At 62.4% G+C, this 55,954-nt stretch carries 49 protein-coding genes and 2 pseudogenes (2 of these 51 cut by a window edge); 14 read left to right on the top strand and 37 right to left on the bottom strand.

Annotated elements, in window-relative coordinates:
- Nucleotides 1–848, bottom strand: the 5' portion of a protein-coding gene (locus ACNQP3_RS23180) for an FMN-binding glutamate synthase family protein (protein WP_060493338.1). Its footprint begins 772 nt before the window's first position; only the first 848 of its 1,620 coding nucleotides appear in the window; the start codon lies at nucleotides 846–848; its stop codon lies off the left edge, out of view.
- A gap of 131 nt (nucleotides 849–979) precedes the next feature.
- Nucleotides 980–5,269 (bottom strand): DEAD/DEAH box helicase, encoded by a 4,290-nt coding sequence (locus ACNQP3_RS23175; protein ID WP_264316498.1) that lies wholly within the window; start codon nucleotides 5,267–5,269, stop codon nucleotides 980–982.
- Between the two features lie 163 nt (nucleotides 5,270–5,432).
- Here ACNQP3_RS23175 and ACNQP3_RS23170 point away from each other — a divergent pair, with 163 nt between their 5' ends.
- On the top strand, nucleotides 5,433–5,846 hold the full coding sequence (locus ACNQP3_RS23170) for an NUDIX hydrolase (RefSeq protein WP_012273905.1): 414 nt from the start codon (nucleotides 5,433–5,435) through the stop codon (nucleotides 5,844–5,846).
- On the opposite strand, the gene metR is transcribed toward ACNQP3_RS23170, so the two are convergent.
- Nucleotides 5,830–6,747 (bottom strand): transcriptional regulator MetR, encoded by a 918-nt coding sequence (gene metR, locus ACNQP3_RS23165; RefSeq protein ID WP_012273904.1) that lies wholly within the window; start codon nucleotides 6,745–6,747, stop codon nucleotides 5,830–5,832. The two genes, ACNQP3_RS23170 and metR, sit on opposite strands and share 17 nt — an antisense overlap.
- Nucleotides 6,748–6,943: 196 nt before the next feature.
- Between metR and ACNQP3_RS23160 the strand changes: the two genes are divergently transcribed.
- On the top strand, nucleotides 6,944–7,939 hold the full coding sequence (locus ACNQP3_RS23160) for an alpha/beta fold hydrolase (RefSeq protein WP_012273903.1): 996 nt from the start codon (nucleotides 6,944–6,946) through the stop codon (nucleotides 7,937–7,939).
- 20 nt (nucleotides 7,940–7,959) lie between these two features.
- On the opposite strand, the gene ACNQP3_RS23155 is transcribed toward ACNQP3_RS23160, so the two are convergent.
- From ACNQP3_RS23155 to ACNQP3_RS23125, 7 genes are all read right to left on the bottom strand, one after another.
- Nucleotides 7,960–8,295, bottom strand: a complete 336-nt coding sequence (locus ACNQP3_RS23155; protein WP_012273902.1) for a GlpM family protein — start codon at nucleotides 8,293–8,295, stop codon at nucleotides 7,960–7,962.
- 25 nt (nucleotides 8,296–8,320) lie between these two features.
- Nucleotides 8,321–9,649 (bottom strand): sigma-54-dependent transcriptional regulator, encoded by a 1,329-nt coding sequence (locus tag ACNQP3_RS23150; RefSeq protein ID WP_012273901.1) that lies wholly within the window; start codon nucleotides 9,647–9,649, stop codon nucleotides 8,321–8,323.
- A complete protein-coding gene (locus ACNQP3_RS23145) occupies nucleotides 9,646–11,550 on the bottom strand; it encodes a sensor histidine kinase (protein ID WP_012273900.1) in 1,905 nt (634 codons plus the stop codon). The genes ACNQP3_RS23150 and ACNQP3_RS23145 overlap by 4 nt, the downstream gene beginning before the upstream one ends.
- A gap of 69 nt (nucleotides 11,551–11,619) precedes the next feature.
- Complete coding sequence (locus ACNQP3_RS23140) at nucleotides 11,620–12,354, bottom strand: amino acid ABC transporter ATP-binding protein (protein ID WP_012273899.1); 735 nt, start codon at nucleotides 12,352–12,354, stop codon at nucleotides 11,620–11,622.
- Nucleotides 12,351–13,022 (bottom strand): amino acid ABC transporter permease, encoded by a 672-nt coding sequence (locus ACNQP3_RS23135; RefSeq protein WP_012273898.1) that lies wholly within the window; start codon nucleotides 13,020–13,022, stop codon nucleotides 12,351–12,353. The genes ACNQP3_RS23140 and ACNQP3_RS23135 overlap by 4 nt, the downstream gene beginning before the upstream one ends.
- On the bottom strand, nucleotides 13,023–13,769 hold the full coding sequence (locus tag ACNQP3_RS23130) for an amino acid ABC transporter permease (RefSeq protein WP_012051388.1): 747 nt from the start codon (nucleotides 13,767–13,769) through the stop codon (nucleotides 13,023–13,025).
- A gap of 145 nt (nucleotides 13,770–13,914) precedes the next feature.
- Nucleotides 13,915–14,832 (bottom strand): glutamate/aspartate ABC transporter substrate-binding protein, encoded by a 918-nt coding sequence (locus ACNQP3_RS23125; protein ID WP_012273897.1) that lies wholly within the window; start codon nucleotides 14,830–14,832, stop codon nucleotides 13,915–13,917.
- Nucleotides 14,833–15,170: 338 nt separating this feature from the next.
- Here ACNQP3_RS23125 and ACNQP3_RS23120 point away from each other — a divergent pair, with 338 nt between their 5' ends.
- Together ACNQP3_RS23120 and ACNQP3_RS23115 are read left to right on the top strand one after the other, a co-directional pair.
- Nucleotides 15,171–16,754: a dermonecrotic toxin domain-containing protein gene (locus tag ACNQP3_RS23120; protein ID WP_264316497.1), complete on the top strand. Its 1,584-nt coding sequence runs from the start codon at nucleotides 15,171–15,173 to the stop codon at nucleotides 16,752–16,754.
- A complete protein-coding gene (locus tag ACNQP3_RS23115) occupies nucleotides 16,721–19,549 on the top strand; it encodes an NEL-type E3 ubiquitin ligase domain-containing protein (protein WP_264316496.1) in 2,829 nt (942 codons plus the stop codon). Before ACNQP3_RS23120 ends, ACNQP3_RS23115 begins: the two co-directional genes overlap by 34 nt.
- Before the next feature lie 57 nt (nucleotides 19,550–19,606).
- Here ACNQP3_RS23115 and glpD read toward each other — a convergent pair whose 3' ends face one another.
- From glpD to ACNQP3_RS23095, 4 genes are all read right to left on the bottom strand, one after another.
- A complete protein-coding gene (glpD, locus tag ACNQP3_RS23110) occupies nucleotides 19,607–21,133 on the bottom strand; it encodes a glycerol-3-phosphate dehydrogenase (protein ID WP_012273895.1) in 1,527 nt (508 codons plus the stop codon).
- Nucleotides 21,134–21,306: 173 nt separating this feature from the next.
- Nucleotides 21,307–22,062, bottom strand: coding sequence for a DNA-binding transcriptional repressor GlpR (glpR, locus tag ACNQP3_RS23105; RefSeq protein ID WP_012273894.1), 756 nt, complete (start codon nucleotides 22,060–22,062; stop codon nucleotides 21,307–21,309).
- Between the two features lie 101 nt (nucleotides 22,063–22,163).
- Nucleotides 22,164–23,663, bottom strand: coding sequence for a glycerol kinase GlpK (gene glpK / locus ACNQP3_RS23100; RefSeq protein WP_012273893.1), 1,500 nt, complete (start codon nucleotides 23,661–23,663; stop codon nucleotides 22,164–22,166).
- A 49-nt stretch (nucleotides 23,664–23,712) separates the two neighbouring features.
- A complete protein-coding gene (locus tag ACNQP3_RS23095) occupies nucleotides 23,713–24,564 on the bottom strand; it encodes an MIP/aquaporin family protein (protein WP_012273892.1) in 852 nt (283 codons plus the stop codon).
- 302 nt (nucleotides 24,565–24,866) lie between these two features.
- Here ACNQP3_RS23095 and ybaK point away from each other — a divergent pair, with 302 nt between their 5' ends.
- Nucleotides 24,867–25,337 (top strand): Cys-tRNA(Pro) deacylase, encoded by a 471-nt coding sequence (gene ybaK, locus ACNQP3_RS23090; RefSeq protein WP_012273891.1) that lies wholly within the window; start codon nucleotides 24,867–24,869, stop codon nucleotides 25,335–25,337.
- A 36-nt stretch (nucleotides 25,338–25,373) separates the two neighbouring features.
- Here ybaK and ACNQP3_RS23085 read toward each other — a convergent pair whose 3' ends face one another.
- Nucleotides 25,374–26,483, bottom strand: a complete 1,110-nt coding sequence (locus ACNQP3_RS23085; protein ID WP_012273890.1) for an ABC transporter ATP-binding protein — start codon at nucleotides 26,481–26,483, stop codon at nucleotides 25,374–25,376.
- Entirely contained in the window at nucleotides 26,480–27,400 is a 921-nt protein-coding gene (gene argF / locus ACNQP3_RS23080) for an ornithine carbamoyltransferase (protein ID WP_264316495.1), read from the bottom strand. Before argF ends, ACNQP3_RS23085 begins: the two co-directional genes overlap by 4 nt.
- A 376-nt stretch (nucleotides 27,401–27,776) precedes the next feature.
- On the opposite strand from argF, the gene ACNQP3_RS23075 reads away from it, so the two are divergent.
- Together ACNQP3_RS23075 and grxD are read left to right on the top strand one after the other, a co-directional pair.
- Entirely contained in the window at nucleotides 27,777–29,885 is a 2,109-nt protein-coding gene (locus ACNQP3_RS23075; RefSeq protein ID WP_264316494.1) for a molybdopterin-dependent oxidoreductase, read from the top strand.
- A 91-nt stretch (nucleotides 29,886–29,976) separates the two neighbouring features.
- On the top strand, nucleotides 29,977–30,312 hold the full coding sequence (gene grxD / locus ACNQP3_RS23070; RefSeq protein ID WP_012273887.1) for a Grx4 family monothiol glutaredoxin: 336 nt from the start codon (nucleotides 29,977–29,979) through the stop codon (nucleotides 30,310–30,312).
- 57 nt (nucleotides 30,313–30,369) lie between these two features.
- Here grxD and bfr read toward each other — a convergent pair whose 3' ends face one another.
- Both bfr and ACNQP3_RS23060 read right to left on the bottom strand, forming a co-directional pair.
- Nucleotides 30,370–30,843, bottom strand: coding sequence for a bacterioferritin (bfr, locus tag ACNQP3_RS23065; RefSeq protein ID WP_012273886.1), 474 nt, complete (start codon nucleotides 30,841–30,843; stop codon nucleotides 30,370–30,372).
- 201 nt (nucleotides 30,844–31,044) lie between these two features.
- Entirely contained in the window at nucleotides 31,045–31,263 is a 219-nt protein-coding gene (locus tag ACNQP3_RS23060; protein WP_012273885.1) for a bacterioferritin-associated ferredoxin, read from the bottom strand.
- Nucleotides 31,264–31,486: 223 nt separating this feature from the next.
- On the opposite strand from ACNQP3_RS23060, the gene ACNQP3_RS23055 reads away from it, so the two are divergent.
- Entirely contained in the window at nucleotides 31,487–32,089 is a 603-nt protein-coding gene (locus ACNQP3_RS23055; RefSeq protein WP_012273884.1) for a peroxiredoxin, read from the top strand.
- 169 nt (nucleotides 32,090–32,258) lie between these two features.
- Here the strand turns inward: ACNQP3_RS23055 and rnt are convergent, their stop codons facing one another.
- Both rnt and pyrC read right to left on the bottom strand, forming a co-directional pair.
- Nucleotides 32,259–32,870, bottom strand: coding sequence for a ribonuclease T (gene rnt / locus ACNQP3_RS23050; RefSeq protein ID WP_225917480.1), 612 nt, complete (start codon nucleotides 32,868–32,870; stop codon nucleotides 32,259–32,261).
- Between the two features lie 59 nt (nucleotides 32,871–32,929).
- A complete protein-coding gene (gene pyrC / locus ACNQP3_RS23045; protein ID WP_012273882.1) occupies nucleotides 32,930–33,976 on the bottom strand; it encodes a dihydroorotase in 1,047 nt (348 codons plus the stop codon).
- A gap of 130 nt (nucleotides 33,977–34,106) precedes the next feature.
- Here pyrC and ACNQP3_RS23040 point away from each other — a divergent pair, with 130 nt between their 5' ends.
- Together ACNQP3_RS23040 and ACNQP3_RS23035 are read left to right on the top strand one after the other, a co-directional pair.
- On the top strand, nucleotides 34,107–35,033 hold the full coding sequence (locus tag ACNQP3_RS23040; RefSeq protein ID WP_060493332.1) for a flagellar protein MotY: 927 nt from the start codon (nucleotides 34,107–34,109) through the stop codon (nucleotides 35,031–35,033).
- 156 nt (nucleotides 35,034–35,189) lie between these two features.
- A complete protein-coding gene (locus ACNQP3_RS23035) occupies nucleotides 35,190–36,407 on the top strand; it encodes an argininosuccinate synthase (protein WP_060493331.1) in 1,218 nt (405 codons plus the stop codon).
- A gap of 62 nt (nucleotides 36,408–36,469) precedes the next feature.
- Here the strand turns inward: ACNQP3_RS23035 and ACNQP3_RS23030 are convergent, their stop codons facing one another.
- On the bottom strand, nucleotides 36,470–36,961 hold the full coding sequence (locus ACNQP3_RS23030; RefSeq protein ID WP_060493330.1) for a hypothetical protein: 492 nt from the start codon (nucleotides 36,959–36,961) through the stop codon (nucleotides 36,470–36,472).
- A gap of 366 nt (nucleotides 36,962–37,327) precedes the next feature.
- Here ACNQP3_RS23030 and ACNQP3_RS23025 point away from each other — a divergent pair, with 366 nt between their 5' ends.
- The gene (locus ACNQP3_RS23025) at nucleotides 37,328–37,951 is read left to right on the top strand and encodes a response regulator transcription factor (protein WP_012273878.1); all 624 of its coding nucleotides are present in this window, start codon (nucleotides 37,328–37,330) and stop codon (nucleotides 37,949–37,951) included.
- A 51-nt stretch (nucleotides 37,952–38,002) separates the two neighbouring features.
- On the opposite strand, the gene ACNQP3_RS23020 is transcribed toward ACNQP3_RS23025, so the two are convergent.
- The 9 genes and pseudogenes from ACNQP3_RS23020 to metG (ACNQP3_RS22980) form a co-directional block, all read right to left on the bottom strand.
- The gene (locus ACNQP3_RS23020; RefSeq protein ID WP_012273877.1) at nucleotides 38,003–38,179 is read right to left on the bottom strand and encodes a PA3496 family putative envelope integrity protein; all 177 of its coding nucleotides are present in this window, start codon (nucleotides 38,177–38,179) and stop codon (nucleotides 38,003–38,005) included.
- 104 nt (nucleotides 38,180–38,283) lie between these two features.
- Nucleotides 38,284–38,922 (bottom strand): endonuclease III, encoded by a 639-nt coding sequence (gene nth, locus ACNQP3_RS23015; RefSeq protein ID WP_012273876.1) that lies wholly within the window; start codon nucleotides 38,920–38,922, stop codon nucleotides 38,284–38,286.
- A 4-nt stretch (nucleotides 38,923–38,926) separates the two neighbouring features.
- Nucleotides 38,927–39,451, bottom strand: coding sequence for a hypothetical protein (locus tag ACNQP3_RS23010; protein WP_060493329.1), 525 nt, complete (start codon nucleotides 39,449–39,451; stop codon nucleotides 38,927–38,929).
- Nucleotides 39,444–40,046, bottom strand: coding sequence for an RnfABCDGE type electron transport complex subunit G (locus ACNQP3_RS23005; RefSeq protein WP_060493328.1), 603 nt, complete (start codon nucleotides 40,044–40,046; stop codon nucleotides 39,444–39,446). Before ACNQP3_RS23005 ends, ACNQP3_RS23010 begins: the two co-directional genes overlap by 8 nt.
- On the bottom strand, nucleotides 40,043–41,017 hold the full coding sequence (locus tag ACNQP3_RS23000) for an RnfABCDGE type electron transport complex subunit D (RefSeq protein WP_060493327.1): 975 nt from the start codon (nucleotides 41,015–41,017) through the stop codon (nucleotides 40,043–40,045). Before ACNQP3_RS23000 ends, ACNQP3_RS23005 begins: the two co-directional genes overlap by 4 nt.
- The gene (locus tag ACNQP3_RS22995) at nucleotides 41,014–41,562 is read right to left on the bottom strand and encodes an Rnf-Nqr domain containing protein (RefSeq protein WP_012273872.1); all 549 of its coding nucleotides are present in this window, start codon (nucleotides 41,560–41,562) and stop codon (nucleotides 41,014–41,016) included. Before ACNQP3_RS22995 ends, ACNQP3_RS23000 begins: the two co-directional genes overlap by 4 nt.
- Before the next feature lie 88 nt (nucleotides 41,563–41,650).
- Nucleotides 41,651–42,283 (bottom strand): annotated as a pseudogene (metG, locus tag ACNQP3_RS22990) (methionine--tRNA ligase subunit beta); the annotation flags it as partial.
- On the bottom strand, nucleotides 42,283–42,891 hold the full coding sequence (locus ACNQP3_RS22985; RefSeq protein ID WP_131949441.1) for an acyl-homoserine-lactone synthase: 609 nt from the start codon (nucleotides 42,889–42,891) through the stop codon (nucleotides 42,283–42,285). The gene ACNQP3_RS22985 and the pseudogene metG (ACNQP3_RS22990), both read right to left, overlap by 1 nt.
- Nucleotides 42,890–44,299: pseudogene (gene metG / locus ACNQP3_RS22980) on the bottom strand (methionine--tRNA ligase); the annotation flags it as partial. The pseudogene metG (ACNQP3_RS22980) and the gene ACNQP3_RS22985, both read right to left, overlap by 2 nt.
- Before the next feature lie 158 nt (nucleotides 44,300–44,457).
- Here metG (ACNQP3_RS22980) and apbC point away from each other — a divergent pair.
- Nucleotides 44,458–45,552 carry an iron-sulfur cluster carrier protein ApbC gene (gene apbC / locus ACNQP3_RS22975; protein ID WP_012273870.1) on the top strand — a complete coding sequence of 365 codons (1,095 nt, stop codon included), beginning with the start codon at nucleotides 44,458–44,460 and terminating at the stop codon, nucleotides 45,550–45,552.
- Nucleotides 45,553–45,682: 130 nt separating this feature from the next.
- Here apbC and ACNQP3_RS22970 read toward each other — a convergent pair whose 3' ends face one another.
- Entirely contained in the window at nucleotides 45,683–45,892 is a 210-nt protein-coding gene (locus ACNQP3_RS22970; RefSeq protein ID WP_012273869.1) for a cold-shock protein, read from the bottom strand.
- A 327-nt stretch (nucleotides 45,893–46,219) separates the two neighbouring features.
- Between ACNQP3_RS22970 and dcd the strand changes: the two genes are divergently transcribed.
- Together dcd and ACNQP3_RS22960 are read left to right on the top strand one after the other, a co-directional pair.
- Nucleotides 46,220–46,786 carry a dCTP deaminase gene (dcd, locus tag ACNQP3_RS22965; protein WP_003258001.1) on the top strand — a complete coding sequence of 189 codons (567 nt, stop codon included), beginning with the start codon at nucleotides 46,220–46,222 and terminating at the stop codon, nucleotides 46,784–46,786.
- Between the two features lie 94 nt (nucleotides 46,787–46,880).
- Complete coding sequence (locus ACNQP3_RS22960; RefSeq protein WP_003254918.1) at nucleotides 46,881–47,108, top strand: hypothetical protein; 228 nt, start codon at nucleotides 46,881–46,883, stop codon at nucleotides 47,106–47,108.
- Between the two features lie 6 nt (nucleotides 47,109–47,114).
- Here the strand turns inward: ACNQP3_RS22960 and pdeM are convergent, their stop codons facing one another.
- The 6 genes from pdeM to ACNQP3_RS22930 form a co-directional block, all read right to left on the bottom strand.
- Nucleotides 47,115–47,765, bottom strand: a complete 651-nt coding sequence (gene pdeM, locus ACNQP3_RS22955; protein ID WP_060514053.1) for a ligase-associated DNA damage response endonuclease PdeM — start codon at nucleotides 47,763–47,765, stop codon at nucleotides 47,115–47,117.
- The gene (locus ACNQP3_RS22950) at nucleotides 47,762–50,212 is read right to left on the bottom strand and encodes a ligase-associated DNA damage response DEXH box helicase (protein WP_264316493.1); all 2,451 of its coding nucleotides are present in this window, start codon (nucleotides 50,210–50,212) and stop codon (nucleotides 47,762–47,764) included. The genes pdeM and ACNQP3_RS22950 overlap by 4 nt, the downstream gene beginning before the upstream one ends.
- A gap of 66 nt (nucleotides 50,213–50,278) precedes the next feature.
- Nucleotides 50,279–51,394 (bottom strand): succinylglutamate desuccinylase/aspartoacylase family protein, encoded by a 1,116-nt coding sequence (locus ACNQP3_RS22945; protein WP_264316492.1) that lies wholly within the window; start codon nucleotides 51,392–51,394, stop codon nucleotides 50,279–50,281.
- A 116-nt stretch (nucleotides 51,395–51,510) separates the two neighbouring features.
- A complete protein-coding gene (locus ACNQP3_RS22940; protein ID WP_264316491.1) occupies nucleotides 51,511–53,169 on the bottom strand; it encodes an ATP-dependent DNA ligase in 1,659 nt (552 codons plus the stop codon).
- A complete protein-coding gene (locus tag ACNQP3_RS22935; protein ID WP_012273864.1) occupies nucleotides 53,166–54,182 on the bottom strand; it encodes a ligase-associated DNA damage response exonuclease in 1,017 nt (338 codons plus the stop codon). Before ACNQP3_RS22935 ends, ACNQP3_RS22940 begins: the two co-directional genes overlap by 4 nt.
- Before the next feature lie 134 nt (nucleotides 54,183–54,316).
- Nucleotides 54,317–55,954, bottom strand: the 3' portion of a protein-coding gene (locus ACNQP3_RS22930; protein ID WP_264316490.1) for a penicillin acylase family protein. Its footprint extends 804 nt past the window's final position; 1,638 of the gene's 2,442 nt are visible here — the last part of the coding sequence; its start codon lies off the right edge, out of view; it ends in the stop codon at nucleotides 54,317–54,319.

Below are 55,954 nucleotides of genomic sequence, written 5' to 3'. Positions count from 1 at the left end.
CGTGACGGCGAAATGCAGTCCTCACCCATCAGCACGCCACGGGTTTCGGCAATTTCCTGGGTGACCTTGTGTTTGGGCAGGATGCCGCCGTGGCCGGGTTTGGCGCCCTGGCTCATCTTGATTTCGATCATGCGCACCTGTGGGGTGCGTGCCTGGGCTGCGAAGCGCTCGGGGTCGAAGCGCCCGTCCGGGGTGCGGCAGCCGAAGTAGCCGCTGCCCAGCTCCCACACCAGGTCGCCACCGTGCTCGCGGTGGTAGGGGCTGATGCTGCCCTCGCCGGTGTCATGGTGGAAATTGCCCAGCTTGGCGCCTTGGTTGAGCGCGCGGATGGCATTGGCGCTGAGCGAGCCGAAGCTCATGGCCGAAATATTGAAGATCGACGCTGAATACGGCTGGCTGCACTGTGGCCCGCCGACGATGACGCGGAAGCTGGCCGGGTCGGCCAACGGCGCCGGGCGCATGGAGTGGCCGATGAACTCGAAGCCGGACTCATAGACGTCGATCAGCGTGCCGAACGGTTTGTCCGAGGCTTCGTTTTTAGCCCGGGCATACACCAGCGAACGCTGGGCGCGCGAGAACGGCAGGGCGTCGCTGTCGGACTCCAACAGGTACTGACGGATTTCCGGGCGAATGGCCTCGACCAGATAGCGGATGTTGCCCAGGATCGGATAGTTGCGACGTACCGCATGGCGCTGCTGCAGCAGGTCGAACACGCCGATCAAGCTGAGGATGCCGGTGGTCAGGGTGAACGGCCACAACCATTCATGGTGGGTGAAAGGCAGGCTCGCCAGGGTGAACAACACACAGGCGGCGAAGAAGGCATAGCGACTGAGAAGTGACAGGCTCATACAGGGTCCTTGCGATGGCGCGGTCAGGCTCAGGGCCTGGGGGCAAACCCCGACCATAGCCAAGTTGTCAGGCGCTGCAAATTAAAATCGGGGTAGCGAAAATCATTCGCGCAAGGTCCCTGGTCTGGCACTTACCTCTTTGGGCGTGTTTCGCGCAGCAGTATCTGCCGCCAGTTGTCCTGCTCTTGTGCGGGTGCGTCGACCAGAAATGAACAACGCCCGGCTACCTGAACCGCCACCGGTACCCCGTCGCGATACAGCAGGCGGTTACCACTCACCGCTGGCACTTTCGCTCCGGGCAGCAGCGAGCCGACAAGGTTCAGCGGGTCGCCGGCACTGATTACCTGCAGCGCTGCGTCTGGTTCACGTCGCCTGACCTGCCGCAGCAACCCCACCGCCTCCGGCAGGGCGAACTGTTCACCAGCCAGCCCGGCAATGAAGCGCCCGCCACGGACCTCGCCCCGCGCCTCCAGCCGGTGATAGCAGCGCAGCAGCTCACGCCACGGCGGCAGTACATCACTCTCGCGCTCCAGCAGCCGCCAGCAGATAACGCCATAGCGGTGCAGCAGGGTGCGGGCAATGTGCTCCAGGCGCTGTTCGTGATCCGGTGGTGTATCGCTGCGGCGCAGCAGTGCCCAACGCCCGGCATGCGCCATGCTGCTGGAAAGCGGCGGATGTCCACGGCGGCCGTTGCGTGACCTGCGCTTGGCCGCAGGCGTGATCAGGCTGCGCAGGCCGGTGAAACTGTCCGCGCCGACCAGGCCTGACCCCACCAACTCTTGCAGCGCAGTTTCCAGCTCGCTGGGCAGCAGGCGTGCCTCCTGCGCCAGTTCATCGAAGAACAGCGCACCCTGGCTTTTCAGTGTTTCGTGTACACGTTGCGCGCGCAGGCCGAGGGTATCGACTGCAGGCACGGGCGCCAGACTGCGCCAGGTATTCAGTTGGTCGCGCGGCAGCAGTACCAATGGCGTACTGGCCAGCGTGCTGCTTGCTACCGTTGCCGCCAACCTGCTCCAGGCAAACTGCCCGCTGCGGCAGGCATCGTCGAGCCAATGCGGGCTGTAGCCGTCGATGCGCGCTGGCAGCAGCTCCGCCTCCCAGGCGCCGGCGGCGCAGGGGAACCCCTGCAACTGGCCCAGCACTTGGGCCACCGCCTGCGGGCCACGCAGGCGCTCGTCAGGCGCCAGGTGCTGCCAGTCGAACAGAAAACGCATGAAGTCCTGCAGGCTGACCGGTTCGATCTCGCGACGCAGGCGTTTGACCGTGTAGCGGTGGATGCGCGCCAGCAAATGGCGCTCGCACCATTGCAGGTCAGTTGCGCCGGGGGTGAAATACCCGCGCAGCACGTAGCCTTCAGCTTCCAGGCGGGCCAACGCGTGCTCGATATCGATTGCCGATTTGCCCAATGGCGCAGCGATCTGTGCCTGGGTCTGCGGGCCATGGCCGCTCAGGCGGGCGCGCAGCAGCTCGCTCAGTGCACTGTCCGGGTCGATGGGCTGATCAAAGCCAGCGAGCAGTTCGAGCGCTGGCTCCAGGTGTGCTGCCGGGTACAGTGCCAGCAGCAGGTTCAGCCGCTCGCGGGCCAGCCAGAGGTTGTCATCGGCTAGGCGCAAGGCGCGCCCGGCCTTGGCCAGTTGCCTTAGCAGTAGGTCCCAGCTGGGGTTGGCCGCGACCTCGGCTTGGCTGATGGCGCCCAGGCTCATCAACGCTTCGTGCATTTCATCGCTATTGCCCGGCTGTGGCCAGGCCTCGGCCGCTACGGCAGCAATGGCATCCGCGTCCAGCGCGCCCAGGTCATCGCCACTGTGTACATCGTTCCAGCGCCGGTTGAGCACCGCCTGGGTGCGGCGTTCTTCCAGGGGGGCATCGTCCAGAAAAGCATACGGCCGCGCGTTGAGAATGGCTGAAGCGAGGGGCGAAGGGGCGGGCAGGTCGCAGCACAGCAAGCGCACTTCGCCGCTTTCCATGCGCCGTAACAAGGCTAGCCAGCCTTCGCTGTCCATCGCCTCGTGCAGGCAGTCGTCGAGGGTTTGCTCGACCAGCGGGTGGTCGGGAATCTGCCGCTCGCCGGGGATGTTTTCCAGGCAGGCGATCTGGTCGGGGAACACCGCGGCAACCAGGTCTTCACTCTTCATTCGCTGGATCTGTGGTGCCACTTTGCGCCCGCCCACGAAGCGTGGCAGGGCCATGGCGACACCCGCGTTCCAGCGCCAGCGCACGCCAAACAGCGGCGCGTCCAGCAGGGCCTGGATGAGGATAGGCTCGGCGCTGCGGCTATTGAGGTAGCGCCACACTTCGTCCAGTTCGAAGCTGTGGCTGGTGGACAGCGACAGCACGATGGCGTCTTCGCTGGCGGCTGCCTGCAGCTCGAAGTTGAAGGTGCGGCAAAAGCGCTTGCGCAGGGCCAGGCCCCAGGCGCGGTTGATGCGGCTGCCGTATGGTGAATGGATGATCAGTTGGGTCCCGCCGGACTCATCGAAAAAACGCTCCATTACCAGGGTGTCCTGCGAGGGCAGGGCGCCAAGCACTTCGCGGGTGCGGGCCAGGTAGTCGAGCAACTGCCCGGCGCTGTCCTCGCCCAGTTCGAAGGTAGCCTGCAACCATGTCAGTACCTCGGCCATGTCGCTGCCAGCCTGTGCCAGTCGCTGGTCGATCCGCGCCTGCAGGCGGGCCACGGCGGCAGACAGCTCGTCACTGCGCCCCGGCGCTTCGCCCAGCCAGAACGGAATGGTAGGTGGCAGGCCATGGGCATCCTCCACTCTTACCCGACCCGGTTCGACGCGCAGAATGCGGTAGGAGGCATTGCCCAGCTGAAAGATATCGCCGGCAATGCTCTCCACGGCAAAGTCTTCATTGACGCTGCCGATGTTCAGTGCCTGCGGTTCCAGCAACACGGTGTAGTCGGCGTTGTCGGGGATAGTGCCGCCGCTGGTCAGCGCCGTCAGCTGGCTGCCACGCCGGCCACGCAAGGTACCGCTGACCGCATCGCGGTGCAGGTAGGCGCTGCGTACTCCCAGGCGGCCGTTGTAGCCTTCGGCGAGCATGCGTAGCAGGGCTTGATAGTGGTCCTGGTCAAGCTCGGCATAAGGCGTGGCCTGACGCAGGCAATCCAGCAGTGCCTGTTCGTGCCAGGCCTGGTTGCTGGCTTCGGCGACGATCTGCTGGGCCAGCACATCCAGCGGTGCACGGGGGATGTGCAGTTCGTCCAGCTCGCCCTGGCGCACGCTGTCGAGCAGGGCGACGCATTCGATCAAGTCATCGCGAGAGGTGGGGAACAAGCGCCCCTTGGGCACACCATCGACTTGGTGGCCGGCGCGGCCAACCCGTTGCAGGAGGGCGGCAATCGAGCCCGGCGAGGCGATCTGGCAGACCAGGTCGACATCGCCGATATCAATGCCCAGCTCCAGCGATGCGGTCGCGACCAGCACCTGAAGCTGGCCGCGCTTGAGCCGCTGCTCCGCATCCAGGCGCAGTTCTTTGGACAAGCTGCCATGGTGCGCGGCAACCGCTTCTTTGCCCAACCGGTCGCTGAGGTGGCGGGTGATGCGCTCTGCCAGGCGCCGGGTATTGACGAATACCAGTGTGGTGCGATGTTCACGGGCAAGGGTGGCCAGGCGGTCGTAGACCAGGCCCCAGACATCGGTGGCCATCACCGCACCCAGCGGTACCGGCGGCACTTCGATGGCCAGGTCGCGCTTGCGCGCATGGCCGACATCGACAATGGCGCAGGGGCGCCCGCTACCGACCAGAAACTGCGCCACCCGTTCTACCGGGCGTTGCGTGGCGGACAGGCCGATACGCCGCAGTGGCTGGCGGCACAAGGCCTGCAGGCGCTCCAGGGTAAGTGCCAGGTGGGCGCCGCGTTTGTTGCCAGCCAGGGCGTGGATTTCGTCGACGATTACCGTGTGCACGTTGGCCAGGCCTTCGCGGCCAGACGCCGAGCCCATCAACACGTAAAGCGATTCGGGAGTGGTCACCAGGATGTGCGGGGCCAGCTTGCGCATGGCGGCGCGTTCCTTCTGCGGCGTGTCGCCGGTGCGCACCGCCGTAGTGATGCGTGGCGCGTTCAGGCCTTGCTCCGCGAGGGCCTGGCTGATGCCTTCGAGCGGGGCCTGCAGGTTCAGGCGAATGTCATTGGACAGGGCTTTGAGCGGTGATACGTAGACGACTTGGGTCTGTGCTGGCAGTTCGCCCTGGTGCTCCAGGCCTTGGCGGAACAGTTCGTCCAGCACGGCCAGGAAGGCACTTAGCGTCTTGCCCGAGCCGGTCGGTGCAGCCAGCAGCGTCGATTGGCCCGCATGAATCAGCGGCCAAGCCTGTGCCTGGGCATCGGTGACCGTGGCGAAATGGCGACGAAACCAGGTGCATACGGCAGGGTGGAACAGCTCGAGCACCGGGTGGTATTTGGCGGGCAGGTTCATCTGTTGGTTATGGCGGGTGTGTGGCGGGTTGGCAAGGGGCCGTTCGTCTGCCAGGCCAGCAAGAACCTGTGTTGCGAAGCGGCCGGTACAGGAATGACTGGCCTTGTCAGGCCAAGGGCCCCATGGGATCCTCCCCGGCCATAGTTTCCAGCGAGCCCACCCCATGCCCAACACCATCCGCATCGCCGCCGCCCTGCTGATCGACCCTCTGGGCCGTACCCTGCTGGTACGCAAGCGTGGCACCGAGGCCTTCATGCAGCCCGGTGGCAAGATCGATGCCGGTGAAACGCCGGTGCAGGCTCTGGTGCGCGAGTTGCACGAGGAACTGGGCCTGCACATCGACCCGGCCCAGGTCGTGCACCTGGGCCAGTTCAGCGCGCCAGCCGCCAACGAGCCAGGTTTTGAAGTGCAGGCCGAACTGTTCCGTGTCGACAGCGCCGCAGCCGTGGTTCCGGCTGCAGAAATCGAGGAGGTGGTGTGGCTGGCCGCCGATCAGGCGCCCGTCATGCCACTGGCGCCCCTGACCCGCGACCTGATCCTGCCGCTGTACCGTCAGGTACTCAACGCACCGCGCTGACGCCATCGAGGGTGGCGAACGAGGTGTCCTTGGCCGTCAGCAAGAAGTCGCGCATGTACGGCGCATCGAGCATGTCGGTGCGCACGGCGGCATAAAGCGTGGCAAACAGGCCTTTTTCGCCCAGGCGCTTGCCCTTCACATAGCCGCGCGAACTGTACTCGTGCAGCGCCCAATGCGGCATGCCGCACACCCCACGGCCGCTGGCCACCAGCTGCATCATCATTACCGTCAGCTCCGAGGTACGCACGGCGGCTGGCTCGATATCGGCCGGTTCCAGGAAGCGGGTGAAGATGTCCAGGCGGTCGCGTTCCACCGGGTAGGTGATCAACGTCTGGTCGAGCAGATCTTGCGGCACCATGTATGGCTTGCTCGCCAGCGGGTGCTGGTTGGCCACCGCCAGCATCGCCTCGTAGGTGAACAGCGGCACATAAGTGATGCCTGCCAGGTCCACCGGGTCGGAGGTCACCACCAGGTCAAGATCGCCGCGCGCCAGGGCCGGCAACGGGGCAAAGGCGAAACCGGAGGCCAGGTCCAGCTCCACTTCCGGCCAAGCATCGCGGAACTGGTCGATGGTCGGCATCAGCCACTGGAAGCAGCTGTGGCATTCGATGGCCATGTGCAGGCGCCCGGCAGTGCCACCGGCCAGCCGCGCGATGTCACGCTCGGCGCCGCGCAGCAGCGGCAGGGTGGCATCGGCCAGTTGCAGCAGGCGCAGCCCGGCGCTGGTGAAGCGAATCGGCTTGGTCTTGCGTACGAAAATGGGCAGGCCCAGGCGCTCTTCCAGCTCCTTGAACTGGTGCGACAGTGCCGACTGGGTCAGGTGCAGGCGCTCGGCGGCCTCCACCAGGCTGTCGGCTTCGCGCAGGGCATGAAGGGTTTTCAGGTGACGGATCTCCAGCACAGCTGACTCCGGGGTGTGGATTTGAGGAAACAGGGAATGAGTTGAGTTTCTCTCATGTTGCTGCGCCTGTCGACTGGGCGATCGGCCGCACCGTCTGGCGGGCGTCATGAAACTGTCACCGAACTGTGGCAGCGCGCCCGAACAGAATTCATCAGACTCGCGCTTTACTGGGGATCTGCATTCTGGTGTTTCTTTCATGCGGGCTTTTTGGCTTTTTCTTTTCTTCCTGTTCAGCGTACCTGCGAGTTTCGCCGAACAGCGTTGTGATGCACATGTAGCGGTGCAGCGTGCCGAACTGGGCGCGGTCAGCCTGGTGTACCAGAGCGTCGGTTCACCGCGTGATCCGGCCTTGCTGCTGGTCATGGGCCTGGGCGGGCAGTTGATTCATTGGCCGGACGATGTGGTCGAGGCATTGTGCCGCCAGGGCTTTCGGGTGATTCGCTATGACAATCGCGATGTCGGCCTGTCACGCTGGAACCAGATGCCACCTTCGGCCAACCTGACGGTCGAGTTGTTGCGCTACAAGCTGGGCTTGCCGGTGGCGGCGCCCTACACGCTGACGGATATGGCAGATGACGGCCTGCGCCTGATGGACGCCTTGGGTGTGCACCAGTTTCATGTACTGGGCGTGAGCATGGGCGGCATGATTGCCCAGCACCTGGCGGCGATGGCGCCCGAGCGTGTGCGCAGCCTGACGTTGGTCATGTCCAGTTCAGGGGCGGCGGGGCTGCCGGCACCGGATCCGGCGCTGGTGCAACTGCTGGCCCGGCGCAGCGCGCCGAACCGCGAGGTGGCCATCGAGCAGCAGGCCGACCTGCTGGCGGCCCTGGGCAGCCCCGAGGTACGGGATGACCGCGCGGTGTTGCTGCACCAGGCTGCCGTGGCTTACGACCGGGCGTTCAATCCTGACGGGGCCAAGCGCCAGATCATGGCGATTCTGGCCGAGCCGAGTCGCGTCGAGTTGCTCAACCAGCTGCGGGTGCCGACCCTGGTGGTACACGGCACAGCCGACCCGTTATTGCCGGTGATGCACGGCGTACACCTGGCGGCGCATATCCAGGGCAGCCAGTTGCGCCTGATACCGGGCTTGGCGCACCGCTTCCAGGAACCCTTCAAGGCGCCGCTGCTGGGGGCGGTGTTGCCCTACCTGCAGGCGCACCGGCAGGATGTCACGCACATCGCCGGGTTGTGAACCAAAGGCAGGTTGCAGGCTCAGTGCAGCCGCACCCACACGGTCACCAGCACGGTAGCGGCCATCAGCCAGGCCACCGTGGCCAACGCCAGCGATGCTTCCAGGCGTAGGCGATCGACCAGCACATACAGGGTCGCCAGGTACACGAAGTACGGAATGATCGACCACATGCCAAAGGCAATGGTGGTCTTCAGGTCGGCAATGCTGCGCCCCTTGCCGACGATGTAATGGGCGATCAGGGCGAAGGTGGGGAACAGCGGCACCAGCCCGGCGATGTAGTAGTTGCGCGTTTTCGACAGCACCGCCAGCAGTAGCACCACACCAGCGCCCAGGGCAGCTTTGAATACCAGGTCCACGTTGTCTTTCCAGTTTGGGTTGAACTCAGCCGAGGCCGTATTTTTTCACTTTGTCGAATAGCGTGGTCTTGGCCATGCCCAGCTCTTGGCTGGCCTGGCTCAGGTTGCCGCCGGTGCGTTGCAGCGCATCGCTGAGCAGGTTGCGTTCGAATGCTTCCACCGCCTCGGCAAAGCCCAGGCCTTGGCTGGCACCACCACTGGGGCCTTTCTTGAACGCTGGCAGGCCGAGGGCGTAGCGTTCGGCCACGTTGCGCAACTCGCGCACGTTGCCCGGCCAGTCATGGGCCATCAGACGCGATAGTGTCTGGCTGTCCAGTGTCGGTGTTTCCCGGTCGAAGCGCAGGGCCGACTGCTGCAGGAAGTGTTCGAACAATTGCAGGATGTCCTCACGGCGTTCACGCAGCGGAGGCAGTTCGAGGGTTACCACGTTCAGCCGGTAGTACAGGTCGCTGCGGAACTGGCCACTCTGGCCCAGGGTATCGAGGTCGGCTTTGGTCGCCGCGATCACCCGGCAGTCCACCGGGATGCTCTGGTTCGAGCCCAGTCGCTCCAGGGTGCGCTCCTGCAGCACGCGCAGCAGCTTGATCTGCAGGTTGATCGGCATGCTTTCCACTTCATCGAGGAACAGCGTACCGCCATTGGCATGTTCGATCTTGCCGATGCGGCGTTTGCCGGCACCGGTGAAGGCGTTGGCCTCGTGGCCGAAAATCTCGCTTTCGAACAGGTTTTCCGGCAGGCCGCCACAGTTCAGCGCCACGAACGGCTGACCCTGGCGGCGGCTGAAGTCGTGCAGGCAACGCGCGACCAGCTCTTTGCCGGTGCCGGTTTCACCTTCGATCAGTACGTTGGCTGAAGTATCGGCAACGTTGGCGATCAATTCGCGCAAGTGCTCCATGGCCGGCGAGCGGCCAATGATGCGCCCCTCCAGGCTGCTCTGTTCGGCCAGTTGGCGGCGCAGGGCCACTACTTCGCGCGACAGCCCACGTTGCTCCAATGCGCGGCGCACCACGTCGACCAGCCGCTCGGGGGAGAACGGTTTTTCCATGAAGTCGTAGGCACCGTTGCGCATGGCGCCGACGGCCATGTCGATATCGCCATGGCCGGTAATCAGCACCACCGGCAGGCTGCGGTCACGGGCCTTGAGGCGATTGAGCAACTCCAGGCCATCGATGCCCGGCAGGCGGATATCGCTGACGACAATGCCGGCGAAATCGTCGCCGATGCGCTCCAGTGCCTGTTCGGCGCTGCCCACGCCTTCGCAGGCGATGTCCTCGAGGGCCAGTGCCTGTTGGCAGCCGAGCAGCACATGCGGGTCGTCTTCGACGATCAGGACGGTAAGTGGCGCTTGGTTCATGGATGCTCTGCCGATTCGCTAGGGGGAGAAACCAGGGGCAGGGCCAGGACGAAGGCCGTGCCGCCGGTGGCGGGGTGCTCGACGTTCAGGCTGCCCTTGGCGGCGGCGGCAAGGCTCGCCGACAGGGTCAGGCCCAGGCCCAGGCCATGTTCGCCCGGTTTGGTGGTGAAGAAAGGTTCGAACAGGTGCTTGCGCGCCTCGGCGTCGATACCGTGGCCGTTGTCGCGCACCTGCAAACGGTACTTGTCGCCTTGCAGCTCGCCTTCGAGCCACAGCTCGGGGAGCGGTTGCGCGGCCATGGCATCGAGGGCGTTGCCGATCAGGTTGACCAGAATCTGCTCCAGGCGAGTTTGGTCGATGGCCAGTTGCTGGTCCTCGAACTGGTGGTGCAGTTGCAGGTGGCAGGCGCTGATGCGGTTGGCCAGCACCTGCAAGGTAGCCTCCACCGCCTTGGCCAGTGAAGCCTGGCCGCTGTCGTCGCCGCGCCGGGCGAACGAGCGCAGGCTGGCGGTGATGCGGCCCATGCGGTCGATCAGGTCGTTCATGGTGCGCAGGTTGGCACTGGCGGTTTCCAGCGCCCCGCGTTCGAGGAAGCGCACGGTATTGCCAGACAAGGTGCGCAGCGCCGCCAGTGGCTGATTCAGCTCGTGGGCAATGCTGGTGGACATTTGCCCGATGGCGGCCAGTTTGCCTGCCTGCACCAGCTCATCCTGGGCGTGGCGCAAGGTCTGCTCGGCATGCCGGCGCTCGCGAATCTGCCCTTTCAGGCGTTCGTTGCTGGCGCGCAGGTCGGCGGTGCGCTCGGCAATTCGCCGCTCCAGTTGGCTGTTGGCTTCTTCCAGCGCCTCGCGGGCTGCCAGGCGGGTGGCGATCACTTTGCGCCGCTCGTTCCAGGCGATGCCGAGGATCGCCAGCAAGGCGAAGGCCACGCCCACCAGTATGCCCTGCACCATGGACTCGCGACGCAGGTCTTGCAGCGGGGTCAGCAGGGTGAAATGCCAGGGCGTGTCGGCCAGCCGCCGGGTCTGTGCCAGGTAGGCGACTTCGTGCGGCTTGCCCTGGGCGGTTTCGCTATTGGCCGGGAAGGTCAGTTTTTCCACGCCATCGGCCAGGGTTTCCCGGGCCAGTGGCTGCAACTCGTTCAGCGGCCACCAGTAGTACTGCAGGCTGCGCGCCAGCCGTTCCTTGATTTGCGGGGTCAGCGGGCGCACCGATTTCAAGCGCCGGGCTGGGTCGCTGGAGAGGATGATGATGCCGTTCTCGTCGCTGACGAACGCCTCCAGGCGGGCACGTTGCCAGCGTTCTTCGAGGGTGTCCAGGCGCACCTTGATCACTGCCACGCCAATGATCTTGCCGTGTTCTTCCAGGCCATGGGCCAGATAGTAGCCGGCTTCGCCAGTGGTACTGCCGATGCCGTAGAAGCGCCCTGGCTCGCCGCGCACAGCGGTCTGGAAGTAGGCGCGGAATGACAGGTCTTCACCCAGGAACGAGTCGGCATCACGCCAGTTGCTGGTCGCCTGTACCCGGCCGTTGGTGTCGAGGACGAAGATGGCCCGGCTGCGGCTGCGCCGGTTCAGGCCCTCAAGGTATTCGTTGACCGTCTGGCGCGAGCCGCCATCCGGGTCGGTGAGCAGGTGCGAGACACTGTCTTCCAGCTCCAGCAGGCTCGGCAGGTAGGTGTACTTGCTGATCTCGCTTTCGACCGTGCGCGCGTGCAGCTCCAATTGGCGTTCGCCGTTTTCGCTGAGCGTGCGGATGCCGTTGTTTTCGCTTATCAGGTAGCCGGCCAGGCCCAGGCCGACCATCAGCAGGATGATCAGGGGCGGCAACAGCAATTGACGAATCAGGCGGGAATTCACGGCAGGCTTGGCAGGGAGCAGTAGCGAGGGGTCGCATTTCATCACAGTGGCCTTGTCACGACCAGCATCCGCTGCCCGGTGGGTCCCGTGGCAGCGGACGCTGTGGCCGAATCAGTGCTGCAGGATCTTGCTGAGGAAGTGCTGGGTGCGCTGGTCGCGGGCGCTTTGGTCACCGAAGAACTCTTCCTTGGTGCAGTCTTCGATGATGCTGCCCTTGTCCATGAAGATGACCCGGTTGGCGACCTTGCGGGCAAAGCCCATCTCGTGGGTCACGCACATCATGGTCATGCCTTCGTGGGCCAGTTGCACCATCACGTCCAATACCTCGCTGACCATCTCCGGGTCCAGTGCCGAGGTGGGTTCGTCGAACAGCATGACGATCGGGTCCATGGCCAGGGCGCGGGCGATTGCAACGCGCTGCTGCTGGCCGCCGGAGAGCTGGCCTGGGTGCTTCTTGGCATGGGCGCTGAGGCCTACACGGTCGAGCAGGGCCAGGCCCTTCTTGGTGGCTTCAGCCTCGCTGCGGCCCAGGACCTTGCGCTGGGCGATGGTCAGGTTTTCGGTGATGGTCAGGTGCGGGAACAGCTCGAAGTGCTGGAACACCATGCCAACGCGCGAGCGCAGCTTGGGCAGGTTGGTCTTCGGGTCGGCGATCGAGGTGCCATCGACCACGATATCGCCCTTCTGGAACGGCTCCAGCGCGTTGACGCACTTGATCAAGGTGGACTTGCCCGAGCCCGACGGGCCGCAGACCACCACCACTTCACCTTTCTTGACCTCGGTGCTGCAGTCGGTCAGTACCTGGAAGTCGCCGTACCACTTGTTGACGTTCTTGATGGAAATCATACGGTGATCCTTTTTTGCAGGCGCTTGACCAGCCACGAAGCGGAGAAGCTGATGATGAAGTAGACGACGCCGGCGAAGATCAGGAACTCATGTGAGCGCCCGATGATGTCGCCGTTGGAACGTGCCGAGTTGAGGAAGTCCACCAGGCCCACGGTGTAGACCAGCGAGGTGTCCTGGAACAGGATGATGCTCTGCTGCAGCAGCAGTGGGGTCATCTTGCGGAACGCCTGGGGCAGGATGATCAGGCGCATGGTCTGCGCGTAGTTCATGCCCAGCGCTTGCGCGGCGCCCATCTGGCCCTTGGAGATCGACTGCACGCCGGCACGGACGATTTCGCAGAAGTACGCGGCCTCGAACATCATGAAAGCGACCACGCAGGAGGTGAACGCACCGACCGGCGTGTCTTCGCCGGTAATCCAGCGCAGCACGAACGGCACGGCCAGGTAGAACCAGGTGATCACCAGCAGCAGCGGGATCGAGCGGAAGTAGTTGACGTACGCACCTGCCAGACGTGACAGCAGTTTGCTCGAGGACAGGCGCATCAGTGCCAGGATGGTGCCCAGTGCGATACCGCCGACAACACCCATGACCATCAGCTGCAGGGTCATGACCATGCCGTCCCACAGGGCAGGCAGGGCAGGGATGATTTCGCTGAAATCCATATCCATTTACTTGCCCCCCACGGAGATCAGGCCGGGCACGGCGACTTTTTTCTCGACCATGCGCATGAGCAGCATCAGGCCCATGTTCAGGGTGAAGTAGATCAGCGTGGCCAAGGTGAACGCCTCGAACAGGTTGGCGGAGAATTCGGCGGTTTGCTTGGTCTGCGCCAGCAGTTCCATCAGGCCGATCAGCGACGCCACCGAGGAGTTCTTGAAGACGTTGAGAAACTCGGAGGTGAGCGGCGGAATGATGATGCGGTAAGCCTGCGGCAGCAGCACGTTGTTGTAGATCTGCGGGAGGCTGAAACCCATGGCGCGGGCAGCGGCTTCCTGGCCTTTGGGTAGCGCCTGAATACCGGTACGTACTTGCTCGCAGACACGGGCTGCGGTGAACAGGCCCAGGCAGATGACCACGCTGATCAGTGCCGAGGTGGTCGGGTTGAGGTCCTGCTTGAACCACTCCTGCAAGCCTTCGGGCAGCAAGTCCGGTACCAGGAAGTACCAGATGAACAGCTGCACCAGCAGTGGCACGTTGCGGAACAGTTCCACATAGGCGGTGGCGATGCCCGATACCAGGCGGTTCGGCACGGTACGCATGACACCGAGGACCGACCCCAGCAGCAGCGCGATGATCCAGGCGGTGATGGCGATGGCGATGGTCCAGCCCAGGCCGGTGATGTACCAGTCCAGATAGGTTTCGCTGCCCACGCCGGTGGACTTGAAGAACACGCCCCAGTCCCAGTTGTAATTCATCGGGATTTCCCCTCAGACGGTTGTTTCACGGGCACCTTCGAGCATCCAAGGGCGGCACGCGCCCTCGGATGAAAGGTTAGACACTAATGAGTGGCCTGCAGGATTGATTCGTGCGCTTGAGCACCAGGCCACTAATTGCTGAGGATCAGGACTTCTTCTCGTCCGCGGCCTTGTCGGTTGGCTCGGCGATCAGTTTTTTCAGCTCGTCGCTCATCTGGAACTGCAGGTTCAGGCCTTTTGGCGGGATCGGCTGCATGAACCACTTCTCGTAGCTCTTGTTGACTTCGCCCGACTTGAAGTAACCGACAATGGCGTCATCCACCGCTTTCTTGAAGGCTGCGTCTTCCTTGCGCACCATGCAGCCGTAGATTTCATACGACTGTGGGGTGCCGGTAATGACCCAGTCCGACGGTTTGCGCGCCTTGGCCATTTCGCCGGCGAGCAGGGCGTCGTCCATCATGAAGGCCACGGCGCGGCCGCTTTCGAGCATGTTGAAGGCTTCACCGTGGTCCTTGGCGGAAATCACGTTCATCTTCATCTGCTTGTCGGCGTTCATCGCCTTGAGGATGCGTTCGGAGGTGGTGCCGGCGGTGGTCACCACGTTTTTGCCAGCCAAGTCCGGGAAGTCTTTGTATGCAGGCTGACCGTCCTTGACCTTGGTCAACAGGCGGGTACCGACTTCGAAGATACCGACCGAGAAGCCGACTTGCTGCTGGCGCTCGACGTTGTTGGTGGTGGAGCCGCACTCGAGGTCGACGGTGCCATTCTGCACCAGTGGGATGCGGGTCTGGGAGGTGACCAGGTTGTACTTGACCTTGATGTCGGTCCCCAGTTGCTTCTTCAGGGCATCGACGACAGCCAGTTGGATGTCATGCGAATAACCCACGGGCTCGGGCTTGCCGGCCAGGTAGGAAAACGGGATGGAGGAGTCGCGGTGGCCCAGGGTGATGGTGCCCGAATCCTTGATCTTCTTCAGGGTGCCGGTCAGCTCCTCGGCCATGGCCGGCGAAGCGATCACAGCGGCCGCAATGGCGGCGCCCAGCAATTGACGAACGATACGCATCAAATTTTCCTCGACGTGTTTGTTTTTTTTATGGAGCCGTTGGCGGACTCTTTCGTTCAACGAATACAGAAAGAAGCGTTTGCACTCGGCTACCAAGTGTAGAGCATGAGTCGTGCCAAGCCCTGATTTCGATCATAACGTCCCGCAGAACCTGGCAATCAATAGTTTAGCGGTGGTCATGTAACAGAATTTGCGTCCGAATCCCCGAATGAATGGGTATGCAATCGTTCGGTAATCCGAACGAATCGACGGGGCGCAAGCTGCGTACTATTTAATTAACACCGGATGACGGCTTCTTTCAGCTTTCTTGTCTGCTTCTCAAAATAGAGAGGCAGTCCATGAGCGATTTCCCCAGGCACGACCTGCCACCCGACTCGGTAGAGGCACTGATCGCCAGGCAGTTGCCCGATTGGTTCAAGCAGGCGCCAGCCGATGCGCTGAAGGAGCTCAACCTTGCTTTGAGCCGCCAGCAGCAAAGTGTCGACCAGTTGGATCGGTTGTTGAGCGCTATTCCTTGCTTGGCCAAATTTGCCGCTCCGCGCCTCGAAGTGGCCTTGCACAAGGAGCACAACCGCCATATCGATGTGCGCTCGACGCAGCTGTGCACTGTGGAGCGCAGGTTCTATCCGAGCAGTTTCCCTATGCCACCTTCGGTACGGACGGTGCGCACGAACGCGGTGCCGTTGCTGGCTGCAGCGATGCACAATTTCGCTGAGGATGAAATCGTGGCCAGGCCGGTTGTCCGCCGGCAGGTGGAGTCGGCGTCAGGCGCCGTGATGCCCATTTCGTTCGTGTCGTTCGCCAAGCTCTGCCGTAAGTTGGACCTGGGCGGCCACTACCAAGGGTTGTTGCGAGAGCATCTGTTACCCGCTGACGAGGCGGGCGGCACGCCGGGCCATGCTCGGCGTGCTGTCGAGGTTGTGTTTGAAGAGGCGCAGCGCACGGCATTGGATGCGGCGGTGCGCATCGCTTTTTTGAAAGCAGACATCGATGAGCGCAGCTTCCTGCAGATGCTGAGGGTTGTCGCGCCCACGCCGATCGTACCAGCCGACACCACAGTGCTTACCTGCAGGCAACTGTTCTTGCTTGGCAAATGCATCCAGGGTGTGGTGGTGGTCGAGTGCCGTGAACATGGCGGTGGCGCCCCTTCGGGGCTGATCGTCTGGATACCGGGCGACGCTGCTCGACCCGTTCTTCAGCATGCTTCCTGGGCCGCGCTCTACCAGGATTTAGGGCTGCGCTTGCGCGAAACACGGTTTGCCAAGTTTTTCATGCGGTTCATTGGCGAGCGCGAGCGTATGGCTTTCAGCGCCGTGCTTGAACGCCTTCAGGCCCAGACCGCGAAAGGAGCCGCACTGGCACTCGACGGTCGTCATTTTCCTTTGGACAAACCGCTGTTCGCTCATCTGCGGGCCCAGCGCATTGACAAGATCTTCGACGATGCCAGGGTGTTGGCGGTGCCTACCGGAGACGAAGATGCCGCCGCTCGCCGCCGGCGGCTCGCCGGCTATGAAAATGCCGGCTTGACTCTGCTAGGCCTGGCCGGATTGTTCGTACCCGTACTGGGCGAGGTGATGTTGGGGATTGCTGCGCTTCAGATTGCCGACGAGGTCTACGAAGGCTATCAGGATTGGCAGCTCGGAGACCGTGAGGCTGCCTTGGGGCATGTGTTTGCGGTCGCGGAAAACCTGGCGGTGGGTGCGGCGGTGGGCGTCGCGGCGGCGCAGGTGCGAGCGTTGGTCCCAGTGATGCTCGATGGCGGGCAATTGAAACTCTGCTCCTCTGACATGGCGGCATACCGGGTGGAGCAACCTCCCGGCTTGTCCATGGCGCAAAGTGAGGGGCACCTGGGGCGTTCTCAAGTGCAGTTTCACGAAGGCACTATCAGATGGCGCGCTCGCAGGATGGCAAGGACTTGGTAATCCGTCACCCGAAGCGCGAGCAGGCATATCGACCGTTACTCGAACGCAACGGCAGCGGCGGCTGGCGCCATGCGCTGGAGCGGCCTCAGGAATGGACGGGAGAGCTGCAACTTCTACGTCGGCTGGCCGCGGACTTTTTTGACATGACAGCGGAACAGGCGACCGCCGTGTTGGATTGCACGGGCTTTGACGAGGCACAGCTTCGTCAACTGCATGTTGAGCACGCGCCAGCGCCTGCACGGTTGCGGGATGCATTCGATCGCCATCGGCTGCACACCCTGCATCCAGCCATTCAGGCAGATGCATTGGAGTTGCTGGTGGCTGCCGCCCAAGAGGCCGAGGAAGTGGAAGACGCATTGATGCGGCGTTCATTTCCGGGGCTTACCGTTCGCGGCGCGAAAGAGATACGCAAGCAGGTCGACAATCAAGTGCTCGAACGATTGCGTTCTACCGGGCGAGTTCCATTGGCCATGGCTGAGCGTATCCGCTGGTTCCTGCATGACAGCCGGTTGGATCGCGCCTGCGCCGGTTTTCGTCAACGACAGGCGGTCAATGGTGATACTGAAAAGCTGGCCATCGGTTTGGTCCATGAGCTCGCGCCCTGGCCAGAAGCGTTGCGCGTCGAGCTTCGCGTGGGCTCGGCACAGGGCACTTTGCTGGGACAAGCAGGTGCAGAGTCGGCAACAGAGGTGATGTGCATCGTGCGAGAAGAGCAGGCCTATCGCATCCATGACCTGACGGTTGATCCTCGCCCCGTAGCCGCACCTACCGACAGCCTGATGCACGCGCTTCTGTTGTGCATGAGTGACGAGCAGAAAGTCGTCCTCGGCGATCCACTGCTGAACGAACAGCAACTGGTCGAACGGCTGGCGGGGCACGCCCGTATGCACCGCGACCTCGCATCAAGGCTAATAGGCCAGGTGCCTATTTCCGGTGGTGTGCGTCCTCCTGTGCGGTTTGCCGATGGCCGGCTCGGCTACCCACTCAGTGGCCGGGCAGAAAGCCGTGGCCAAGCTGCCAGGCGCGGCATTTCGCAGATCTTTCCAACGCTCGACGACGCGCAACTGCAGCAGTACATGCTCAGCCTGGTTACCGAGCGGGTTGACCCGTGGTCACACTACCAAGCGCTGTTTCAGCAATGGCGTGCCTTGCGTGAGGCCCTGGCGGGTTGGCGAGCCGGGTATGCAAACATGCTGGACCTTCTAAGGCGCAGCCGGGTGAGCAACGCGATCCGGCGTTGCTGGCGCCGCAAGCTTAGACGCCGGGGGGATGGCAGTTATGCGCTGGAAATCAACGGCGAACGCGTGGGTAGCCTGCCTGAGCTGCCTGCGGGTATCAGCTTCGGGCATGTTACTCGCTTGGCGTTGCGTAACATGGATCTAGAGAGCATCGACGCTGACTTTTTACGGCGCTTCCCGCAGTTGAGGCAGCTTGATCTGCGCAATAACCGACTGGTATCGGTACCACCGGGTATAGAGCATTTGACCGAACTTCGCCTGTTGCGTCTGGATAACAACCAGATCGTGATGACCCCGGCGGACAGCCGACGCCTTAATGCGTTGCTCATTCTGGAAAGGATAGAGCTCAATTACAACCCGTTGGGCAATGCTCCGCAGGTAAGGCGGTTATTGAACGTGCGCCAGTTGGGGTTGCGAGCGGCAAATATTGAACAGTTGCCCGCAGGCATTGAGCAGTTGCCTTGGCGCGGTATCGCCGACTTGCGTGACAACCGTATTCGGCAAGTCAATCGCGACCTTGTGGGCCTGCGCGCCCGCTTGCAGCAAATGGCGCTGCACGATAATCCACTGGATGAAGCCAGTGAGGCATTGCTGGAGGAACAACCGGGGCCTTCGAGTGCTGCGCGGCACACGGTTCAACACAACCCTGCCTACCGTCATCATGGGGATCTGCAGGCCGAGCAGGCAGAGTGGCTCGTCGGCGCGACTGGCCCGTTGCGCACAGAGCGCGAGGCGTTGTGGAGCAACCTGCGCAGCGAGGTAGGCTCGAATGACTTCTTCAACTTTTTGCGTGATTTCGCACGCGGTCCGGATTATCGGAAATATCCCGCGTACTACCGGGCGAGGGCCTGGGGCATCATCGAGGCATGCGAGCAGAACAGCGAGTTGCGCGAGTTGTTGTTCGAGCAGGCAGGCGGGCGGGCCACCTGTGAGGACAGGCTGCTGTGGCTGTTCAGCCAGATGGAAACGCGTGTGCTGGTTCATCGACAGACGGCGGGCCTCGCCCAGGGGCAGAGTGAAGCAGCTTTGATGAGGCTTGGGCGTTCGCTGTATCGCTTGCAACAGGTGGACAGGATCGCCGCACGCAAACTGGTGTGGCTCAGGGAGGTGAACGCGAATCATCCGAGAAACCTGGAGCGAATCGATGACATCGAAACCTACCTGGCGTACCGGGTCAGGCTGGCCGGGCTTCTGCAGTTGCCAGCGCAACCGCTGCGTATGCACTATGAGCTGGATGCTTTCGTGACCGTGGAAGACATCAATATCGCCAGGGCTGAAGTGCTGTCTTTGGAGTCCACCGAGCAACTGGCGCAATCGTTGGCTGAACAGGAGTTCTGGCAGCATTACCTGCGGGAGAGATACGTTGAGCGATTCAGAGCCTTGGTAGATGCTCATCGCCAAACGTTGGAAACGTACGAATCACAAGTTGAGACCGGCGCGCTCGATGAGCAGACGTACCTGGACCGGTGCAATGAGTTGAAGCGGCTCCTGGAAACGCAAGAAAGCGCCCTTATCAAGCGTTTGACTGTAGAAGCCTATGCACGTTGGCCTCTGTAGCGCAAAGAGGCCTGACGCAGGGCAGCGCCTTTGGCGAAGCCCTGCGACTACGTGGTATCAGGCAGCCTGGACGCCCTGGCGATCGTTCAGGTATTGCTTCAAGGTTTGCTGCTCTGCTGCTGTGGTGAACAGGCCCAGCTTGGTACGCCGCCACAGAATATCGTCGGCCGTCAGCGCCCATTCTTCGTTGCGCAGGTAATCCACCTCGCGTGTGAACAAGCCACCGCCGATTGCCTGGCCGAGGTCCACCGGCCCTTGAACACCGTCCAGCAGTTGCCATGCGCGGCTGCCGTATGTGGTAGCCCAACGTTTGGCAATGTCCATGGGTAACCAGTGATGGCGTGCCAGCAACGCATCGACCAGCGCCTGTGCGTCGGTCATGTTCTCGCCGCCCGGTAGCGGGCTTTCAGCCGTCCAGCTGCCGCGCATCTCGGTGAAGAATGGCTTGAGCTCGCCCATTGCCGATTCTGCCAGCTTGCGATAGGTGGTGAGCTTGCCACCGAATACCGACAGTAACGGTGCCTGGCCATCGCCTGCGGACAGCGCAAGGGTGTAGTCGCGGGTCACGGCCGAAGGGTTGTCCGATTCGTCGTTGCACAGCGGGCGAACGCCGGAGTAAGTGTGCAGGATATCGGCACGGCTGATCTGATGGTTGAAATGCTGGTTCACCACCTTGAGCAGGTAATCCGTTTCTCCCTCGGTGATTTTCACTTGAGCAGGGTCGCCACTGTATTCGCGGTCGGTGGTGCCGATCAGGGTGAAACGTTCCAGATAGGGGATGCAAAAAACAATGCGCTGGTCTTCGTTCTGCAGGATGTAGGCATGTTCGCCCTCGTACAGGCGCGGAACGATGATGTGGCTGCCCTGGATCAGGCGAATGCCATAAGGCGCATCGAGCTTGAGGTCGTCCTTGATGAAGCTGGCGACCCATGGGCCGGCGGCGTTGACCAGGGCGCGGGCGCGAAGGGTCTGCAGGCTGCCGTCGGCGTGCTGCAGTTCAACCTGCCACAGGCCATCGACGCGCTCGGCGCGCAGGCAGCGGGTGCGCGTGTGGATGTGCGCACCGTGCTCACGGGCGGCCATGGCATTGAGCACCACCAGGCGGGCGTCATCCACGGCACAGTCGGCGTATTCGAAACCGCGGCTGATCGCTGGCTTGAGCGGGTATCCCGGGCCAAAGCGCAGGCTGCGCGAAGCGCCCAGGCGCTTGCGCTTGCCCAGGTGGTCATACAGGAACAGGCCAGCACGAATCATCCACGCAGGGCGCAGGTGCGGGCGATGTGGCAACACGAAGCGCATCGGCTTGACGATGTGCGGTGCCTTGGCCAGCAGTACTTCACGCTCGGCCAGTGCTTCGCGCACCAGGCGAAACTCGTAGTGTTCCAGGTAGCGCAGGCCACCGTGGATCAACTTGCTGCTGGCCGACGAGGTGTGCTGGGCCAGGTCGTCCTTTTCGCAGAGGAACACCTTGAGGCCGCGCCCAGCGGCGTCGGCAGCGATGCCCACGCCATTGATACCACCACCGATCACAGCGAGGTCATAGCAGTCGGCGAGTGGGGGCTGGGACGAAACGGGCTGGGACACGGGCAAGGCCTCCTGAGGCTGTTCACATCGAATATGAACATTTATGTTCGTTTCCGAAAATACTAACGCAACAGAAAGCCCGTCGCCAGTCAGTCTCTATAGAAAAAACTGATCAGATGACAATAAAGTGAACATTTACGAAAATTGCGGGCCGCTTGGCAGCCCGCTTCGGCTCAAACCACTTCGAGGCGGATCTTGTACTGGTTGAGCAACTGAGTGAGGGCGGGGGTTGGCGCCTGGTCGGTCACCAGGCAATCGACCAGGCTGATCGAACCCAGGCGCACCATGGCGTTGCGCCCGAACTTGCTGGAGTCGGCGGCAAGGATCACTTGCCTGGCATTGGCGATGATCGCCTGGGATACCCGCACTTCCTGATAGTCGAAATCGAGTAGGCTGCCATCTTCGTCGATGCCACTGATGCCCACCAGGGCGAAGTCGACCTTGAACTGGTTGATGAAGTCGACGCTGGCCTGGCCAACCACGCCACCATCACGGCGCACCGTGCCACCCGCCACCAGCACTTCGAAATCGTCCTTGGCGGCCAGAATTGCAGCCACATGCAGGTTGTTGGTGATGACTTTCAGGTGGTTGTGGTTGAGCAGTGCCCGGGCAATCGATTCGGTGGTGGTACCGATGTTGATGAACAGCGAGGCGTGGTCGGGAATCTGCCGAGCCACGGCATCGGCTATGCGCTGCTTTTCGTCGCGCATCTGGTCGGCACGCATGGCGTAGGCAGTGTTCTCGATGCTCGAGTCGTAGGCCGCGCCACCGTGGTAGCGACGTAGCAGATTGAGCTCGGCCAGCTGGTTGATATCGCGGCGAATGGTTTGCGGTGTCACGACGAACAGCTGCGCCATTTCTTCGATACTGACGTAACCGCGATCGCGCACCAGTTCGAGGATTTGTTGTTGGCGAGGGGGCAGATTCATGGGCGGTCCTTTGGGGCAGCCGGACAAATTCTGCAATAATGCCGTAGGAAGGGGATGACGGCCAGTAGACGATTGGGGCCGCGTGGCGGCCCCAACAAGCGTTATGCCTCGTGGTCTTCCCAGTCACGGGTTCGCTCGACCGCCTTCTTCCAGCCGGCATACAGCTTCTCTTTCTGCGTTTCGTCCAGCTGCGGGCTGAACTCGCGCTCGATGATCGCCTTGTCGCGCAGCTCGTCCAGGCCGCTCCAGAAGCCACAGGCCAGGCCCGCCAGGTAGGCGGCGCCCAGCGCCGTGGTTTCGCGCATCTGTGGCCGTTCCACGCAGGTGCCGAGGATGTCTGCCTGGAACTGCATGAGGAAGTTGTTGGCCACCGCACCGCCGTCCACGCGCAGCTCGGACAGGTGCTGGCCGCAGTCCTGCTGCATGGCGTCGAGCACGTCGCGGGTCTGGTAGGCGATCGATTCCAGCGCGGCGCGGATGATGTGGTCCACCTTCACGCCGCGAGTCAGGCCGAACAGTGCACCACGGGCATACGGGTCCCAGTACGGGGCACCCAGGCCGGTGAAGGCTGGCACCAGGTAGACGCCGTTGCTGTCCTTGACCTTGCTGGCGAAGTACTCGGTATCCAAGGCGTCGTTGACGATCTTCAGTTCGTCACGCAGCCATTGCACGGTGGAACCACCGTTGAATACCGCGCCTTCCAGCGCATAGGCCACTTCACCGCGTGGGCCGCAGGCAATGGTGGTGAGCAGGCCATGGGACGACTTCACCGCCTGGTCGCCGGTGTTCATCAGCAGGAAGCAGCCGGTGCCGTAGGTATTCTTGGCCTGGCCTGGCTCCACGCACATCTGGCCGAACAGTGCCGACTGCTGGTCTCCGGCGATACCGGCGATGGCGATGCCGCTCTTGGTGTGGCCGTACACTTCCGAGGACGGGCGCACCTCGGGCAGCATCTGCCGCGGGATGCCCAGGATTTCCAGCAGTTTGTCGTCCCACTGCAGGCTGTGGATGTTGAACATCAGCGTGCGCGAGGCGTTGGTATAGTCGGTGACGTGCACCTTGCCACCCGAAAACTTCCAGATCAACCAGGTGTCGATGGTGCCGAACAACAGTTCGCCACGCTCGGCGCGTTCACGGGCGCCTTCGACATTGTCGAGGATCCACTTCAGCTTGGTACCGGAGAAGTACGGGTCGGTGACCAGGCCGGTGGTTTCACGAATGTACGCTTCATGGCCGTCACGCTTGAGCTGGGCACAGATCTCGGTGCTGCGGCGGCACTGCCAGACAATGGCGTTGTACACCGGGCGCCCGGTTTCCTTGTCCCATACCACGGTGGTTTCGCGCTGGTTGGTAATGCCCAGCGCGGCGACCTGGGCGTGGCTGATACCAGCCTGGGCCAAGGCCTCGACCATGGTCGCGCTCTGTGTGGCGAAGATCTCCATCGGGTCGTGCTCGACCCAGCCCGCCTGCGGGTAGTGCTGGGCGAACTCGCGCTGGGAGGTGCCCACCACGTTGGCATCACGGTCGAAGATAATCGCCCGCGAACTGGTGGTGCCCTGGTCCAGGGCGATGATGTAGTGCTTGTCCTGGGTGTCTGTCATGGTCGTAGGCCTTGCAAAAAAGGGTTCAGGGCTGGGCGTGATGCCGGCATCAATTGACTTGAGTATCGCCCTGGCGATTGTCATTTGTCTCAGGGTTCGCGGCAGGCGACATTGGCAAGTTGCGGGCAATCAGGCCGCGATACGTCGCGGCACCCAGGCAGGCGCCAAGGATCGGTGCGAACACCGGAACCAGGAAATACGGAATGTCCCGTCCGCCAGTGAAGGCGATTTCGCCCCAACCGGCCAGGAAGGTCATGAGTTTTGGCCCGAAATCGCGGGCCGGGTTCATCGCGAAGCCGGTCAATGGGCCCATGGCGCTCCCGATCACCGCAATCAACAGGCCGATCAGCAGCGGCGCCATGGCTCCGCGCGGCAGGCCGTTGTTGTCGTCGGTCAGGGCCATGATCACGGCCATCAAAATGGCCGTGATCACCACTTCGACCGCAAATGCCTGGCCGGTGGACAGGGACGGGTGCGGGTAGGTGGAGAACACCGAGGCCAGCTCCAGGCTGGCTTCACTGCCGCGCAGCATGGCGTGGGCTTGTTCGAAATCGAAGAACAGGTTGCTGTACAGCGTGTACACCAGCGCCGCGCCACAGAAGGCGCCGCACACCTGGGCCAGCATGTAGAAGGGCAGCTTGCGCTTGTCGAACCCGGCGAACAGGGTGAGGGCGATGCTCACCGCCGGGTTCAGGTGCGCACCTGAAATACCGGCACTGAAGTAGATGGCCATGCTCACGCCTACGCCCCAGATGATGCTGATTTCCCACAGCCCGAAGCTGGCGCCCGCGACCTTGAGCGCGGCGACGCAGCCGGTGCCAAAGAAGATGAGCAGGGCAGTGCCCAGGAACTCGGCCAGGCATTGGCTGGACAACGTGGGTTGGCGTAGAGCAGTCGTCATGTATGACCTCGTTTTTTTTGTTGTGAGGCGCGTGGCGCTCGACAGCAAAGCCCGGTGTCTATCCCCATTGACCCCGGGCAGATGTAGGAATGCACCTTAAAAGTGCAGTGTTTATTCAGAAACGAAAAAATATAGACAAGAAACGCTGATGTCAAAGGTCGAAAGTGAACGACCAGTCACGATATGGTCGCTAAAATCCGCTTCGAATCCCCGTAGTAGAGGCGCGCGATTGTGGTGCGCTGGCTGGGATGTGGGATTTGTCCTAAAGTAGCCGCCGAGCCGTCCCAGACCGGAGCCCTTGCATGACCCCCGCCCTAGACCTGTTGAAGAAGCACCGCGCCGAGCACCGTGTGCACAGTTATGAACATGACCCCAAGTCGGCGTCGTATGGCCTGGAGGCGGCGGAAAAGCTCGGGCTCGACCCGCAACAGGTGTTCAAGACCTTGCTGGCTAGCAGCGAGAAAGGGGAGTTGCTGGTAGCGGTCGTGCCTGTGGTAGGTACCTTGGACCTCAAGGCCTTGGCCCATGCTGCCGGGGTGAAGAAGTGCGAGATGGCGGACCCTGCGGCGGCGCAACGGGCCACGGGTTACCTGGTAGGCGGTATCAGCCCGCTGGGGCAGAAGAAACGGCTGCGTACGTTCATTGACGAATCAGCGCAGAACTTCGCAACCATCCATGTCAGTGCTGGACGGCGTGGGTTGGAAGTGGAGTTGGCGGCGGCGGTGCTGGCCGAGCATACCCAGGGCAAATTTGCCGGCATCGGTCGGGGCTGAGATTTCTGGGCCGCAAGGCGGCCCCGAGATTTCGAATCAGGTCGCCGAACTGTACCGACGAACGCCATTCTCTTGCCGCGGCAATTGCGCCGCCACACTGCCCGGCACCGGGAACAGCACCAGGTGATCGGCCTTCACCGCAATCCCCACATCTTCGCCGACCTGATGGTCGTTATGGCTAGGGAAGATAGCCTCCAGCTGGCTGCCGGTAGGCAGTTGCAGGCGGTACAGGGTCGATGCCCCCAGGAAGCTCTTGCCGACGATGTTCGCCTGCAGTGAACTGCCGGGTGCATGCACGATATCGTCGGGCCGCAGCAGCACATCCACCGAGCTGCCTGGTGCCATGATGTAGGCACGGTTGCCGCGCAGTTCACCCAGCTCGGTATTGACGGCCTCATGGCTGCTCATCTGCCCACGGATGAAATACCCCTGCCCAATGAAGCTGGCCACGAACGGCGTTTGCGGTTCGTGGTAAAGGTTGTAGGGCGTGTCCCACTGTTCCAGGCGGCCCTCCTTGAACACGCCAACCTGATCGCTGACGGCAAAGGCTTCTTCCTGGTCATGGGTAACCAGGATGGCGCTGGTACCGCGGCTTTTGAGAATGTCGCGAACCTCATGGCTCAGGCGCCGGCGCAATTCCACGTCGAGGTTGGAGAACGGCTCGTCCAGCAACAACAACTGGGGTTCAGGCGCCAGCGCACGGGCCAGGGCGACCCGCTGCTGCTGGCCACCAGAAAGCTCATGCGGGTAACGCCCGCCCAGGCCGCCCAGCTTGACCAGTTCCAGCATCTCTTCGATGACGGCGGCTTGGCGTGGGTGCTTGGCGATGCCGAAGGCAATGTTCTGCGCCACGGTCAGGTGCGGGAACAGCGCATAGTCCTGAAACACCATGCCGATGCGACGCTTTTCCGGGGCCAGGGTGAAGCCTGCACGGGAAATGACTTCGCCGGCCAGCTGGATCTCGCCGTCGTGCACCGGTTCGAAACCGGCAATCGCGCGCAGCGTGGTGGTTTTCCCGCAACCGGACGAACCGAGCAGGCAACCAATGTCGCCTGCGTTCAGGTGCAGGTTGAGATTCTGGACGATGCGCTGATCGCCATAACCGCAGGCGAGGTTGCGCAGGTTGAGCAGTAGGGGTTGACTCATGCGTGGTGGTAAGCCGGTTCTACAAGGAATTCGAGAAGCGCCTTCTGTGCATGCAGGCGGTTTTCAGCCTCGCCCCAGGCGACCGACCGTGGGTCGTCGAGCAGGTCCTGGCTGATTTCCTCGCCACGGTGGGCGGGTAGGCAGTGCATGAAGAGGACATCGGGTGCCGCCAGGTCGAGCAGTTCGCGAGTGACCTGGTAAGGCGCGAAATGCGCCAGGCGCCGTGCAGTTTCCTCCTCCTGACCCATGGAAGTCCAGACATCGGTGACCACAAGGTGTGCATCGCGCACGGCTTGCTTGACATCACGGATGATCTGCACGCGGTCACCGCCCAGCGCCATGAAGCGTTGATCCGGCTCGTAGCCTTCGGGGCAGGCGATGCGCAGCTGGAAATCGAACTGCCTGGCGGCTTCGATATAGGAGTTGCACATGTTGAAGCCATCGCCGATCCAGGTCACGGTCTTGCCCTGGATCGAGCCGCGGTGCTCGAGGAAGGTCTGCATGTCGGCCAGCAACTGGCACGGGTGCGACTCGTCGGACAGGCCATTGATCACCGGCACGCGCGATTTGGCAGCGAACTCGGTCAGCGTGCTGTGGGCGTGGGTACGGATCATCACCACGTCAAGCATGCTCGACAGCACGATGGCACTGTCGCCGATCGGCTCGCCACGGCCCAGCTGGGTGTCGCGCGGGGACAGGAAGATGGCCTGACCGCCAAGCTGGATCATTCCGGCTTCGAACGACACGCGGGTGCGGGTGGAGGACTTCTCGAAGATCATGCCCAGTACGCGGTTCTTCAGCGGCTCGAACAACACGCCTCGTTTGCGCAAGTCCTTCAGCTCGATGCCGCGGCGGATCACCCCGAGCAATTCGTCGGTGGTGAAGTCCAGCAGGGAGAGAAAGTGCCTAGCGCTCATGATTGACTACCTTATCTGCAACGGTATGCAGGTCGACCGTATGGTTTTTTTTGACAACGGGAGTGACCTGCGGCGTAAGCCGCACGGGGCGGACGAAATAGGGAAAGGCGCAATACTATAAGTAAATGTCGCCTGAAGCCAAGGGGGGAAACAGTGGCCTGATTGCAAAGGGTGTTGCAAAGGGTGTCTTTACCCGTTGGCCCGTGCTGTTTTTTATTTGCTACACCAAGGTTGTACACGGCTTGCTGGCAATTTGGCAAATGGCTGTCGCAAATCGTGCGCCTGATGTCGGTGGATTCACGCGGCGAAGCGCACTGGCTGTGGGCTGGGGGTGAGCGCATAGTCACTGCTGGACAACAACAAGGCAGAGGCGGCCATGACCAAGACCCTGCATCACCGTGCCTGTCACCTGTGCGAAGCGATCTGCGGATTGAACATCGAAGTCAGTCACGAAGACGATGGGCGGGCGTTTATCAGCTCCATCAAGGGCGACCCGCTGGACCCGTTCAGCCGTGGCCATGTCTGCCCCAAGGCTGTGGCGTTGCAGGACATTCAGAATGATCCGGATCGCCTGCGCCAGCCACACAAGCGAGTAGGCGAGCATTGGCAGCCGATTGGCTGGGACGAAGCGTTCGCACTGGCTGCCGAGAAATTGTGGGCGGTTCAGCAAGCCCATGGGCGCAATGCCGTGGCGGTCTACCAGGGCAACCCGAGCGTGCACAACTACGGCTTGATGACCCACAGCAACTACTTCTTGGGCCTGCTCAAGACCCGTAACCGTTTCTCAGCCACGTCAGTGGACCAGTTGCCGCAACACCTGGTCAGCCACCTGATGTATGGCCATGGTCTGCTGCTGCCGATCCCGGACATCGACCATACCGACTTCATGCTGATTCTTGGCGGCAACCCGCTGGCCTCCAATGGCAGCATCATGACCGTGCCGGACGTGGAAAAGCGTCTGAAGGCCCTGCGGGCGCGTGGTGGGCGGCTGGTGGTGATTGACCCACGGCGTAGCGAAACGGCGGCAATGGCTGACACTCATCTGTTCATTCGCCCCGGTGGCGATGCAGCCCTGTTGTGCGGCTTGCTGAACACCCTGTTCGAAGAAGGCCTGGCGCGGGGGTCGCACTTACCGGTCAGCGGCCTGCAGCAGGTGCGCGAGGCCATTGCGCCGTTCAGTGCCGAGGCCGTGAGCGCCCACTGTGGTATTGCCGCAGCCGACATACGCCAGCTGGCAGGCGACCTCGCCGCTGCCGGGCGGGCAGTGTGCTACGGCCGTATGGGCGTCTCGACCCAAGCCTTCGGCACGCTCTGCCACTGGCTGGTGCAACTGATCAACCTGGTGACCGGCAACCTCGACCGCACAGGCGGCGCGTTGTGTACGGAGCCTGCCGTCGACCTGGTGGCGACCACCTCGGGTGGTCATTTCAATGCCTGGCAGAGCCGTGTGTCGGGCTTGCCCGAGTACGGCGGTGAATTGCCCGTGGCGGCCTTGGCCGAGGAAATACGCACGCCTGGCGAAGGGCAGGTGCGCGCATTAGTGACAGTTGCCGGTAACCCCGTGTTGTCGACGCCTAACGGCCGCCAGCTGGATGCGGCACTGGATGGCCTGGAGTTCATGCTCAGCATCGATCTCTACATCAATGAGACCACCCGCCATGCCGATCTGATCCTGCCCTCCACCTCGGCGCTGGAAAACGACCATTACGACAGCACCTTCAACCTGCTGGCCGTGCGTAACGTCACCCGCTTCAACCGGGCGATCCTGCCCAAGCCGGAGGGGGCGCTGCATGATTGGGAGATCTTCGTCGGCCTGGCGCAGGCGTTTGCCAGGCGTGCCGAACTGGAGGTGAAACCCACCTGGGCGCCTGCGCAGATGATCGATCTGGCCCTGCGCAAAGGGCGCTATGGTGAAGCAACGCCTTGGCAGCTCTCTCTGGAAACACTGGGCAACCATCCGCATGGGCTTGACCTTGGGCCGTTGCGCAGCAACCTTGCTGTACGCCTGGCGACTGCCAGCAAAACTGTCGAAGCGGCGCCCCAGGTGTTGCTGGATGACTTGCACCGCCTGGCGCAAATGACGCCACCTGTGCCGGGCGAACTGCTGCTGATCGGGCGTCGCCATGTGCGCAGCAACAACTCGTGGATGCACAACTTCCATCGCCTGGTGAAGGGCAAGCCACGCCATCAGTTGTTGATGCACCCGCAAGACCTGCAGCAGCGCCAGCTGCAGGACGGCCAGCGGGTGCGTATCCGCTCGCGAACGGGTGAACTTGAAGTGGAGGTGCAGGCCTGCGAGGACATGATGCCCGGGGTCGTCAGCTTGCCCCATGGCTATGGCCATGGCCGTCAGGGCGTGCACATGCAAATCGCCCAGGCGCAACCGGGCGTGAGTGCCAATGACCTGACCGATGAGCGCTTTCGCGATCAGGTTTCCGGCAACGCTGCCCTCAATGGCGTGCCCGTGCAAGTAGAGGCCGCGTAAGCAACGGCAAGGCCGAGCACGCTGCTCGGCTTTCCGATACAATGCGTCACCGTGCCGACGACCGCGTCGGAAAGTTCAGCTGAGGTGCTAGATGGATATCATCGATACGATCAAAGAGCAGATTGCCAACAACACCATTCTGCTTTACATGAAAGGCTCGCCGAATGCCCCGCAGTGCGGGTTCTCGGCCAAGGCATCGCAGGCTGTGATGGGTTGTGGCGAAAAGTTCGCCTACGTCGACATCCTGCAGAACCCGGAAATCCGCGCCAACCTGCCAAAATACGCTAACTGGCCGACGTTCCCGCAGCTGTGGGTAGCCGGCGAGCTGGTTGGCGGTAGCGACATCATGCTGGAAATGTTCGAAAAGGGTGAGCTGCAAACCCTGATCAAGGAAGCGGCTGCCAAGGCCAAGGCTGCTGAAGCCTGATCTTCCGGCAAGCATAAAAAAACCCGCTGATCGCGGGTTTTTTTATGCGGCGAATAATTACTCTTCGCCCATCTGCGACTGCAGGTAGTTTTCGATACTGATCTTGTCGATCAACCCCAGCTGGGTTTCCAGCCAGTCGATGTGTTCTTCCTCGGACTCGAGGATGTCTTCGAGCATGTCACGCGAGCCGAAGTCACCGGCGGTTTCGCAATGAGCGATGGCTGCTTTCAGGTCGGCCAGGCCTTTCTTCTCCAGCTTCAGGTCGCACTCGAGCATTTCCTTGGTGTGCTCGCCAATCATCAGCTTGCCCAGGTCCTGAACGTTCGGGATGCCTTCGAGGAACAGAATACGCTTGATCAGTTTGTCAGCGTGCTTCATCTCGTCGATGGATTCCTTGTACTCGTGCTTGCCGAGTTTGTTCAGGCCCCAATCTTCGTACATGCGTGCGTGCAGGAAGTACTGGTTGATCGCGACCAGCTCGTTTCCGAGGATCTTGTTGAGATGCTGGATGACGCTTACGTCGCCTTTCATTTCGGGTTCCTGCCCTGTAGAAGTGTGCCAATACACTGAAGTTTGAGCCCGATACTTAGGAGTGTCAAACCTAAGTTGTTGAATAATAAGTGAAAATTAATAGGAATAAGAATGTTTGTGAACCGCGTTGGAACGCTAACTTATTGAATTTTGGGCATAAAAAAACCGGACACAGGGTCCGGTTCTTCAAATTCTGGGCGTTCAGGCTGCGGTAAATTCTACAGGGTAGGGCAGGGATGCCTGGCTGACCTGAAGCTCGGTCAGGGTCTCGCGGACCACCTGTTTGGCCAGGCAGGCGCATTTGCCACACTGGCTGGCGACATTGGTCGCGGCTCGCACTTCCTTGTAACTGCAGCATCCTTCATAGATCGCATCGCGGATCTGTCCGTCGGTAACGCCGACACAAAGACACACATACATAAGGGCTGACCATCGCGGGTTGAGTCGATGGGTGGAGCTTAATGTTAATGAGAATGCTTGTCAAAGGACTTTCTGGAAGGGCCGTGCTTGAGCGACCGGCGGTTGCTTTGTCGATGGAGTCGGCCTGTCATCAGAAGCCGTGTATGATGGTCGGCCTTTGTTGGATGTCGGGCAGGCCCGTCTGGCCCGGCAAACGGTTTTTCACCCTCATCAGGAGATTACAATGAGCGTACTCGTTGGTAAGAAAGCCCCCGATTTCACCGTTCCGGCCGTGCTGGGCAATGGCGAGATCGTCGACAGCTTCAACCTGGCCTCGGCCATCAAGGGCAAGTACGGCCTGGTGTTCTTCTACCCGCTGGACTTCACCTTCGTCTGCCCGTCCGAGCTGATCGCTCTGGACAACCGTATCCCAGACTTCCAGGCGCGCAATGTGGAAGTGATCGGCGTTTCGATCGACTCGCACTTCACTCACAACGCCTGGCGTAACACCCCGGTCAACAACGGCGGCATCGGTCAGGTCAAATACACCCTGGCTGCCGACATGACCCACGAAATCTGCAAAGCCTACGACGTTGAGTCCGAAGGCGGTGTGGCCTTCCGTGGCGCCTTCCTGATCGACACCAACGGTGTTGTCCGCTCGCAGATCATCAACGACCTGCCACTGGGCCGTAACATGGACGAGCTGCTGCGTCTGGTCGACGCTCTGCAATTCCACGAAGAGCACGGCGAAGTTTGCCCTGCCAACTGGAAAAAAGGCGACAAAGGCATGAACGCTTCGCCAGAAGGCGTTGCTGCCTACCTGAGCGAGAACGCTGGCAAGCTGTAATTGCCACTCGCATAAAAAAACCGGCCTTCGTGGCCGGTTTTTTTATGCCTGGACTTCAAGGCTTCCAGTGCCTGTCCTGGCTCTTTGCCGCTCCTACAGGAGTGTGCATTCCCCTGTAGGAGCGGCCTTGTGTCGCGAAAGGGCCGCAAAGCGGCCCCTGGATTTCAGATCAATCGTTGAAATCACGCCAGCCGCCCATTTCCTTCCAGCGGTTGACGATGCCGCAGAACAGCTCGGCCGTCTTCTCGGTGTCGTAACGCGCCGAGTGCGCTTCACGCCCGTCGAAGTCGATGTCGGCGCTCTGGCAAGCCCGCGCCAGTACCGTCTGGCCATACGCCAAGCCTGCCAGTGTGGCGGTGTCAAAGCTGGAGAACGGGTGGAATGGGTTACGCTTCAGGTCATTGCGCGCCACTGCCGCATTGAGGAAGCCGAGGTCGAAACTGCTGTTGTGGCCAACCAGAATCGCCCGTTTGCAGCCATTGGCCTTGAGCGCCTTGCGCACGCCACGGAAGATGTCGGTCAGCGCGCTTTCTTCGCTGACCGCCATGCGCAGTGGGTGGTCCAGCTTGATGCCGGTGAATTCCAGCGCGGCCGCCTCGATATTGGCGCCCTCGAACGGTTCCACCCGATGGAAATAGGTGTGCTCGGGGAACAGGAAACCCTTCTCGTCCATGCCGATGGTGACGGCGGCAATTTCCAGCAGAGCGTCGGTAGCGCTGTTGAAACCACCCGTTTCAACGTCCACCACTACTGGCAAGTAGCCACGGAAGCGCTCGGCCATCGGGTGACGCGAGCCACTGCTGCCTTGGGCGTCCAGGTCGTCTTCGTAGAGGTCTTCGCTCACGCGTTTTCCTCCAGCAGGCGCCAGCGCAGTTTTTCACCGGCGCGCAGCGGGACTACGGTTTGCTCGCCAAAAGGCAGGCTGTCTGGGGCTGTCCATTCTTCGCGGACCAGCGTAATGGTGTCGGTGTTTGCCGGCAGGCCGTAGAAGGCCGGACCGTGCAGGCTGGCGAAGCCTTCCAGCTTGTCCAGTGCGTTACGTTGCTCGAACGCTTCGGCGTACATCTCGATGGCCGCATAGGCGGTGTAGCAACCGGCACACCCGCAGGCGGCTTCCTTGGCATGACGGGCGTGAGGTGCCGAGTCGGTGCCGAGGAAGAACTTCGGGTTACCGCTGGTAGCCGCGTCCAGCAACGCCACCTGGTGGGTGTTGCGCTTGAGAATCGGCAGGCAGTAGAAGTGCGGGCGAATGCCGCCGACCAGCATGTGGTTGCGGTTGTAAAGCAGGTGCTGGGCGGTGATGGTCGCACCAACGTTGGCCGGGGCCTCGGTGACGAACTGCGCGGCATCGCTGGTGGTAATGTGTTCGAAAACCACTTTCAGCGTTGGGAAACGCTCGACCACACGGCGCATATGCTCATCGATGAAGCGCTTTTCGCGGTCGAACACGTCGATCTCGCTGCGGGTCACTTCGCCGTGCACCAGCAGTGGCATGCCGACTTCCGCCAGCGCCTCGATGGCGGGGAAGATGTTGTCGATGCTGGTCACGCCTGAATCGGAATTGGTGGTGGCGCCGGCCGGGTACAGTTTGGCCGCGTACACGATGCCGCTGGCCTTGGCCGCACGCACGTCCTCGGGGCTGGTGCGGTCGGTGAGGTACAGCACCATCAGTGGCTCGAAGCGGCTGCCAGCCGGGCGGGCGGCCAGGATGCGCTCACGGTAGGCGCCAGCCTCGGCGGCATTGCGCACCGGCGGAACCAGGTTGGGCATGATGATGGCACGGGCGAAGGTACGCGCCACATCGCCAACGGTGTGGGGCAGGACGGCACCATCGCGCAGATGGATGTGCCAGTCGTCGGGGCGCAGGAGGGTCAGGCGATCGGACATTGGGGATTCCAGGCGGGTCGAACTCAAGCCCCAATCGTACCGGAAAACCCTGGGGCGAGCACGGCTATCAAGTTTTCCGGGCGGCGTCCGATAGCCTGCAGGTAAGCCGTCAGAATTTGTGGAGCCGCCCGTGCGCCAGCGTTACCTAGCCCTGTTGACCCTGTTCGCCAGCCTGCCGGCCGGCGCACTGACTTTCCAGACGCGCATGGAGAACATCGCCTGGAAGGTCGAGGGTGATCAGTTCGAATGCCGCCTGATCCAGCCGATCGAAGGTTTCGGCAGCGGAGAGTTCGTGCGCCGGGCAGGTGAGCAGCCAGTGTTCCAGCTGCGTTCGGACAGCAACGTACTGGGGGCAGGTACCGCCAGCCTGCTGGCGGCGGCGGCGCCATGGCAGCCTGGACGTGGTGATATCAACCTGGGCAGCGTGCGCATGGCCCGTACCGGTGTGCTGTTCAGTTCGTCCCAGGGCCAGGCCAGCCGCCTGATAAACGGTCTTCTCGACGGGCGCAGCACAGTGGTGCGCAATTACGCCGGTGAGGCCGGCAGGCCAATGGAGGTGCGCGTGCTGCCGGTCAGCTTCGCCAAGGCCTACAGCGACTACCAAGCCTGTGCCGGCAAGTTGCTGCCGATGAACTTCGACCAGGTTCGCCAGACCCAAGTAGGCTTCCCGGGGGGCGGCACCGAGCTGGATGCGTCGGCGCGTGCACGGCTGGATGTGATCCTGGATTACATGAAAGCCGACCCGACGGTGAACCACATCGAGCTTGACGGCCACTCTGACAACAGTGGCAACCGGCTGACAAACCGTGACCTGTCACGCCGGCGCGCGCTCGCGGTGGCCGATTACTTCAAAGCCCATGGCGTGGCGGAAGAACAGATCATCGTGCGCTTCCATGGTGAGCAATACCCATTGGTGAAGAACAACAGTGCTGCCAACCGGGCGCGTAATCGACGGGTGAATATCGAGCTGGATCGGGTTACGGTAGTTGTGAAACCGGTGGAGAAACCTGCCGAAAAAGCCCCTGAACCAACTGCATTAGCGCCAGCTGCCAAGTAATCTGCGCGCCTGTCGGGAATTGATCGCTGCTACAGGCGCCGTCGCCCTTGCGAAAGTTCCTGTCGCTTTGTCGTCAGAAGCTGTCGCCCCACTGTAAATTTGTGCGCAAGGCCGTTAGAATCGATGCCTTTCCGTACAACCCCGTGGAGTGATGGCATGGCGGACGTAAAAAAGGTCGTACTGGCGTATTCCGGCGGCCTTGATACTTCGGTGATTCTCAAGTGGCTGCAGGATACCTATAACTGCGAAGTGGTGACCTTCACCGCTGACCTGGGTCAGGGCGAAGAGGTCGAGCCGGCCCGTGCCAAGGCCCAGGCAATGGGCGTTAAAGAGATCTACATCGACGATCTGCGCGAAGAGTTCGTGCGTGATTTCGTATTCCCGATGTTCCGCGCCAACACCGTCTACGAAGGCGAGTACCTGCTGGGTACTTCCATCGCCCGTCCGCTGATCGCCAAGCGCCTGATCGAAATCGCCAATGCAACCGGTGCTGACGCCATTTCCCATGGCGCCACCGGCAAAGGCAACGACCAGGTACGTTTCGAGCTGGGTGCCTATGCGCTGAAGCCAGGCGTCAAGGTCATCGCTCCATGGCGCGAGTGGGACCTGCTGTCCCGCGAGAAACTGATGGACTACGCCGAAAAGCACGGCATCCCGATCGAGCGTCACGGCAAGAAGAAGTCGCCGTACTCGATGGACGCCAACCTGTTGCACATCTCCTACGAAGGCGGTGTCCTGGAAGATACCTGGACCGAGCACGAAGAAGAGATGTGGCGCTGGAGCGTCTCGCCCGAAAACGCCCCAGACCAGGCTACCTACATCGAGCTGACCTACCGCAACGGTGACATCGTTGCCATCGACGGCGTCGAGAAATCCCCGGCCACCGTGCTGGCCGACCTGAACCGTATTGGTGGTGCCAACGGCATCGGCCGCCTGGACATCGTCGAAAACCGTTACGTCGGCATGAAGTCGCGTGGCTGCTACGAAACCCCTGGCGGCACCATCATGCTCAAGGCCCACCGTGCCATCGAGTCGATCACGCTGGACCGCGAAGTTGCTCACCTGAAAGATGAGCTGATGCCGAAATACGCCAGCCTGATCTACACCGGCTACTGGTGGAGCCCGGAGCGTCTGATGCTGCAGCAGATGATCGACGCTTCGCAGGTCAACGTGAATGGCGTTGTGCGCCTGAAACTGTACAAGGGCAATGTCACCGTGGTTGGCCGCAAGTCGGACGATTCGCTGTTCGATGCCAACATCGCCACCTTCGAAGAAGATGGCGGCGCCTACAACCAGGCGGACGCTGCCGGCTTCATCAAGCTCAACGCGCTGCGTATGCGCATTGCTGCCAACAAGGGCCGTTCGCTGCTCTGATTGCTGGCTTGTGCAATAAAAACCCCGGCTCAGGCTGGGGTTTTTTTATGCGCGAAGAATATTCAAGGCATTGAGCTGGAGTGGTTCGCAACATCGTCCTCAAGTGCACTGATCGACAGTTGCGCACACTGGCGTTTTTCCAGGTTGTAAAAGCGCCAGGTTCGCGTTGGCACGGGCGGTTGGGCAAGTGCATGCAAGAGTTGTTGCTCCATCAAACGATAGGCGTCCGGGCCGGAGAACATGAATGTGACCGGTTCGCCCTGAACCACTTCATGTTTATCATCGGCCATGGCGGGTGTGGCCACACTGTTCGGCGCTGGCGTATTGTCGTGTGTGGATCTGTTGGGTGAAGGGCTGTAGAACGACTTGTAATTGAAGTTGAGCGTCAGAAAAAACAGTGCCGTCAGAAAGAATGGAAAGCCTACCAGGAACCAGGTGTAGAGCTTCTGGCTGGATTCGCTAAGAAACGGCAATGTGGCAAGTGCGGAGGCTTCGATAATCCCCGCGAAGATGGCAATGATCGTCAGCGGGGCGACAGGTTGAGCTTGGGGCATGTGGGCCGTCTCCTGCGGTTTCGCCCATCTTTACCTCACGCGAGTACTCAACTAAAGACAGGAGTGTTTTCCGAGGGCGGAATAATCGCCATTACGCATCGTTGCTTTGCTTTTTCAACATGTTTGCTCTGGCGTTTCTTCGGCTTAAGCTCAGTTTTCAACTGGTGCGTTTTTGCAGGTGGGTGATACCTTCAATCCAGGTGACAAGGTATTTGCTTGTTACAGTCATAGTCGTGATGTGTAGGAAATTTCTGTAAGCGTTGTAAGTTTTGTCTGTCCATGAGTTTCGCCGGGAAATCACCGCGCCAGCAAGCGCCCTGTCGGTTATCTTGGCGTGCCAAAGCAATAACAATGAATGGATATCGCATGAATAAAGTGCTTATCGTGGATGATCACCCGGTCATACGCCTGGCCGTACGCATGCTGATGGAGCGGCATGGGTATGACGTTGTGGCGGAGACCGACAATGGGGTGGCTGCGCTGCAGCTGACTCGGCAACACCTGCCGGATATCGTGGTGCTGGATATCGGTATACCGAAACTGGATGGCCTGGAGGTGATCGCCCGCATGGCCACCTTCAGCCCGGGCAGTAAGGTACTCGTGCTGACGTCGCAGGCCCCCGGCAATTTTTCGATGCGTTGCATGCAGGCGGGGGCGGCAGGTTACGTGTGCAAGCAGCAGGAGCTTACCGAGCTGCTTAGCGCCATCAAGGCCGTGTTGTCGGGTTACAGCTATTTCCCCAACCAGGCGTTGCATGCGTCACGTGGCAGGGGCGCAGCTAGCGAGGCGGATATGGTCAATCGCCTTTCGGCGCGTGAAATGACGGTGCTGCAGCAACTGGCGCGGGGGCGTTCGAACAAGGAAATTGCCGACAGCATGTACCTCAGCAACAAGACGGTCAGTACCTACAAGTCGCGGCTATTGCTCAAGCTCAATGCGCGCTCGCTGGTAGACCTGATCGAGCTGGCGCAACGGCAAGGTCTTAGCTGATCGCCAGGCCTGGAAGCCTCCCGCCAGGAGGCTTTGCCAGGGCTGCATGTCCTACAGGTCGTAGTCGAAATCGGCCAGCTGCTTTTGCAGGCGCCGTTCTTCCAGCATGTTGTCGATGGTGCGGCGTTTGCTCAGGTTGGTCTTTGCGGTTTCTACCTGGGGCTCCGCGTCATCGTCTGCGGCAACAAAATCATCTTCGATCGACAGGTCGTCTTTGTCGGTACTCATGAGTCGCTCCAAGCCAAGGGGCCATTGGCCGTCCTTATAACCAGAAAGCAGACGCTGGTAAAAAAGATTTTTTCAATCGTCAAGCGTGGTTTCTAGCTATCGGCTCAATCGTCGGAGGTTTTGTGCTTGTACTCGCACAAATCTTCGATCCTGCAACTGCCGCACCTTGGCTTGCGCGCCTGGCACACATAACGTCCGTGCAGAATCAGCCAGTGGTGGGCGTCTAACAGGTAATCTTTTGGTACGAACTTGACCAGTTTCTTTTCCACTTCCAGCACCGTTTTGCCTGGCGCAATTCCCGTGCGGTTACTCACCCGATAGATATGGGTATCCACTGCCATGGTCGGTTGACGGAATGCGGTGTTGAGGACCACGTTGGCGGTCTTGCGGCCCACGCCAGGCAGCGCCTCCAGCGCTTCACGGGTTTGCGGTACCTCGCTGCCGTGGCGCTCGATCAGAAGCCGGCAGGCTTCTATGACATTCTTGGCCTTGCTGTTGTAAAGCCCGATGGTCTTGATGTACTCGCTAAGCCCTTCAACGCCCAGGGCATAGATGGCCTCGGGGGTGTTGGCGACGGGGAACAGGCGCGCTGTGGCCTTGTTGACGCCGACGTCGGTGGATTGCGCGGACAGCGTCACGGCGACCAGCAGTTCGAACGGGGTGGTGTAGGCCAGTTCGGTCTTCGGGTCGGGGTTGTCTTCGTGCAGCCTGCGAAAAATCTCCAGGCGTTTGGCGGCATTCATGAAATCAGAGCTTTCCTTGACGACGTGGGTGGGCTGAGCCCGGACGCAAGCGATTGTACAAGGCCAGCAGCAGTCCGAGCAGTAGCAGGGCGCCGGGGGCCAGGCTGGCCAGGTGCAGGTCGGCAAAATGGGCCAGCCATTGGCGGCTGGCGCCAAGCAGCAGGCAGCTGGCAAACACCGCGCCGAGGTGCACGGCGAGTACGCGCCAGCGCTGTTGGTCCGGCAGCAGGAGGTCGCAGGCCAAACACTGCAGGCACAACAAGGCGGGATAGAAGCCGAGCGCCAGTGCCAAAGGCAGCGACCAGGCAAGCAGTGCCATTTGCAGGCAGCAGGCCAAGGCGGCCAGCAACAGAAGGCTGGCCAGCGCGTAGGCCCAGCTGGCCAGACGCGGACGCAACGGTGCCAGCAACAGTTGGTGCATGCCCCCCATCACTACCGCACACAATCCGATGGTGGCGCCCTCGGTCAGGGTGCGGGTGGCGCCCAGCATGGGCACCAGGCTTACGGCCAGCAGGCAGAATCTATTCATGCGTGGCGTTCTCCAGCAGTACGCTGCGCTGCTCGTCAAAATAGCTCAGCGCCTCCTGCAATGCGGCGATCACTGCCCGCGAGGTCACGGTCGCGCCGGCCAATTGGTCAAAGTCGCCGTGGTCCCGCTTCAGCGCCCAGTGGTCGTTCAATTGGCGGTTTTCGAACTGCCCCAGCCAGTGCAGTTGCGGGTCGCCTACGCGTGCCCCCAGCCCAGGGCTTTCCTGTTGTTCGACCACCTGGCTGCCGATCAGCCGGCCGTCTGTGGCGATGGCAACACTCAGCACAATCGGCCCGGCATAGCCTTGGGTTTGCGTGACCAGGATAATAGCGCTTGGCTTGCCCGCCAGCGTGGCACGGTAAGCCGCCAGGATGTGGCTGTTGGGCCGCTGTGCGGCGGGCCTCGGTAGCGGGTTGTCCAGTGGCTGGTTGTCAAAACTGCCCTCGGGCAGCACTGCCAGGCGTTGGCGGCTTTGCAGTTGCTTCTCGGCGCTGGTGATGGCTGGGCCGGTCCAATGCCGCCACGCGAAAGTGGCAGACACTGCCAATACGCCAGTCAGCAACAGCAGGCCCACATCATGTGCCAGGCGCTTCATCGGGTAGCCTGCTGGCGCTGCGTGGCCAGGCGCTCGAGCGTCGGCGCCACAAGGTTCATCAGCAAGATGGCGAACGCAGTGCCATCCGGGTAGCTGCCCCAGGTACGAATCAGGTAGATGAGCAGCCCTGTTCCCAGGCCGAAGCACAGCCTGGCCCATTCGTTCCTGGGGCCGGAAACTGGCTCGGTGGCAATGAAGAAGGCTGCCAGCATGGTCGAACCGGAGAACAGGTGCAGCAAGGGCGAACCATTGGAGTCCGATCCCGAACCGTTCCAGCCCAATAAACTGAATACGAACAGCCCTGCCAGCAAGCCCGCCGGCGCATGCCAGCTGATTACCTTGCGCTGCAACAAGAACAGGCCACCGAGCAGGAATGCCAGGTTGACCCATTCGCTTCCTGCACCGCCAATGCTGCCGAAGCCCGGATGGCTGGCAAACAGCTCGTCGATGGTCAGGCTGCGGTTGTGGCGCAAGCCGTCGAGCAGGGTTGGCCGGGCCCAGGCATCGACCTGATCGCCCCCGGCGAACACTTGCTGCAGGCTGTCGAGCAAGCCCGGGGCCGGCCCTGGCCAATGGTTCATCTGCAACGGAAAACTCAGGAGCACAAAGGCATATCCGACCATGGCCGGGTTGAACAGATTTCGCCCAACCCCACCAAAGGCCTGCTTGCCGATGCCGATGGCAGCACTTGCCGCGATCACCGGCAGCCACCATGGGGCGAGCGTGGGCAGGGCGGCCGCCAGCAGCACGGCGGTCACCAGTGCACTGCCATCGTTTAGCGCCGTGCTGGGTGATTGGCCGCGCAACGCCAGCAGCGCCGCTTCGCACAGGAGTGCCGCACTGGCACACAGCAACAGGTTCACCAGCATGCCCCAGCCATGCAGCCATAACAGCGTCAGAAGGCCGGGCAAGCAGGCCAGCAAGACCAGGCCCATGCTGGTACGTAGCCGCGGGTCGGGACTGTTGATCATTGGCCGAACATTCCGTTGAAACCGGAAAATGCCATGGCCATTACCCCGGCGCCGATCAATTCGATGGGCAGGCCGCGCAGTACACCAGGGATGTCGGCATGGGCACTGCGTTGGCGCAGATCACTGAACACCATCAGCGCCAGCCAAAAGCCTCCTCCTGCCAGCAAGGCTTGCAGCAGCGTGGCTGACCAGGGGCTGTCGTCGCTTGCCTGCTGCAGGCCCAGCCCCAGCGCCAGGGCATTGCTCGACAGCAGCGCTGGTAACCCCACTACGGGCCAGGCCGGGCGCCACTTGGCCATTAGCCAGGGCAGGCCCCAGGCAAGCAGTGCCAGCCAGGGCAACAACAGGAACAGAGCAAGATCATGGATGTGCAGCGGGGCAAGTACCCCGCGCAGCAGCAGCTGTGCGCCGATCACGCCCAAGGCGATGCACAGCGCACCAGCCAGCCCGTGTACATGCAGATGCGGCCTGGAGAAAGGCTGTTGCAGGAGGCACAGGTGATTGACCAGCGCGGCGCTTATCAGGACCAGGATGTAGTCATTCATGAGATGAAGATAGCCGGGAATCGGGAGGGACGGCCGGCAATCGAGGTACAGAAAGAACTGCCCCGGCACGAGGGCCGGGGCAGAGGGGTTACTTGATGCGCTGGCCTGGCTTGGCGCCGCTGTCTGGGCTCAGCAGGTAGATTTCTTCACCGCCAGGGCCGGCAGCCATGACCATGCCCTCGGACACGCCAAAGCGCATCTTCCGTGGCTTGAGGTTGGCTACCATCATGGTCAGGCGGCCTTCCAGCTTGGACGGGTCGGGGTAGGCCGACTTGATGCCGGAGAACACGTTGCGGCGTTCGTCACCGATGTCCAGGGTCAGTTGCAGCAACTTGTCGGCACCTGCCACGGCTTCGGCCTTGACGATCAGCGCCACGCGCAGGTCGACTGCCGCGAAGGTATCGAACTCGATCTCCGCCGACAGCGGGTCCTTGGTCAGCTCGCCATTGCCCGCTGGTGCCTTGGCTTGCGTAGCCAGCAGGTCTTCCTTGCTGGCTGCGACCATGGCTTCGACCTTGGCCGGCTCGATACGGCTCATCAGGGCCTTGAACGGGTTCAGGGAGTGGTTTTCCAGGCGCGACAGGTGATCGCTCCAGGTCAGCGGGGCAACGTTGAGGAAAGCCTCGGCGTCAGCGGCCAGCACTGGCAGCACCGGCTTGAGGAAGATCACCAACTGACGGAACAGGTTGATGCCTTGGGCGCAGATGGCCTGTACTTCATTCAGGCGGCGATGGCTTGCCGGGCTGCCTGCCCCGGCTTGATTCCTAATGCCGCAAACGTTTGCGGATCAATATCGATCCAGCATGCGACCACCAGACGTCCGTCCACCTGCTTCGGCGGGCCTGCGCGGTGCGCGTGTATGCCGATCCGGCGGAACAGCCGCTCCATGCTCGCGAACGTCACGCCGATCAGCTGCCGCGCGCCGAGCTGCGCCGCGCATTCGACCACGGCCGCGAGCATCGGCCGCACGGCCCACTCGGCATTGCCCGACCCGCCTTCGTCGTCGGTCGCCGCGAACCTGGACAGCTCCCAGACGGCCGCCGATTGCGGCAGCGGCATGTCTGCGGCGATCAGGTCGGCGAACAGCGACTGCAGCAGATACGGGCGCGTCGTGGGCAGCAGGCGCGCACATCCGCACACGTCGCCGCCGGCATTTCGCGCGAACACGTACACGGTATCGTCGCGATCGAACTGGTCGCGCTCGAAGCTTTCGTTCGCCGACGGGAGCTCCCAACCGAGTTGTTCGACGAACACGCGGCGCCGGTAGCGCCCGAGATCCGCTGCAAGTTCGTGTGGTAACCGCCCTTCTTCGTGAACGAAGGTCCGCATCCTGCTTGCCTTCCTGTTTGGCCAGCGACCACGGGGCCTTGTCGGCGATCCAGGCGTTGGCGCGGTCGGCCAGCGCCATGATTTCGCGCATGGCGCGGCCAAAATCACGGACTTCATAGGCTTCGGCGATGGAGGGTGCGGCCGTCAGGAAGGCTTCGGTCAGCTCAGGCGCGGCATCACCGCTTACCATCACACCTTCGTTGCCCTTGTGGATGAAACCTGCGCAGCGGCTGGCAATGTTGACCACCTTGCCGACCAGGTCGGAGTTGACCTTCTGCACGAAGTCTTCCAGGTTCAAGTCCAGGTCGTCGACGCCACGGCCCAGCTTGGCTGCGTAGTAGTAACGCAGGTATTCCGGCTGCAGGTGGTCAAGGTAGGTACGGGCCTTGATGAAGGTGCCGCGCGACTTGGACATCTTGGCGCCGTTGACGGTCAGGTAGCCGTGCACGTTGACCGCGGTCGGCTTGCGAAAGCCCGCGCCTTCGAGCATGGCAGGCCAGAACAGGGCGTGGAAGTTGACGATGTCCTTGCCGATGAAGTGGTACAGCTCGGCCTTGGAGCCTTCGCTCCAGAAGGCGTCGAAGTCCAGCTCCGGGCGGCGTGCACAGAGGTTCTTGAAGCTGGCCATGTAGCCGATTGGCGCATCCAGCCAAACGTAGAAGTACTTGCCCGGCTCGCCCGGTATTTCGAAGCCGAAGTACGGCGCATCGCGGGAGATATCCCACTCCTGCAGGCCGGAGTCCAGCCATTCGGCCAGCTTGTTGGCTACCGCGTCCTGCAGGGTGCCGCTGCGGGTCCACTGCTGCAGCATGGCCTGGAAGTCGGGCAGCTTGAAGAAGAAGTGCTGGGAGTCACGCAGTACCGGTGTGGCACCGGAGATCGCCGACTTGGGGTTTTTCAGTTCGGTGGGTGCGTAGGTGGCGCCGCATTTTTCGCAGTTGTCGCCATACTGGTCTTCGGCCGCGCACTTGGGGCAGGTGCCCTTGATGAAGCGGTCGGCGAGGAACATACCCTTTTCCGGGTCGAAGTACTGGGTCACCGAACGGGTGGCGATGTGCCCGGCTTCACGCAGGCGCGTGTAGATCAGGCTCGACAGCTCGCGGTTTTCTTCGCTGTGGGTCGAGTGGAAGTTGTCGAAGTCCACCAGGAAGTCGGCGAAGTCGCTGCTGTGCTCGGCCTGGACATTGGCGATCAGCTGCTCCGGTGTGATGCCTTCTTTCTCGGCACGCAGCATGATGGCGGAGCCGTGGGCGTCATCGGCGCAGACGTAGATACACTGGTTGCCGCGCATTTTCTGGAAGCGGACCCACATGTCTGTCTGGATGTACTCGAGCATATGGCCTAGATGGATCGATCCATTGGCATAGGGCAGGGCGCTGGTGACGAGAATCTGACGTGGCTCGGACATGGTGGCTCGGCTACTTATCTGGCTACGGGGTAAAAATGAGGGTGATCGGCCACTATAAAGGGCTGGCGAAGATATTTCACCCCGCAAGCGCATCTGCTGACGATTGACGGGTTAGGATAGGCGCCTGTTTTACATTCAGTTTGCCAATGGGAGTCTCCATGAGTGCCGTCACCCGTGCCGCCGTCGAAGGCGTGCTTCGCCAGTACACCGACCCCTACCTGAACCAGGACCCGGTCAGCGCCGGCTGCGTGCGTGCCATCGATATCCAGGGCGGGCAGGTCAGCGTGCAGTTGCAATTGGGCTATGCCGCCGGGCTGTTCAAGAACGGTTGGGCCCAGGTGCTGCAAACCGCCATCGGCAACCTTGAGGGCGTCAGCGGCGCCCAGGTGTCGATCGACTGCGTGGTGGCTGCGCACAAGGCCCAGGCCCAGGTGCCGGCCATGGCCAACGTCAAGAACATCATCGCTGTGGCGTCGGGCAAGGGCGGTGTGGGCAAGTCGACCACGGCGGCCAACCTGGCCTTGGCCCTGGCCCGCGAAGGTGCGCGGGTAGGTATTCTCGATGCCGATATCTACGGCCCCAGCCAGGGTGTGATGTTCGGTATCGCCGAGGGCACCCGCCCGCAGATTCGCGAGCAGAAGTGGTTCGTGCCGATCAAGGCCCATGGCGTGGAAGTCATGTCCATGGCCTTCCTCACCGACGACAATACACCGATGGTATGGCGTGGCCCGATGGTCTCCGGCGCGCTGCTGCAACTGGTGACCCAAACCGCCTGGGATGACCTGGATTACCTGGTGATCGACATGCCGCCGGGCACCGGTGATATCCAGCTGACCCTGGCGCAAAAGGTACCGGTGGCCGGTTCCGTGATCGTTACCACTCCGCAGGACCTGGCGTTGCTGGATGCCAAGAAGGGCGTGGAGATGTTCCGCAAGGTCAATATCCCGGTGCTGGGTGTGGTCGAGAACATGGCTGTGCATATCTGTTCGAACTGCGGCCATGCCGAGCACCTGTTCGGTGAAGGCGGTGGCGAGAAGTTGGCCAGCCAGTATGGCGTCGACCTGTTGGCATCGCTGCCGTTGTCGATGCTGATCCGCGAGCAGGCCGACAGCGGCAAACCGACGGCGATCGCCGAGCCGGAAAGCCAGATTGCCATGGTCTATCAGGAGCTGGCTCGCCAGGTGGGCGCGCGGATCGTGCTGCAGGAAGCAGCGGCACCGGCGATGCCGAGCATTACCATCAGCGAAGACTGACGCACTTCCTGTTGGAGCGGCCGTTTAGCGACACAAGGCCGCTCCCGCACGTGCAGGCATAGCCTTTATGTCAGGCATAAAAAAACCCGCCAGAGGCGGGTTTTTTTGAAAGCTAGGAAGCGAGATCGACTTAGGCGATCTGAACTTCTTCAGCCTGCATGCCTTTCTGGCCGCGGGTAGCGACGAAAGTAACAGCCTGGCCTTCTTTCAGGGTTTTGAAGCCGTCAGCTTGGATGGCTTTGAAGTGCACGAACAGGTCGTCGCCCGACTGAGGGGTGATGAAGCCGTAGCCTTTCTCATCGTTGAACCACTTAACGGTACCGTTTTGACGGTTGGACATTTTTCTGTCTCCTTGGACAATTTGATAACGGTCAGGAAAAACCCTGCCCGGGACTGAGCGCAAAGAGAGCAGAAAATTCAGCGATGGGCCGATCAGGATCGTGCATCAAACTAGAGATTCTCGGTGTCACGTGCAGCACAGTGGCGCCACCTTACCCCACTTTCCGCAACCTGCCAATGGTCAGAGGGCGCTTTACGCAAATTCGGATCGACGGCGGCTGTAGCCCCCGCCCGGCGCGGGATGAGGCATGGAACTTTAACCTGGGCGCCGGGACCGGTAAGATGCGCATCACGATTTTCAACACGCAACTCTTCAGGACACCCCGCCATGAGCATCAAATCGGACAAGTGGATTCGCCGCATGGCGCAGGAACACGGCATGATCGAACCGTTCGTCGAGCGCCAGGTGCGCGGCGAACAGGACAGTCGAGTGATTTCGTTCGGGGTCTCCAGCTACGGTTACGACGTACGCTGCGCCGACGAATTCAAGGTGTTCACCAACATCAACTCGGCCACCGTCGACCCGAAAAACTTCGACGCCGGCAGCTTCGTCGACATCAAGAGCGACGTGTGCATCATTCCGCCGAACTCGTTCGCCCTGGCGCGCACTGTCGAGTATTTCCGCATTCCGCGTGACGTGCTGACCATCTGCCTGGGCAAGAGCACGTACGCCCGTTGCGGCATCATCGTCAACGTCACCCCGCTCGAGCCTGAGTGGGAAGGCCACGTGACGCTGGAGTTCTCCAACACCACCACGTTGCCGGCGAAGATCTACGCCAACGAAGGCGTAGCGCAGATGCTGTTCCTGCAGTCCGACGAAGAATGCGAGGTGTCGTACAAGGACCGTGGCGGCAAATACCAGGGCCAGCGCGGCGTCACCTTGCCGCGTACCTGAGCCGACAAGCGCGGGGAATTACCCGCGCCTTTGGCACTCCAACGCAGTAATGCCGGTGCGCATGATGTGCATCGGCTTTCGTCAGGAGCAGCCAATGAAACTCCATCCCGCAATCAGTGCCAAGCTGGCAGGCCTGCAGCCCAATCACGTGGGGTTGTTGCCCTGGTCACTGCTGGCGCACCCGCTGCCCATGCAGGCGGGGGGCGTGCCCCACCAGCCTGACCCCGATACCCCGCAACCGCCGGAACCGGGTGAAACACCCCCCATGGAGCCGGGCGAGCCGACCTTGCCGGACGAACCGCCACCAGCCCCTGTGGCCTGAGTGCTGTCACAACGGCCAGATGCGTCCCGCGCCAGCCAGGTATACCCGGCTGGTATCGGCTGGCGTGATTTCCCAGCCCCCGGTGAACTCACCGAATGCCGGCAGCAGGCTGACGTGCGCATCGATCAGGAAGCAAGGCAGGCGCAGGCGTTGCCGGGCCTTGCCGCGCAAGACGAACGCCGGATGCACATGGCCCGCCAACACCGGGTGCGTTGGGTGGGGCTGAGGCTCGTGCCGTAGCGCAAACGGTTCCAGTAGCCAGGGCTCGTCCTCGGTTTGAATATGCAACGAAGCCGGCGGATCGCCGGCATTGCGATCATGATTGCCGCGTATCAGCACGATTTTCAGGTGTGCATGCCGTTCCCGCCACAGCTGTAACCTGGCCAGCGTCGCTGGTGCTCGAGCTGTGCGTGCATGGAGGAAGTCGCCAAGAACGATCAGCTGTTCGCAGTCATGTGCTGCCAACAAGGCGTCCAACCGGGCAAGTGTCGCCTGGGTGGTACCGCGTGGCACCGGTTGATGCAGGGCGCGATAGCTGGCGGCCTTGCCGATGTGGACGTCGGCCACCAGCAGGGCGCGGCGGGCAGGCCAGTAGATGGCCTTGTCGGGGAGCAGCCAGAGCGACTGGCCACAGTGTTCGATGGGTTGGTAGTTCATCCTCCAACCGCCGCTTGTTCCAGTTCCGCCACCATGCGCGCAATCCGATCCGCCAGCTTCTCGGTGCTCAACGTCTCGCGCATGCCTTCCACCAACAACGCAAACGCCAGCGGCCCTGGCCGCCTCAACGCGCGCAGGTCCAGTCGCAACTCACCCATTTTCAGCAACTGCCGACGCAGTCGTTCGATCTCCAGCTCCTCGCTCAACACCTCATCCTGCGCCTGGCCAAGCAGCAGGTTCCCTGTATCGTGTTTGCGAAACACTTCATAGAACAGCCCACTGGAAGCCTGGATCTGCCGGGTGCTCTTCTGCGCCGCTGGGTAGCCGCCAAACACCAGCCCGGCGATCTGGGCAATCTCACGAAAGCGCCGCAGAGCCATTTCCCCGGCATTCAGGCTGGCCAGCACATCTTCCAGCAGGTGATCGGTGCTCAGCGCCAGCGGCAAGTAACTCGCCCAGTCCACCAGGGCAGGACTGAGCAGTTCGAACCCATAGTCATTGACGGCAATCGATACCGATAGCGGTTGCACGCGGCTGACCCGCCAGGCAATCAGGTTGGCCAGGCCCAGGTTGGCCATGCGCCCGGCAAAGGGGTACAGGAACAGATGCCAGCCCTGGCGTGACTTGAAGGTCTCGGCCAGCAGTGTGCCGGTGGTGGGCAAGGCCGACCATCGTGCCTGCAGCGCCAGCAGCGGGCGCACTGCGCGCATGTCCGGGCCATCAAAGCGTTCATGGGCTGCAGCATCGAGCTGTTCGACCAGCGCGTCGGCCAATTCGCTCGAGAGCGGCATGCGCCCGCCATTCCAGCGCGCCACCGCAGCCTTGCGCGCCGTGCTGCGACGCACATAGGCCGTCATGTTTTCCACGCGCACCAGCTCCAGCACCCGCCCGGCAAACACCAGCGCGTCGCCGGGGCGCAGGCGGGCAATGAAGGCTTCCTCGACACTACCAAGCGTCTTGCCCGCGCTACCCTTGCCCCAGTATTTGAGTTGCAGGTTGGCGTCGCTGACGATGGTGCCGATACCCATGCGATGGCGTCGTGCCAGGCGTTCGCTGGCGACCCGGTAAACACCGTCGGCGTGGCGCTCGACGCGCTGGTAGTCCGGGTAGGCGCTGAGCGAGTTGCCGCCATGACAGACGAAGTCCAGCGCCCATTGCCACTGGCTGTCGCGCAACTCGCGAAAGGCCCAGGTGCTGCGCACTTCAGCCAGCAGTTGCTCGGGACGAAAGCCACTGCCCAGGGCCATGCTGACCAGGTGCTGGACCAGCACGTCCATGCTCAGGCGTGGTGAGAAGCGGGCTTCGATGTGACCGGCAAGCAGTGCCTTGCGGGCCGCCGCTGCCTCCACCAGCTCCAGGCTGTGGGTAGGCACCAGGGTGACCCGCGAGCGCCGTCCCGGCGCATGCCCTGAGCGCCCGGCACGCTGCATCAGGCGGGCAATGCCCTTGGCCGAGCCAATCTGCAACACCCGCTCCACTGGCAGAAAGTCCACACCCAGGTCCAGGCTGGAAGTACAGACCACGGCTTTCAGGCTGCCTTGCTTGAGGCTGCGCTCGACCCAGTCGCGGGTTTCTCGGGCCAGTGAGGCATGGTGCAAGGCAATCAGCCCGGCCCAGTCGGGGCGGGCTTCAAGCAGGGCCTGGTACCAAAGTTCGGCCTGTGCACGGGTGTTGGTGAACACCAAGCAGCTGGCACTGGCGTCGATCTCGTGGCTGACCTGGTCGAGCATCTTCAGGCCCATGTGCCCCGCCCAGGGGAAGCGCTCGATGGCTGTTGGCAGCAAGGTATCGACCTGTAGCGCCTTGTCCTGGCGGCCCTGTACCAGCAGGCCGCCTTGCGGCAGCAGTACCTCCAGCGCATGTTGCAGGTTGCCGAGGGTGGCCGAGAGGCCCCAAGTGGGCAGGTCGGGGTGCCACTGGCGCAGGTGGGCCAGGGCCAGTTGCAGTTGTACCCCGCGTTTGTTGCCCAGCAGTTCGTGCCATTCATCCACCACCACCAGGCGCAGCGTAGCGAAGTCTTCGCGCGCCTGTGCCCGGATCAGCAGCAAGGTCAGGCTTTCGGGTGTGGTGACCAGCACGCTTGGCAGGCGCCGCGCTTGCCGGGCGCGTTCGGCGCTGCCGGTGTCGCCGCTGCGCACCCCCACGCGCCAAGGCAGTTCAAGTTCATCCAGTGGCGCCTGCAAGGCGCGCGCAGTGTCAGCGGCCAAGGCCCGCATGGGCGTGACCCACAGCACCTGCAATGGCACCGGTTGGCTGCTTTGGGGCTGGGGCTTGAACGCGCGAAGCGCGGCGAGCCACACGGCGTAGGTCTTGCCGGCGCCGGTACTGGCATGCAATAGGCCAGACTGGCCGCGCTCGACGGCTGCCCAGACGCGTCGCTGGAAAGCGAACGGCTTCCAGCCGCGTTTGGCGAACCAGGCATTGGCAAGGTCGATGGCGGCGGGCATAAGGCAGTGGTCCGTCGAAGGTCGTGCTTCTACAGACCACCCGCCAAGGGCAATGGTTTTACCGAATCAGTTGCCCAGCAGATAGCCGCTGCGGCACACCTGCTCGCCGGCCACATGGGCGATGACCATGCCAGCCGTTGCCATGCGCCGCACGCTACGGGCGTACAGCAGGCCCGGCTGGCTGTTGCGTATGGCGGTCACCCGGTCGCTTAGGGGGTCGATGATTTCTGCGATCAACTGGCCGGCTTCCAGGTGCTGTCCTGGTTTGGAGTGATACACCAGCAAGCCGCCCAGTGGCGTCGACACCGGCTCGACAGCGGCCAGCGGCGTGGCGGGGTTGAGCAAGGCCGGCAAAGGCGGGCTGGCGCCCTCGATAACACCCGCGTGGGTCAGAAAGTCGATTATCGCCTGGCAATCCTTGCTGGCCAGGTCATGGCTGACATCGGCCTGGCCACGCAGTTCGACGGTTACCGAGCAGCAGCCCAGCGGGATCGGGAAGCGCTTGCCGAAGCGCTGCTGCAACTGCCACCAGACCAGGCTGAAGCATTCGTCGAAAGACTGCCCGCCCGAATCGGTGGCCAGCAGGCTGGCCTGGGCGCCCAGGTAGCGGGCCAACGGCTCGATTTGCGGCCAGGCGTCTGGTGTGGTGTACAGGTGCTCGACTGCCTCGAAGTCGCAGTGCAGGTCCAGCACCATCTCGGCATCGCAGGCCAGGCGCTGCAGGATCAGGCGCTGGGCTTGCAGCGGTGTACGGGCTGGGTGCGCGTCCAGCCCGCGGCGCAGGTATTCGCGGATCAGTGCGAGGTTGTGAGCCGAGTCCTGGGTCAGGTGCTCTTCGATCTGGTCGCCGATGCTGTCTGACAGGTCGACGAAGTTGCGGTTGAAGTTCTCGCCGCTTTGCAGCTCGAAACGCCCCAGCGGCGCATCCAGCAACACTTGCTCCAGGCCGACCGGGTTGGCCACCGGCACCAGGATGATCTCGCGCTGCAGTCGACCTTGCTGTTCCAGTTCGGTTAGGCGACGCTTGAGGTGCCAGGCCACGAGCATGCCTGGTAGTTCGTCGGCGTGCAGCGAGGCCTGGACATAGACCTTGCCGCCACCGCGGGGGCCGAAGTGAAAGCTGTGCAGTTGGCGGGTGATGCCCGGAACGGGTGAGAGCAGGTCGTGGGTTGAATGGTGCATGGTGGTCCTGGCTGCGTAGCGAAAACGGTCTGCGACACGGGTCGGCACACAGATAGAAGCATAGTTTTCAGCCTTTCGCCTCCATCCGTGTAGCCCTGATTACCGCACTGGCCTCTTCAGGCCAGTAGCGCCTGCAAGGTCGCCAAGTCATCTGCCTCGTCCACCGGCTTGTCCAGCCGCCAGCGCAGCATGCGCGGAAAGCGCACGGCAATACCGCTTTTGTGGCGTCGAGACAGGGCGATGCCTTCGAAGCCCAGCTCGAACACCAGCGTTGGCGTCACACTGCGCACCGGGCCAAAGGTTTCCACCGTGGTCTTGCGAACGATGGTATCGACCTTGCGCATTTCTTCGTCAGTGAGCCCCGAATAGGCCTTGGCAAAGGGCACCAGCACCCGCCCTGGCGTGCCAGCCGGGGCGTCCCACACGGCAAAGGTGTAGTCGCTGTACAGGCTAGCCCGTCGCCCATGCCCACGCTGGGCATAGATCAGCACGGCATCGACGCTGAACGGGTCGATCTTCCACTTCCACCAGGTGCCCATATCCTTGGTGCGCCCCACGCCGTAGAGGGCTTCGCGCTGCTTGAGCATCAGGCCCTCGACACCCAGGCTGCGCGACAGCTCGCGCTGGTGGGCAAAGTCGGCCCAGTCCGGGCCTGTCAGCAGCGGCGACAGCAGCACGGGGGCAAGCGGGTGCTCATCGACCAAGCGTTCCAGTTGGCTACGGCGTTCGTGCTGCGGTCGGCTGCGCCAGTCTTCGCCTTGCCACTCCAACAGGTCGTAGGCCTGCAGCACCACCGGCGCATCGTGCAGCATTTTTTTGCCCAGCGTTTTGCGGCCGATGCGCTGCTGTAGCAAGGCGAAAGGCTGCACGGCCAGTTCAGCCCCTGTATCACCAGGCTTCCAAACCAGAATCTCACCGTCGAGCACAACGCCATCGGGCAACGTCTGCGCCAGGCTGTGCAGTTCTGGGAACCGCTCGGTAACCAGTTCCTCACCGCGCGACCAGACCCACAACTGGCCCTCGCGCTTGACCACCTGGGCGCGAATGCCGTCCCACTTCCACTCGATTTGCCAGTCGCTTGGGGGGCCGAGCAGGGTATCGAACTGGTCGGTGGAGGCTTGCAGCGGGTGGGCCAGGAAGAAGGGGTAGGGTTGCCCGCCACGCTGGCTGTGCTCATCGGCGGTCTCTGGAGCGATCAGTTGCTGGTAGTCGGCCGCCGTGGGGCGATGGCTGATGTCGGTGTAACCGACCAGGCGCTGGGCTACGCGTTTGGCGTCCAGCCCGGCCAGTTGCGCCAGGGCGCGGGTGACCAGCAGCTTCGACACGCCCACGCGAAAACTCCCGGTGATCAGCTTCAGGCACACCATCAGGCTGGGGCGATCCAGCTGCGCCCAGAGCGCCGGCAAGCGCTGCCGGATATGCTCGGGTGGCAGCCCGCGCAGGGGCAGCAAGTGCTGCTCTACCCAAGTGGCCAGGCCTTCCTCGCTGCCATCGATGTGCTGCGGTAACAGCAGCGAAATGGTCTCGGCCAAGTCGCCCACCGCCTGATAGCTTTCTTCGAACAGCCAGTCCGGCAGGCAGGCCAGGGCCGTGGCCATTTCACGCAAAAGGCGGGTAGGCACCAGCTGACGTGGGCGCCCCCCGGCCAGAAAGTACACTGCCCAGGCGGCGTCGTTAGCGGGGGCTGTGCCGAAGTAGTCGCGCAGTGCCTCAAGCTTGGCGTTGCTGGAGGTAGTCGCGTCCAGGCGCAGGTACAACATGGCAAAGGCTTTCATGGCGAAGGCCCGGTGTTCGGCACGTCGTCCTCGTCGCCATACTCGGTGACGAAGGCGCGGGCATCCAGGCCTTGTTCGTTGAGGTAGCGCACCAGGACGTTGACCGAGCCGTGGGTGACCATCACCCGCTCGGCGCCGGTCTGGCCAATGGCCCAGAGCAGGCCGGGCCAGTCGGCGTGGTCGGACAGCACGAAACCCCGGTCCACGCCGCGCCGCCTGCGGGTACCGCGTAGCAGCATCCAGCCGCTGGCGAAGGCGTCGCTGTAATCGCCGAAACGGCGCATCCAGCTGCTGCCGCTGGCTGACGGCGGGGCCAGCACCAGTGCCTGGCGCAGCAGTGGGTCGTTGCGTGGGATATCGCCTGCATAGCGCGTTTCCGGCAGGTGGACACCGGCGTCCCGGTATACCCGGTTGAGCGGCTCGATGGCGCCATGCACAAGAATCGGGCCGATGCTGGCATTCAGCCCATGGAGAATCCGCTGGGCCTTGCCGAAGGCATAGCAGAACAGCACGCTGGCCTTGCCCTGTTCGCGATTGGCCAGCCACCAGGCATTGATGCCTGCAAAGATTTCGCTTTGCCTGGGCCAGCGGTAGATCGGCAGACCGAAGGTCGATTCGGTGATGAAGGTGTGGCACGCCACCGGTTCGAACGGGGTGCAGGTGCCGTCGGGCTCTACCTTGTAGTCACCGGATGCAACCCAGACTTCACCCTGATACTCCAGGCGCACCTGTGCCGAGCCCAGCACGTGCCCGGCCGGGTGCAGGCTCAGGGTTACCCCGTGGTGCAGCAAGCGTTCGCCGTAGGGCAGTGTCTGCAAATCGATATCCAGGCCCAGACGACTGCGCAGAATACCGGCACCAGGGCTGGCGGTCAGATAATGGCCATTACCGGTGCGCGCATGGTCACCGTGGCCATGGGTGATCACGGCTCGGTCCACGGGCCGCCAAGGGTCGATGTAGAAATCGCCGGGCGGGCAGTACAGGCCTTCGGGGCGGGCGATGACAAGGTCCATGGGCTATGTGCACTGGTTGGGTTACCAGTTAGGAGCGGTGGTGATGGGGGGAAGTTCGGACGGGTTGGGGCGGGTGTTGGGCGGAAAACTGGCAGCGCTCGGTACCCGCACCCGCCCATCATTTGATCAATGCCTTACCGACCCGGCACCAAGGTCAGGCGCTGGTTGCCATACGCCCGCCCGAAGTTCTGCTGCTGCAGCGGCAGGCTCATGAAGCGCCCTTTGAACCAGGCATCCAGCCCGTCGCTGTAATGTGCGCTGGCCGGGTTGCCTGACTGGCCGCTGCTGGTCAGCACCTGCAACGGTTCGGCCTGGCCGAAATCGACGACCATCCGCGCCGAGGCTGGCAGGCGGGTGGCGAAGTCGCTGCCCCAGGCGTATGGCGTCAGGGCCAGGGTGGAAAAGTCGCCGCCAGCGGCCAGGGGCGAACGGCTGATGGCATCGCCCAGGCCATGGTAGGCCGGTGCCGGCCAGCGGTATTGGTGCAGCTTGCCCCATTGCCAGGCGCGGCGGTCGGCGCCCAGTTGCGCGATTCCGGTATCCATCGCACTGGCCAGGCTGCGGGCGAGGATGGCGGGCTTGTCTTCTTTTTGCGGAGTATTGCGGTCATCCCAGAACGGGCTGTCGTCGCGGCCCAGCAGGTGATCGGCCTGCGCCGAGAACGACAAGCGCGCATTGCTGACGAACGCCTGCCAGGCTGGGCCAGACTCCGGGCCCAGGTCATCGAGGAAGGTCTGCCGCGCGACCTCCTGCAAGAACAATTCGTACAGTGCGGCATCCGCCGACACCGGGCTCAAGCGGCCATCGAAGGCCTTCAGGCGGGCCAGCGTGTCCCGGGCCTTGTCACGCTGGGCTGCCGGTAGGGCGTCGATCGCCTGCTTCAGCGGCTGGGCCATGCCAGGGGCGTCGAACATCTGCTTGAGCTTGTCGGCCAGCAAGGTCACCTGATCGTTCTGCAGGGCCATCAGGCTGCGGCTGTCGTGGCGCCCGTTGCCGGCAAGCTGGGCCAGGCGTTCGGCGCGTTCGGGGTAATACCAGGTGCTGGACAGCTGCATGCCGTAGCCGCGCGGCAGGCTGCGCTGGTTGGCGTGGCCGATCCAGCCTGCAGGTGGGTCCTGGTCATACGGGTGCAGCATCGGGTCGGCATAGCCGTCCCAGTCGTAACGCCCATCCCAGCCCGGCGAAGGTAACAAGCCCTGGCCTTCGCGGCGGTTGGGGTAGCGGCCACTGACTTGCCAGCCGATGTGCTCAGGTTCGGCGAACACGAAGTTGAGGGCAGCAGCAGTGACTTCACGGGTGCTGTCGAAGGCCCGTTCCACGTTCTTGGCCCGGGTCAGGTCGAACAGTGCATCCAGGCTGCGGTCACCCTTGAACTGTGGCAGGTTCAGCGCCAAGCCAAGGCTGGCGTTGTCTGGCTGGGCCAGCAAGGTGCCGTGGCGGGTGTCATACATCACTTCGCGCAGGGGGCGTTGGCCACGCACAAAGAAGGTTTCGCTACGGGCGCGAGCTGGCAGCCATTTGCCGTCGGCCAGGTAGCTCAGCTGGCTGCCCTGGCGGCGCAGCTGCTCGATGAACAGGTCCTGGTTGTCGGCCATTACCGCGCTGCTGCTCCAGGCCAGCTTGCCGTTATAGCCGGCCAGCACGATCGGCAAGCCAGGCAACGACAGGCCGGCAACCTGGTACTTGCTGGTGTTGATTTGTACCGGGCTCAGGGCCCAGGCGGCACGGCTGTCGCTGGCCAGCAGGCTCTTGCCGCTGCGGCTGCGCTGCGG

This window comes from Pseudomonas sp. LFS074 (assembly GCF_047978165.1).
Classification (GTDB): Bacteria; Pseudomonadota; Gammaproteobacteria; order Pseudomonadales; family Pseudomonadaceae; genus Aquipseudomonas; species Aquipseudomonas putida_P.
The sequence above is the reverse complement of the archived record's forward strand: the minus strand, read 5'-3'. Positions and strand labels throughout refer to the sequence as shown.

Excerpts from the sequence above, each read along its gene's own strand:
- ACNQP3_RS23095 (WP_012273892.1), bottom strand. The coding sequence starts at position 24,564 with ATGACGACTGCTCTACGCCAACCCACGTTGTCCAGCCAATGCCTGGCC.
- apbC (WP_012273870.1), top strand. The coding sequence starts at position 44,458 with ATGAGTGCCGTCACCCGTGCCGCCGTCGAAGGCGTGCTTCGCCAGTAC.
- dcd (WP_003258001.1), top strand. The coding sequence starts at position 46,220 with ATGAGCATCAAATCGGACAAGTGGATTCGCCGCATGGCGCAGGAACAC.
- pyrC (WP_012273882.1), bottom strand. The coding sequence starts at position 33,976 with ATGTCCGATCGCCTGACCCTCCTGCGCCCCGACGACTGGCACATCCAT.
- ACNQP3_RS23085 (WP_012273890.1), bottom strand. The coding sequence starts at position 26,483 with ATGAGTCAACCCCTACTGCTCAACCTGCGCAACCTCGCCTGCGGTTAT.
- ACNQP3_RS23115 (WP_264316496.1), top strand. The coding sequence starts at position 16,721 with ATGGCGCGCTCGCAGGATGGCAAGGACTTGGTAATCCGTCACCCGAAG.
- ACNQP3_RS22985 (WP_131949441.1), bottom strand. The coding sequence starts at position 42,891 with ATGCGGACCTTCGTTCACGAAGAAGGGCGGTTACCACACGAACTTGCA.
- grxD (WP_012273887.1), top strand. The coding sequence starts at position 29,977 with ATGGATATCATCGATACGATCAAAGAGCAGATTGCCAACAACACCATT.
- ACNQP3_RS23030 (WP_060493330.1), bottom strand. The coding sequence starts at position 36,961 with ATGCCCCAAGCTCAACCTGTCGCCCCGCTGACGATCATTGCCATCTTC.
- ACNQP3_RS23035 (WP_060493331.1), top strand. The coding sequence starts at position 35,190 with ATGGCGGACGTAAAAAAGGTCGTACTGGCGTATTCCGGCGGCCTTGAT.
- argF (WP_264316495.1), bottom strand. The coding sequence starts at position 27,400 with ATGAGCGCTAGGCACTTTCTCTCCCTGCTGGACTTCACCACCGACGAA.
- ACNQP3_RS23170 (WP_012273905.1), top strand. The coding sequence starts at position 5,433 with ATGCCCAACACCATCCGCATCGCCGCCGCCCTGCTGATCGACCCTCTG.
- ACNQP3_RS23120 (WP_264316497.1), top strand. The coding sequence starts at position 15,171 with ATGAGCGATTTCCCCAGGCACGACCTGCCACCCGACTCGGTAGAGGCA.
- ACNQP3_RS22970 (WP_012273869.1), bottom strand. The coding sequence starts at position 45,892 with ATGTCCAACCGTCAAAACGGTACCGTTAAGTGGTTCAACGATGAGAAA.
- ACNQP3_RS23175 (WP_264316498.1), bottom strand. The coding sequence starts at position 5,269 with ATGAACCTGCCCGCCAAATACCACCCGGTGCTCGAGCTGTTCCACCCT.
- ACNQP3_RS23135 (WP_012273898.1), bottom strand. The coding sequence starts at position 13,022 with ATGGATATGGATTTCAGCGAAATCATCCCTGCCCTGCCTGCCCTGTGG.
- pdeM (WP_060514053.1), bottom strand. The coding sequence starts at position 47,765 with ATGAACTACCAACCCATCGAACACTGTGGCCAGTCGCTCTGGCTGCTC.
- bfr (WP_012273886.1), bottom strand. The coding sequence starts at position 30,843 with ATGAAAGGCGACGTAAGCGTCATCCAGCATCTCAACAAGATCCTCGGA.
- ACNQP3_RS23125 (WP_012273897.1), bottom strand. The coding sequence starts at position 14,832 with ATGCGTATCGTTCGTCAATTGCTGGGCGCCGCCATTGCGGCCGCTGTG.
- ACNQP3_RS23145 (WP_012273900.1), bottom strand. The coding sequence starts at position 11,550 with ATGAAATGCGACCCCTCGCTACTGCTCCCTGCCAAGCCTGCCGTGAAT.
- ACNQP3_RS22960 (WP_003254918.1), top strand. The coding sequence starts at position 46,881 with ATGAAACTCCATCCCGCAATCAGTGCCAAGCTGGCAGGCCTGCAGCCC.
- ACNQP3_RS23160 (WP_012273903.1), top strand. The coding sequence starts at position 6,944 with ATGCGGGCTTTTTGGCTTTTTCTTTTCTTCCTGTTCAGCGTACCTGCG.
- ACNQP3_RS23010 (WP_060493329.1), bottom strand. The coding sequence starts at position 39,451 with ATGAATAGATTCTGCCTGCTGGCCGTAAGCCTGGTGCCCATGCTGGGC.
- ACNQP3_RS23005 (WP_060493328.1), bottom strand. The coding sequence starts at position 40,046 with ATGAAGCGCCTGGCACATGATGTGGGCCTGCTGTTGCTGACTGGCGTA.
- ACNQP3_RS23020 (WP_012273877.1), bottom strand. The coding sequence starts at position 38,179 with ATGAGTACCGACAAAGACGACCTGTCGATCGAAGATGATTTTGTTGCC.
- ybaK (WP_012273891.1), top strand. The coding sequence starts at position 24,867 with ATGACCCCCGCCCTAGACCTGTTGAAGAAGCACCGCGCCGAGCACCGT.
- ACNQP3_RS23075 (WP_264316494.1), top strand. The coding sequence starts at position 27,777 with ATGACCAAGACCCTGCATCACCGTGCCTGTCACCTGTGCGAAGCGATC.
- ACNQP3_RS23000 (WP_060493327.1), bottom strand. The coding sequence starts at position 41,017 with ATGATCAACAGTCCCGACCCGCGGCTACGTACCAGCATGGGCCTGGTC.
- nth (WP_012273876.1), bottom strand. The coding sequence starts at position 38,922 with ATGAATGCCGCCAAACGCCTGGAGATTTTTCGCAGGCTGCACGAAGAC.
- glpR (WP_012273894.1), bottom strand. The coding sequence starts at position 22,062 with ATGAATCTGCCCCCTCGCCAACAACAAATCCTCGAACTGGTGCGCGAT.
- ACNQP3_RS23060 (WP_012273885.1), bottom strand. The coding sequence starts at position 31,263 with ATGTATGTGTGTCTTTGTGTCGGCGTTACCGACGGACAGATCCGCGAT.
- rnt (WP_225917480.1), bottom strand. The coding sequence starts at position 32,870 with ATGGCCGAGCGCTTCCGTGGCTACTTGCCAGTAGTGGTGGACGTTGAA.
- ACNQP3_RS22935 (WP_012273864.1), bottom strand. The coding sequence starts at position 54,182 with ATGGACCTTGTCATCGCCCGCCCCGAAGGCCTGTACTGCCCGCCCGGC.
- ACNQP3_RS23025 (WP_012273878.1), top strand. The coding sequence starts at position 37,328 with ATGAATAAAGTGCTTATCGTGGATGATCACCCGGTCATACGCCTGGCC.
- ACNQP3_RS22940 (WP_264316491.1), bottom strand. The coding sequence starts at position 53,169 with ATGAAAGCCTTTGCCATGTTGTACCTGCGCCTGGACGCGACTACCTCC.
- ACNQP3_RS22945 (WP_264316492.1), bottom strand. The coding sequence starts at position 51,394 with ATGCACCATTCAACCCACGACCTGCTCTCACCCGTTCCGGGCATCACC.
- ACNQP3_RS23055 (WP_012273884.1), top strand. The coding sequence starts at position 31,487 with ATGAGCGTACTCGTTGGTAAGAAAGCCCCCGATTTCACCGTTCCGGCC.
- ACNQP3_RS22995 (WP_012273872.1), bottom strand. The coding sequence starts at position 41,562 with ATGAATGACTACATCCTGGTCCTGATAAGCGCCGCGCTGGTCAATCAC.
- ACNQP3_RS23140 (WP_012273899.1), bottom strand. The coding sequence starts at position 12,354 with ATGATTTCCATCAAGAACGTCAACAAGTGGTACGGCGACTTCCAGGTA.
- glpK (WP_012273893.1), bottom strand. The coding sequence starts at position 23,663 with ATGACAGACACCCAGGACAAGCACTACATCATCGCCCTGGACCAGGGC.
- ACNQP3_RS23130 (WP_012051388.1), bottom strand. The coding sequence starts at position 13,769 with ATGAATTACAACTGGGACTGGGGCGTGTTCTTCAAGTCCACCGGCGTG.
- ACNQP3_RS22950 (WP_264316493.1), bottom strand. The coding sequence starts at position 50,212 with ATGCCCGCCGCCATCGACCTTGCCAATGCCTGGTTCGCCAAACGCGGC.
- ACNQP3_RS23150 (WP_012273901.1), bottom strand. The coding sequence starts at position 9,649 with ATGAACCAAGCGCCACTTACCGTCCTGATCGTCGAAGACGACCCGCAT.